The sequence below is a fragment of the Rhizobacter sp. LjRoot28 genome (assembly GCF_964253025.1).
GTDB lineage: Bacteria > Pseudomonadota > Gammaproteobacteria > Burkholderiales > Burkholderiaceae_C > Rhizobacter.
Genome location: NZ_CAXUQC020000001.1, coordinates 4,475,428 through 4,529,166, shown reverse-complemented (window position 1 = coordinate 4,529,166; position 53,739 = coordinate 4,475,428). Strand labels below are relative to the sequence as shown.

Sequence of the window (53,739 nt, the reverse complement as noted above, 5' to 3'; positions counted from 1 at the left end):
CACTCAGGGCGAACAGATCGAAGAAGGCGCGTCGCGACAGCACGATCGCGGCGGCGACGAACAGTGCGAGGGCGCTGAAGTAGAGCGGGTCTCCATCGGACTCGAACAAGGCCATCAGCCCGCGTAGGCTGATGACGACCGCGGTCAGCACGACCGCCGTGCGCATCGCCCACGCTCCGGCGCCGGTGACTCGCCGTCCGAGCGGACTGAGCGCCAGCACGAGGCCGATCAGGGCGCACCATGCGGCCAGCGTGAGCGGGAGCCCCTCCGCGCGCACCCCGCGCCAGCCGCTCAGCCCGGAGGCCTCCATCCAGAGCACCACCGCGGTCACCGCCACCACGACCCAGGGCGTCCAGACGACATCGCTGCGCACGCCCAGCGCGAGCGGCAGCCCCAGCCCGGCCCACAGTGCGAAGAGCTGCCAGGCGTCGGCCCCCGTCTGGTAGGTCTGGCCGAAGAACGCCCACAGGGCACCGATGGCCAGCAGGGCAAGGAGCGCCAGGGCGGCGCGCGCCTGTGGCCAGGCCCAGGCCGCCACGCCCGGCACGAGGACGGCCGCCTGCAGCAGCGCGAAGCGCCCGGTGCGGCCGAACGTGGTCCAGTTGGCCGCGATCCAGAGCACGAGCGCGAAGCCGGCCAGTGCACCGGCCGCGACGGCCAGGCCGCGCGCGGTGCGGGCCGCCAGCCCGGCGGGCGGTTCGTCCAGGGCCGCGGCCCCGAGCAGTGTCCTGAGCTGCTCGGCCGGCAGCCCTGCTGTCGCGGCCCGTTCGAGCAGCGCCATGCGAATGTTCATTTCCCAGCTCCCACGGCGCCGCGCGCCGTCCCGGGCCGACTGTAGCCGCACACCCGACTGGCGGTGCGCCACTGTAAGAGCTGACAGATTCCCATGCGCGCCCGGACCTGCGCTAATCCAGGCAAGGTGCCGGACGTTCCGTCGGTGCCCTCCGCAGTTGCACGACCTCATGCCATGACGCCGCTCCGCTTTACCCCCGGCCGCCTTGCCGGCCGCCCTGCCCCGGTGGAGGTCTGATGCTGCGCATCCTCATCGTCGAAGATTCGCCGGTCAACATGCTGCTGACCGTGGCCATCCTCGAGCGCGCCGGCCACGTGGCCCTGAAGGCCGAAACCGCGGCGGAGGGTCTGGCACTGGCCCGCAGCCAACGGCCGGACCTGATCCTGATGGACATCCAGCTGCCCGACATGGACGGCCTGGAAGCCACCCGTCTCGTGCGGGCCGACCCCCGCATCAGCGACGTGCCCATCATCGCGCTCACCGCCTTCGCCATGAAGGGCGATGCCGAGATCATGCGCGACGCCGGCTGTGACGGCTATGTCACCAAGCCCATCCGCTACCAGGAGTTCCTCCAGGAAGTCGAATCCGTGGTCGAGCGGATGCAAGGGCGGCGCCAGCCGCAGTGACTTCGAAGCCGAGGGGCTGCGTCTCGCGGCCGCGTGCCGGGCAGGCGCTGGGTTTGCCCTGTCGGAAGCGGCCCACGCGCGATGCGTGCATGGGCTGACGGACGCCGAGGCGGGTATTGCCTAAGCTGGGGGCGTCATCACACTCCGCGGCGACTCGCCGGCCGACGGCGCCGCCTTTCAAGGAGGACTCCCATGCTTCGTTACCTCGTGCTGCTGGCCATTCGCTCCAGCGTCGCCTACCGCCTCTGTCAAGCGCGACCGCCGGCAGGCATGCCGCCCGCGCGCCCCTTGACCGGCCCCCGTCGCACCGCACCTGCCCATGCCTGACGCCGCACTGGCCCCGCCGCGGGCACGCAACGCCTGGGAGCTGCTGCGCCACACGGTGAGCAGCTGGAGCGACGACTATGCACCCAGCATGGGCGCCGCCATCGCCTACTACACCATGTTCTCCATCGCGCCCCTGCTGCTGATCGTGGTGTCGGTAGCGGGCCTGGTGTTCGGCGAGGAGGCGGCGCGCGGCGAGATCTTCGGCCAGCTCGAAACACTGATCGGGGCCCAGGGGGCCAGCGCGGTGCAATCCCTGCTGCAAAGCACCAACAAGCCGGCCGAGAGCGGCATCGCCACCCTCGTCGGCGTGGTCGCGTTGCTGATCGGCGCCACCACCGTGTTCGCGGAACTGCAGACCTCGCTCGACCGCATCTGGCGCGCCCCGACCCAGGGCGCCACCGGCATCTTCGCGCTGCTGCGCAGCCGGCTCCTGTCGTTCGGCCTGATCCTCGGCCTCGGTTTCCTGCTGATGGTGTCGCTCCTGGTCAGTGCCGCGCTGAGTGCGCTCGAGAACTGGTGGGCACCGGCCTTCGGCGAATGGGCCCTCACCGCCCAGGTCGCGAACTTCGTGTTCAGCATGGCCTTCATTACCGCCGTGTTCGCCATGATCTACAAGTTCATGCCACGGGTGCACGTCGGCTGGTCCGACGTCTGGGTGGGTGCCATCGTCACCTCGCTGCTGTTCTCCATCGGCAAGCTGCTGATCGGCATCTACATCGGCCGCAGCAGCGTGACCTCGGCTTTCGGTGCCGCCGGCTCGCTGGCCGTGCTGCTGGTCTGGGTCTACTACTCGGCGCAGATCTTCCTCATGGGCGCCGAGTTCACCTGGGTCTACGCCCACTCCTTCGGCAGCCGCAAGGGCGTGACGCGGCCGACCGGCCAGGCGCCGCGCTGACCCTCAGCGCGCGGCAACCGGGGTGGCGGCCGGGGCCGGCAGGCCCATCAGCGTCTCGAGGCAGTGCTCGCGGATGCCATAGAAGGCCTTCACCTCGCGGATCTGCTCGAGCACCTGGGCGTTGTCGCGCGGCACGGCCCGTTTGACGGCCAGGATCATCTTGTTCTTGTTGGTGTGTTCGAGGGAGATAAACTCGAACACCTGGGTGTCGTAGCCCGCGGCCTCGAGCAGCAGGGCACGCAGGCCGTCGGTGAGCATCTCGGCTTCCTGGCCCAGGTGCACCCCGTGCTGGAGGATGGGTCGCAGCGGATGGGGCGACAGCAGCTGCGGCCGGATCTGCTTGTGGCAGCAGGGCGAGCACATGATGATCGACGCGCCCGCGCGCAGGCCGAGGTGGATCGCGTAGTCGGTGGCCGTGTCGCAGGCGTGCAGGGCGATCATCACGTCGATGGCCGGGGGCGTGTAGCTGCGCACGTCACCGGCGTCGAAGTGCAGGCCGGCCAGCCCCAGCCGGTCGATGGCGTCGTTGCACAGGCCCACCAGCTCCTGGCGCAGCTCCACGCCGGTCACCTTCGCGTTGCGCCCGAGCGCGCGCTGCAGGTGGTCATGCACGGCAAAGGTGAGGTAGCCCTTGCCCGAGCCGAAGTCGACCACGTGCAGCGGCCGGCCCTTGTCGGTGGTCGCGAGCGGCGAGGCGGCGAGCGCGCCGTCGAAGACTTCCACGAACCGGTTGATCTGCTTCCACTTGCGGGCCATGGCGGGCACCACGCGGTGGCCCGCGTCGGTCACGCCCAGCGCGGTGAGGAACGGACGGTCCATCGGCACCCAGCGGTGCTTCTCCCGGTCATGGGCGGCGGGCTCAGCAACGGGAGCCGCCTGCGCCAGCCTCTTGCGCAGCAAGGTGCGCCGTCCCTTGCGGCTGATCAGCAGCTGGACGTCCTCGGTGCTGGTCAGCAGGTGAACCTGCGAGAAATCGGTGTCGATCAGTTCGCGAAGGCGTTGCAGCCCGGCCTCGGGCGCCAGGTTGCTGGTGAGGTCGCGGGTGGTGTGGCTCGCCACGAAGGACAACTGCAGCTGGCCCTTCAGCACGACCGGCCGCACGGTCACCCGTTCGAGCGTCGCATCAGGCCCCCGGGGCTTGGACAGCACGATGCGCGACAGGCAGGAGGCGGCCAGGCTGCTGGCAGCCAGCGCCAGCAGGCGCTCCGTCGGATCGGATTCGGGGATGGGGTGCTCGGACATGGGAACCTGCGGAGGGCTCCCATTGTAGGAAGCGAACGCTTCAGGCGTGTCGGGCCGCGGTCACGGCGGGCGTTCGGACCGCCGCGGCGGTCAGCACTGGCGCCGCCTGGAGGCGCTGCCACAGCGTCACGGCCTTGTCGACCCAGGCCAGGTACTGGGCGTCGTGGGCGGCATAGAAGGGAATGCCACGAGCGGCGAAGCGGGCAGCGGCGCCGGCAGCGGCAACCTGCTCGGCGCTGGCGCCAGGAGCCGGTTCCACTTCCAGGGCGCACAGCGCCTTGATGCGGTCCATCGGGTACTTGGACATCAGCTGCTGGCGCAGCAGGTCGGCATCGGCAGCGGGAGAATCGAAGTCCATGGCGTCAGGTCCTGTGAGGTCTTGCAGAACCACTGTAGTCGGCCGTTTCGGCGCGTGCTTGAGGGAACTACGCAGCGCGTGTGCCGCATTTCACGGCACCGGGCGCCGTCACAATTCGCTACCAGCATGGCCCGCCGATCCTCCCGCCACCACCACCACGTCTACGTCGTCGAACTCGACGAGGCGATCTGGAACCTTGCCCGCTTCCGGCGGGCCAACCCGGATTACCAGCTGGGCAAGCCGTTCGTCTACGTCGGCATGACAGGGCTCGACCCCGACCTCCGGTTCGACCGACACAAGGCCGGCATCCAGGCGAATCGCTACGTCCAGCTGTACGGGCTGCGCCTGCTGCCCCAGCTCTACGAGGTCTACAACCCGATGCCCTATCACGGTGCATGCGAGATGGAAGTCGAGCTCGGCATCGCGCTGCGCGAGCAAGGCTTCGGGGTGTGGCAAGGCTGAAACGGCCGCGTCCTACAGCACCCGCCGCACGGCACTGACACCTCCGGCGACCGGTTCCTGTTGCAATCAAGTCCCGTGGCCGCGGCGCCGCGCCCTTCGCAAAGGCAACCATGAGCACGACCTTCAACGACCGAGACACCCTCTGGGAACTCATCGAGGACATCAAGTTTGCGATGTTCACCACGCGGCATGCCAACGGCCACCTGCACTCGCGTCCCATGACGACCCAGAACTCGAAGCTCGACGAGCAGACGAGCCTGTGGTTCTTCGTCGGCCGCGACAACGAACTGGTCGAAGACATCGCCACCGACCCCCAGGTCAACGTGGCCTACGGCGACCCGGGCTCCGACACTTGGGTGTCCGTCTCCGGCGAAGCGCGCCTCGTGGAAGACCGCGCCAAGAAGGAAGCCCTGTGGTCGAAGATGACGGAGGCCTGGTTCCCGGGCGGCATCGACGACCCGAACCTCGGCTTGCTCGAGGTGCAGATCACCCACGCCCACTACTGGGACGTGAAGGACAGCAAGCTGGTTCAGCTGATCAAGATGGCCACTTCGGCCGTCACCGGCAACCCGCCCAAGCACATGGGCGAAACCGGTGAAGTTCGCATGAAATGACCGGGCCGACCGCCCTCGACGATGTTTTCCGACGACGCACCCCCTCGTACTTCCACCGGCATCGCCGGTCTTGATGCCATCCTTGGCGGCGGCCTGACGGAGGGCCGCCTCTACCTCGTCGAGGGCTCCCCCGGCACCGGCAAGACCACGCTCGCGCTCCAGTTCCTGAGAGCCGGCGTGCCCCGCGGGGAACTGGGCCTGTACATCACGCTGTCCGAGACGGCCCATGAGCTGCGCACCGTCGTCGCCTCGCACGGCTGGACGCTCGACGGGATCGAACTCTACGAACTGGTGAGCGAGCTGGGTCTCGCCGCCGACGAGAAGCAGTCGGTGCTGCTGCCCTCGGAGATCGAGCTCGGCGAGACCATCAAGCGGGTCGTCGAAATCGTCGAACGCCTGAATCCCGCCCGGGTGGTCTTCGACAGCCTCTCGGAAATGCGGCTGCTGGCGGGCGAACCCCTGCGCTACCGCCGGCAGATTCTCGCCCTCAAGCACTTCTTCTCGAACCGCAAGTCCACCGTGCTGCTGCTCGACGACAAGACCACGCACGAGGGCGACGCGCAGCTGCACAGCATCGCCCACGGCGTGATCAGCCTTTCACAGAGCGAGCAGGAGTTCGGCATCGAGCGACGGCGCGTGCGCATCGTCAAGATGCGGGGCATCAAGTACCAGGGCGGCTCGCATGACTTCGTCCTCGACACCGGGGGACTGCGGGTGTACCCCCGTTTGGTGGCCGCGCAGCACCATACCGAATTCCAGGCGGCGGCGGTGTCCACCGACACCCCGGGCCTGGACGCACTGCTCGGCGGAGGTCTCTTCCCCGGCACCAACACGCTCATCACCGGGCCCTCGGGGATCGGCAAGACGACCACCGCCGTGAGCTGCATGCTGGCCGCGCTTCGGCGCGGCGAGCATGCGACCTATTTCCTGTTCGACGAGGGCATCGCCACCCTGCTCAGCCGCAGCGCCTCGCTCGGCATGGACCTGCAGCCGTACATCGAATCGGGGCTGCTGTCGCTGGTCCAGATCGATCCGGCCGAGATGTCACCGGGCGAGTTCGCTGCACGGACGGTGGACGCGGTGCAGCGCAACAAGACGGGCATGCTGGTCATCGACAGCCTGAACGCCTACATCCAGGCCATGCCGGGGCAGGCGTTCCTGATGCTGCACGTGCACGAGCTGCTGACCTACCTGAACCAGCAGGGCGTGATCACGCTGCTGTTGCTCGGCCAGCACGGGCTCGTGGGCGAGGTGCGCTCGGACGTGGACCTGAGCTACCTGAGCGACGTCATCCTCACCTACCGGTTCTTCGAGACCGCCGGCGAAGTGCGTTCCGCCCTCGCCTGCCTGAAGAGCCGCGTCGCGCCGCACGAGCGCACCATTCGGGAGTTTCGCCTGGGCCCGCGCGGGGTGGAAGTCGGCGAGACCCTGGCTGACTTCGAGGGCATCATGGCCGGCCTGCCCAACTACCGCGGCAAGACGCCGATGCTCGGCGCTCGTCCCCGCGTGGATCGGGCCCCGTGACACCCGCCGACGAACGCATCCTGGTGCTCGCTCCCTGGGGACGCGACGCGGCGGTCATCTGCCAGGTGCTCGAAGCCGCTGGCCTGGTGGCCGTGGAGACGCCGACGCTCTCCCAGTTCACCGTCGCCCTGGGCGACGATGCGGGCGCGGCCTTCATCACCGAGGAGGCACTGGCCGGCGTCGGCCTGGCCCCGCTCACCACCTGGCTGGCCAGCCAGCCGGCATGGTCCGACTTCCCGCTCATCGTGCTGGCCGGCAAGCAGGGCGGCGAGCGGCGGCGCGAAGCCCAGGCGGTGCTCGAGCGGCTGGGCAACGTCGTGCTGCTGGAGCGGCCGCTCCATGCCGAAAGCCTGCTCAGCGCCGCCCGCTCGGCATTGCGCGGACGCCGCCGCCAGCACGAGATCCGCCGCCACCTGCAGGCGCAGCAGCGGGCCGCCGTGGAGATGGCCCGCCTGCTCGACGCGGAACGCCGGGCCAAGGAGGCCACCCGCGAAGCCACGCAGACCCTCGCCTTCGCGCTCACCGCAGCGGAACTGGGCACCTTCCACTGCCCCCTGCCGCTCGGGACGATGGAATGGAACCCGACGGGCCGTGCCCACTGCTGGCTCGACCCGGTCGGCGAAGACGGGGTCGACATCGACCGCTTCTTCGCCATCATCCATCCCGACGACCGCGCCACGGTGCGGGAGGCGCTGGCCCGTGCCATCGGCCGGCGCGAACCCTACGACGTCCAGTACCGCACCGTGTCGCCCCAGGGCGAGTTCCGCTGGCTTCGGGCGAAGGGCATGGCCTATGGTCCGCCGGGCGCGGACGCCGTGCGGTTCGACGGCATCACGATCGACATCAGCGCGCAGAAGGTGCTCGACGCCCAGCGCGAGACGCTGCTCAGCGCCGAGCGGCTGGCGCGCCTGGACGCCGAGCACGCCAGCCGCATGAAGGACGAGTTCCTGGCGACGCTGTCGCACGAACTCCGCACGCCGCTGGCGGCCATCATCGGCTGGACCCACGTGCTGCGGCGCACCGCGATGCTCCAGCCCGACATGGGACGTGCCGTCGACACCATCGAGCGCAATGCGCGCACGCAGGCCCGCCTCATCGACGACCTGCTCGACATGAGCCGCATCATCTCCGGCAACGTGCAGCTCGACGTCGCCCGCCTGAACCTGGCCGCCCTGACCGAGACCGTGCTGGCGTCGCTCGAGCCCACCGCCAACGCCAAGCGGCTTCATGTCAGCGTGCACCAGGACGACCCCAGCACCGCGGTCCGCGGCGACGCGAACCGCCTGCAGCAGGTGGTGTGGAACCTGCTGGCCAACGCGTTCAAGTTCACCCCGGCCGAAGGGCGGGTCACGGTGCGGCTCGGGCGCCGCGACGGTCACGTGCTGCTGAGCGTCACCGACACCGGCCAGGGCATCACCCCGGAGTTCCTGCCTTTCGTGTTCGAGCGGTTCCGCCAGAGCGACGCTTCCACCACCCGGGTGCACGGCGGCCTCGGGCTCGGCCTCGCGATCGTGCGCCACCTGGTTCAGCTGCACGGTGGCGCAGTCGAGGCGCACAGCGACGGACTCGGCGCCGGCGCTCGCTTCACCGTCCGCTTGCCTGCCGCCGATGCCGCCGTCGAGACCGAGCCGCCGTCAGCGCCGGCGGAGGCGGGCGACAGTCCGTGCGCGGCTGCGGGGGAGGACCTGCACGGCCTGCGCATCCTCGTCGTCGACGATGAACCGGACCTGTGTGAACTGCTGCAGAACGAGTTGCAGAACTGCGGCGCCACGGTCTACGCCGCCAGCTCGGCCGCAGAGGCCGTGGCCGAGGTGCTGGCGCATCGCCCGCACCTGCTGCTGACCGACATTGGCATGCCCGACGAAGACGGCTACGCCCTGCTGCGACGCGTGCGAGCACTGGGCCCAGAAAGCGGCGGCGACCTGCCCGCCATTTCCCTCACCGCTTTCGCGGGACCCGAGGACCGGCTGCGCGCGCTGGAGGCCGGCTTTGCCGCCCACATCGCCAAGCCGGTGGAGATGCCGGAGCTGATCCGCCAGGTGGCGACCCTGATGCGTTCGCACGCCATCGCACCGTCCTGAAGTGGTCGAGAATGGCGGACCGTTTCACCACCTCGCGCGCACCGCCATGGCCTTCGCCGACAACCTCAAGCAGCTTCCATCCATCACCCACCTCGCCGGCCTGCAGCTCTTCGACGCGCAAGGGCAACTCGTGGCGACGCTCGAGAACAAGCCCGGCCAGGCCGGCTCGGTGGCGGTGTATCACGCCCTGGTCCAGCGTTTCGGCACCATCCATGCCGAGGCGGCCCGCGAAGGGCTTGCCCTGTATGCGGAGCACACCGAGGACGCTCGGGCCCATCCCGGCAAGCATCCCAACATCGACCGCCTGATCGCCATCAAACAGCACGGCGGGCAGTTCGGGGTCGCCTTCCTCTCCAACTGAGCCGGACCCCCGATGAGCGGCCGCCGGCCGCTGGGCGTTCTGGATCCACCGGGGCGGCACGTTCACCGACGTCGTCGGTCGCCGTCCCGACGGCCGACTGGTCACGGCCAAGCGGCTCTCGGGGAACGCGGAGCAGTACACGGATGCCGCGGTCGAGGACATGCGCCGACTGCTCGGCCTGGCCGAGGGCGAGCCCATCACGCCCGAGCGGGTGGCCTGCGTGAAGACGGGCACCACCGTGGCGACCAACGCGCTGCTCGAACGTCGGGGCGACCGCACGCTGCTCGTCACCACGGAAGGTTTTCGCGATGCGCTGCGCATCGCCTATCAGAATCGCCCCCGTCGAGCGTCGCCTGGATGCCGAGGGCCTGGTCGAGGCCGGCGCGGCGCTGGACGCGACCGGCGCGGCCGCCGAGGCCGCCCTGCGCGCACAAGGGCACGGTGCGACGGACCTGCGGCGGGTCAACCTGCTGCAGGTGCGCTACGACGGCACCGACACCGCCCTGCCGGTTCCGATGGCGAGCCTGGACGACGTGTGCGCGGCCTCCGAGGCGTCCTACCGCAAGCGCTTTGCCTTCCTGATGCCCCAACGCGCGCGGGTGATCGAAAGCGTGTCGGTCGAAGTGATTGCGCCGGGCGCACCCCACGCACGACGAGCCGGACCAGCCCACCGCGCCGCACGCTCCGCCCGCCGGAGCGGCGGTGCCCATCCACTGCGAGGGCGCATGGCGACGCGGCCGGCTCTACCGCCGCGAGGCCCTGCAGCCCGGTGCCGGTGGCGGCCGGCGACCGCTTCGTGATCGACACGCCTGGCGGCGGCGGCTTCGGTACGCCTTCGACCCGAAGGGATGCCCGCCACGAGCCCGGACGCTGCTCATGCGATCATGGGGGCACGGGACGGCCGGGGCGCCGTTCCGCCACGGGAGGCTTCATGCAAACGCTCGACGACATGCTGACCCAGAAGTTGCTGAGCCCCGACCAGCACTTCGAGATCCGCGCCTGGACGGCCAAGGCGCGCACGCCTGAGAAAATCATGGAGATGCCACCGCACCTCTGGCGCGCCCTCGAGCTCGCCAGCGTGCTGATGGACTTCGAGGGCGACGTCGGCACGCCCTGATTCCCGCCCGGCGCCTCCCGGCGCCACAGGACGTCGGGTCGGGACGCGCCGTCGAACCGGTCAGCGGGCCGCGTCGGGCAGTTCGATCTTGATGTCGAGCACCTCGAGGTTGTCCGTGCGCTCGAGGTTCACCCGGATGTCCTCGGGCTTGATCGACACGTACTTCGAGATCACCGCCACCAGCTCGCGCTGCAGTTGAGGCAGGTAGTCGGACGGGCCGGAGCGGCCGTTGCGTTCGTGCGCCAGGATGATCTGCAGCCGTTCCTTGGCGACGCTGGCGGTCTTCTTTTTCTCCCCGAGAAGGAATGAGAGAAAGGACATCGGTTCACCTCCCACCGAACAGTCGCTTGAAGAAGCCGGGCTTCTCGGCGTCGACGAAGCGCATGGGGCGCTCCTCGCCGAGGAAGCGCGCGACCACGTCCTTGTAGGCCTCGGACACATCCGTGCCCGCCAGATGGATCGCCGGCAGCCCCTGGTTGGAGGCGTCGAGCACCGTCTCCGATTCCGGCACCACGCCGATCAGCGGCGTGCGCAGGATCTCCTGGATGTCCTCCAGCGACAGCATCTGCCCGCCCACCACCCGCGTCGGGTTGTAGCGGGTGATGAGCAGGTGTTCCTTGATCGGGTCCTGCCCTTCGATGGCCCGCTTCGTCTTGGACGACAGCATGCCGAGGATGCGGTCCGAGTCACGCACCGAGGACACCTCGGGGTTGGTGACGATCAGCGCCTCGTCGGCGAAGTGCATCGCCATCAGGGCGCCCGTCTCGATGCCGGCGGGAGAGTCGCAGACGATGTACTCGAAGCCCATGTCGGCCAGCTCCTTGAGCACCCGCTCGACGCCGTCCTGCGTGAGGGCGTCCTTGTCGCGGGTCTGCGAGGCGGCCAGCACGAACAGGTTGTCGCACTGCTTGTCCTTGATGAGGGCCTGGTTCAGGTTGGCCTCGTTGTGGATCACGTTGATCAGGTCGTACACCACGCGGCGTTCGCAACCCATGATCAGGTCCAGGTTGCGCAGGCCGACGTCGAAGTCGATCACGGCGGTCTTGTGTCCCGCCAGTGCCAGCCCTGACGCAAAGCTCGCGCTGGTGGTGGTCTTGCCCACCCCTCCCTTGCCGGAGGTCACCACGACGATTTTGGCCATCGGTTTGTCGATCCTTGTTGGTTGATTCGGTTGTAGCGGCTCAGAGCTTCAGCGCCTCGACCACGAGGCGCTCGCCGTCGACGAGGCGCACCTGCGCCGGTCGGCCGAGCACCTCGGGCGGCAGCGCCGTCTCGGTGGTGCGGTAGGTGCCGGCGATGGAGACGAGCTGCGGCTCCATGCAGATGCAGAAGATGCGCGCGCTGGTGTCGCCCTTGGCGCCCGCGATGGCGCGGCCGCGCAGCGGCGCATAGACGTGGATGTTGCCGTCGGCGATGACTTCGGCGCCGAAGTTCACGACCGCCAGCACCACCAGGTCGCGCCCCTTGGCATACACCTGCTGGCCGGAGCGCAGCGGCTTGTCGATCACCAGGGCGCCGGACGGCACCACCGGCCAGACCGGCGGCAGGGCCACCGGCTCGGGCACCGCAGCGACGGCCGGGACGGCCGCTTCCGCTTCGGCGCGAGGCGCGGGCGGCGCAATGGTCAGTGCCGGCGTGTCGCCGAGGCCGGCGGCCAGCGCCTGGGCCATCTGGTCCTCGCTGCCGCCGAGCACGCCCACGGGTTGCAGCCGATGCCGCCGCAACAGCGCTGCCAGCGCATCGAAGTCGATCGGGTCGGTGGACTCGCGCACGGCCTGCAGGTCGATCACGACCGGGTCGTGGTCGAACATGGCGGGCGTGGCGCCGAAGCGGGCTTCCAGTGCGTCGGCGAGCGCCATCAGGTCGGTGGACTTCAGCACCAACGCCATCGCCGTCAACGCGGCGCTTTTCAGATCGAAGAGGGCGGACGGGGAACCGCTGGTTGCTGCAGCCATGAAGAACACGCTTGAAAGGGGCGAAGTGTACCGGCAAGCCGTCGGGCGGGCCGTCGTCACCGGGTGGGGGAACCCTCAGCCGGCACGGGCGAATTCGGCGGCGCGCTCGATGAACTCCGGGTCGGGCCGCACGCCGGTATAGAGCACGAACTGCTCGACGGCCTGCAGCACGATGACCTCACCGCCGGTGATGACGCGCTTGCCGGCCGCCCGGGCCGCGCGGATGAGCGGCGTCTCGACCGGCACGGCAACCACATCGAACACGGTGTGGGCGGCGGCGATGCGCTCCGCATCGAAGGCCAGGTCGTTCGCCTCGGGCCCGCCCGCCATGCCGATCGGGGTGACGTTCACCAGCAGGTCGCCCTCCAGCTCGCCGAGTTCGGGCTTCCAGTCGTAGCCGTAGGTTCGCGCCAGGGCCGGTCCGGTCCGCTCGTTGCGGGCGACCACCGTGCCGCGGTCGAAGCCGGCGTCCTTCAGGGCACAGGCCACGGCCTTGGCCATGCCGCCGCTGCCGCGCAGCACGAGGCGCGCGTCGCGCGGCACCGCATGCGTGTCCAGCAGTTCGCGCACGGCGAGGTAGTCGGTGTTGTAGCCCCGCAGCACGCCATCCGTGTTGACGATGGTGTTCACCGATTGCAGGCGGTCGGCGGAGGCGTCCAGCCCGTCGAGCAGCGGGATGCAGGCTTCCTTGAACGGCATGGAGATGGCGCAACCACGGATGCCGAGCGCGCGGATGCCGCCCACCGCGGCCGGCAGGTCGGTGGTGGTGAAGGCCTTGTAGACGTAGTCCAGACCGAGGGCTTCGTAGAGGTGGTTCTGGAAGCGCGTGCCGAAGTTGCCGGGCCGGGCGGACAGCGACATGCACAGGCGGGTGGTCTTGCTGAGGGAAAGCTTCATCGGTGAGAAATCCAGTGAGGGGAACCGACCCGGGCCAGCAACCCATCGAGGACGGCCCGGTCGGGCAGGTCGGCGGTGCGCTGCTGGATGCGCCAGGCCGCGCACGCGAGGCCGAACCGCGCCGCGTCAGCAAACGGCATGCCTTCCATGAGGGCGGCGGTGGTGCCAGCCACCACGGCGTCGCCTGCGCCAACGGTCGTGCACACCGGCACGGGCGGGACGGCGAGCCGGCACGCGCCCTCCGCGGACAGCACCAGCGCGCCTTCCGCCCCGAGCGAGACCAGCACCTGCGCGGCGCCCTGCCGCTGCAGGTCGAGCGCCGCAGCCAGCAGGTCGTCGGGCCCGGGCAGCGGCCGGCCGGCCATCGCCTCGAGTTCCGTGCGGTTCGGTTTCACGAAGACCGGGCTGGCGCCCGGCTCGTCCGCCACCTGGCGCAGCACCTCGGACAACACCTCGCCCGCCATGTCGAACACCAGCCGGGCGCCCGCGCGGCCCAGCAAAAGCGCGAGGCCGGCCCAGGCCGAGGCGTCGACGCCGGGTGGCAAGCTGCCGGTGAGCAGGCACCAGTCACCGGACCGGACCTCCTGCGCCAGCACGGCGCGCAGGTCTGCCTGCGCCGCGGCGAGTGACGAGGCATCGTAGGCAATGCCGGGCAGGTCCACCGAGGTGGTCTGGCCGCGCCTCGTGTCGGTGAGCTGCAGGTTCTCGCGGATGGCACCCGGCACCCGCGCCATGCGGTCGCGAATGCCGCGCGCGGCCAGGTCGGCCTCGTAGCGGGTGGCGTTGGCCTGCCCCAGCCAGCCGCAGGCGGTGACGTCCACGCCGAGGCTTGCCAGTCCGGCCGCGACGTTGAAGCCCTTGCCGCCGGCCTGGACGTGCTCGGCCGTCGCCAGGTGCGGCTCGCCTGGATGCAGCGTGTCGATCCACAGCGTGCGGTCGATCGCCGGGTTCAGCGAGAGGGTGAACGCGCGGCGGGTCATCGGTGTCGGTTGAGGCGGCCGGTCGGGCCGGCAAGGCGCGGGACGTCGAGTGGCAGGAGGGCGAGCGGGCACTCTACCCCATGACGGGTGCCCGCGTGACGGCCGTGTGAGCCCCGACGTGTTTCACGGGGACACACGCGGCAGGTGACGGCAGACCCGAGGTAGTGACAGAATCGATGCCCCACCACGCGCCATCCCGACGCCCCGGTTGTCCTTGTGACCCAAGACAGCCCGCTCGCGTCGCGGCCTTGCCCACACCCTCCGGCACCGCGCTTGACGATCTTCCGTTTCCGTCGCGTGCGTTCCTGCGCCACGCGCTCCCCTGGAGAGACCCGATGTCCGATGCCAACAAGGGCGGCAGCCCCGACCTGTCCCCCGCCGAAGCCGAACTGCGCGACGCCGCGCTCGAGTACCACCGCAGCCCCGTGCGCGGCAAGATCGCCGTGATGCCGACCAAGCCGCTGTCGAACCAGCGCGACCTGTCGCTCGCCTACTCGCCCGGCGTGGCCTACGCCTGCCTGGCCATCGAGAAGGATCCATCGCTCGCCGCGGAGTACACCTCCCGGGCCAACCTCGTCGGCGTGGTCACCAACGGCACGGCCGTGCTCGGCCTGGGCGACATCGGGCCCCTGGCGGGCAAGCCGGTGATGGAGGGCAAGGGCTGCCTGTTCCGCAACTTCGCCGGCATCGACGTGTTCGACATCGAGCTCGCCGAACGCGACCCTGACAAGCTGGTGGAGATCATCGCGTCGCTGGAGCCCACCCTCGGCGGGGTGAACCTCGAGGACATCAAGGCGCCCGAGTGTTTCTACATCGAGCGCCAGCTGCGCGAGCGCATGAAGATTCCGGTCTTTCACGACGACCAGCACGGCACCGCCATCATCTCGAGCGCGGCGCTGATCAACGGCCTGGAACTCGTGGGCAAGCAGATCGGCGAGGTGAAGCTGGCGGTATCGGGCGCGGGCGCGGCGGCCATCGCCTGCCTCGACATGATGGTCACCCTCGGCGTCAAGCGCGAGAACGTCTTCGTGTGCGACTCCAAGGGCGTCATCCAGGACCAGCGGGAAGACAAGCTCGACGCCTCCAAGCAGCGCTACCTGCAGAAGACCAGCGCCCGCACCCTGGCCGATGTGGTGCGCGGCGCCGACGTGTTCCTCGGTTGCTCCGCGCCCGGCGTGATGACAGTCGAGATGGTCAAGACCATGGCCGAGCGGCCGCTGATCCTGGCGCTGGCCAACCCCGAGCCCGAGATCCGTCCGGAGCTGGCCAAGCTCGCCCGCCCGGACTGCCTCGTGGCCACCGGCCGCTCGGACTACCCGAACCAGGTCAACAACGTCCTGTGCTTCCCGTACATCTTCCGCGGCGCACTCGACTGCGGCGCCACCCGCATCACCGATGAGATGAAGATCGCCTGCGTGCGCGAGATCGCCGCACTGGCCAAGGCGGAGATCAGCGCCGAGGTGGCCTCGGCCTACGACGGCCGCGAGCTGCGGTTCGGGCCGGACTACTTCATCCCCACGCCCTTCGACGCCCGGCTCATCCTGCGCATCGCGCCGGCGGTCGCCCAGGCCGCGGCCGACTCCGGCGTGGCCTCGCGGCCCATCGCCGACATCGAAGCCTATCGCCACTCGCTGACCCGCTTCGTGACCCACACCGGCATGATCATGCAGCCGGTGTTCATGGCGGCCCGCGCGGCGCCCAAGCGCATCGTCTACGCCGAGGGCGAGGACGAGCGCGTGCTGCGTGCCGTGCAGATCGCGCTCGACGAGCGGGTCGTGCGCCCGATCCTCATCGGCCGGCCGGAGATCATCGCCGCGCGCATCGAGCGCGCCGGCCTGCGCCTGCAGGCCGGCCGCGACTTCGAGCTCGTGGACCCGGGCGACGACGTGCGCTTCAAGCAGTACTGGGAGGCCTACCACCGGCTCAACGGCCGCAACGGCGTGTCGCCGGAGAGTGCCAAGTCGATCGTGCGGCGGTCCAACACCGTGATCGCCGCACTGATGGTGCACCTCAAGGATGCCGACGGCATGCTGTGCGGACTGGTGGGTCGCTACGACGCCCACTTCGAACACGTGCGCGACATCATCGGCCTGCGCGAAGGCGCGCGCACCTTCGCGGCGATGAACGCGCTGCTGCTCGACAAGTACACCCTCTTCCTCGCCGACACCTTCGTCAACGAGGAGCCCGATGCCGCCCAGCTGGCGGACATCGCCGCGCTCGCCGTCGAGGAAGTGAAGCACTTCGGCCTGCCGCCCAAGGTGGCCTTCCTGTCGCACTCGATGTACGGCAGCAGCAAGCGGGCCTCGGCGCTCAAGATGCGCGAGGCGCGTGACCTCTTCGTGCAGCGCTGCCCCGACGTCGAGGCCGACGGCGAGATCCACGGCGACGCGGCGCTGAGCGAGGACATGCGGCGCAAGGCGCTGCCGGGCTCCACCCTCACCGGCGCAGCCAACGTGCTGGTGTTGCCCAACCTGGACGCGGCCAACATCCTCTTCAACGTGCTGAAGATGACGGGCGGCCAGGGCGTCACCGTGGGGCCGATCCTGCTCGGCGCCGCGGCCCCCGTGCACGTGCTGACGCCGTCGTCCACCGTGCGGCGCGTCGTCAACATGACGGCGCTCGCCGTGGCGGCCTGCAGCGCCCCTCGCTGATCGGGTAAGCCGCCCGCTGCGGCGGCTCAGTGCGCCCGCGCAGCGGGCGGCGCACCCACGCTGAAGCGAACCTTCAGCAAGGGCAAGGCCTGCGTGCCGAGGTCCTGCTGCGTCAGCACGCGCCCGGGGTGGAGGTACGGCGCCAGCCCGGACGCCGCGCGGCGGTCCATGGCGTAGTAGAGCGTGGCCGGTTCGCCGGCCAGCGCCTGGGCCGTCAGGTAGCCCAGCAGCGCATGCTCCATCGAGTGGTAGCCGTTCTTCCAGTGGTGCTGCGTCGGGCCACCGCCCGGCGTGCCGTCCGGCGCCAGGCCGCCGTGCACCTCGCCCCGCTCGCGGTCGACGAAGTGGCGCAGCCAGTAGGGGCCGCTGCGGGCCAGCCAGGCGCGAGGCGCCGGCTCATCCAGGGCCAGCGTGGAGGCGAGCTGGTCGAGCTCGGCGTGGATCCACCAGCTGCGGCCCTGCTCCGGGCCGTCGGCCGTCCAGCGCGAGGCCCAGGTGCCCTGCACCGGATCGAACGCCTCGGCGAGCAATGCCCGCGCCCGGCTGGTGGCCCAGGCCGCGCTCTCCACATCACCGAGTTGCCGGGCGGCCAGCAGCACCATCCAGAATGCCTTGCCGCTGTGGCCGTAGTCGTTGTGGCGCGCGCTGGGAGCGTCACTTCCGGAGGCAATGGTGCCCAGGCAGCGAGGCGCGTCGCCCACGCAGTAGTGCGTTCGGATGACCGCCACGAGACGGGCCATGTCCGCCCGCCAGCGTGCCGCGCGCTCGCCGGACAGCTGCGGCGTGACCAGCACCATGTACGCATTGAGCGGGTCGAGTTGGGCGACCAGTTCGCGGCGGTCGGCCTCCGACCCTGAGAGGGTCCAGCGCAGCTCCCCGCGCTGTGCATCGACGTGCGACATCACATGGCGATGCAAGCGGTCGAGCGCCTCCAAGGTGACCGGGTCGCGCGTCAGGTGCCAGTAGGCGGCCAGACCCAGGCCCGCATAGGCCAGGTCCTGGGTGGTGCGCTGCCCGACCGGGGGCTGGGGCCGGCCCTCGGCGTCGTGGAAGGTGGCGGCACTGCCGCTGGCCGGATCGAGGGCGCGCTCGCGGATGTCGCGGGCACCGGCCGCGGCCAGCGCCAGCAACGCGGGGTCGCCGGTGAGATGGAAGCCCACCGCATAGGCGAAGGTCTGGCGCGCCTGCATGCGGACGTACTGGCGGCCGAGTTCCGGGCGGATCCAGGCGGGACCCTGCGCGAGTTCGTCGCACGGGCGGGCCGGCTCGAACGCACGGCCATCGTCGCAACGGAACGTTGGGAATCGGCCCGGCGACCGGCCCTGGGCCGCGGGCTCGCGCCAATAGGGCAGCAGGTCACGGCTCGCATGCCGCAGCCAGGCGTCGCCGTCAGGGAGGGCGACCCGAGCGACGGTCGTGGCGGGTGGCGCAGACGCCGCCTCCTCGGCGTGAGTGCCGGCGACAAAAGCCAGCAGCGCCAGGGGCGCCAGCATCCGATGCAAGGAGATGAAGGACAAGGTCATGCGGAGCCTCGACGAAGACTTGATCGGTCAAGTATCGCCAACCGCGGGACGGGACGCGAGCCTTGACTTGGTGCCCCATGGCGCGGGATTCAAACGACGCCCTGTCGCACGCAGCCCGGGGCGTTGTCACCCGACCGGGACCTCGGGTACGCCTTGCCGGAAGCGGTCACACTCGCGCGTCAAGACTCGAACAATTCCAAGGACCATGCCGCTGCTTCGTCGGAACATCCTTCTCGCAGGGGCGATGCTCCCGGTGCTCACGGCCTGCGCCAAGGACATGGCCCGGCTCGCGGAGCGCCCGGTCGATGGCCTGGCCCACGACCTCGGCGTGTGCGCGGCGGCCTACGCGGTGCTGCGCCAAGGCGTGCCACGCCCGCCGGTCGCCGTCACCGGATGCGGCGGTGAGCCGGACTTCGGGACGATCTACCAGGCCGCCTCCCTGACCAAGCCGGTGGTGGCCTTCGCCGCGCTGCGGCTGGCCATGGCGGGGCGCCTGGACCTCGACGCGCCGGTGTCCACGCACCTGCCGGACGGCTACCGGCACTTCCACCCGGTGTGGGACCGATCGGCCACTGATGCCCATGACCTGGTCTCGGTCCGCACCCTGAGCCGCATCTCCGCCCGACAGTTGCTGAACCACACCTCGGGGCTTCCGAACTGGTCGAACGGACCGCTGACCCTGGCGTTCGAGCCCGGCCAGCGCTGGAGCTACTCCGGGGAGGGCTTCATGCTGCTGCAGGCCGTCGTGGAAGCGGTCGCCGGCATGGAGATCTCCGCATGGCTGGACGAGCAGGTGTTTCGACCGCTGGGCATGGCCGACTCCAGCCTGGTATGGCGGAGCGACTACGAAGGCCGCGCAACGGCGGGAGACCTGGGCTTCGGCCTGCGGCGACGCGCCCGGTTCCGGTACGCCGTGGCCGCAGCCTCGCTGTACACCACCGCGGCCGACTACGCGCGTTTCATGGCGGCCGTGCTCTCCGATGACCGCTTGCTCGCCTGGATCGTCGACAAGCCCGCGCCGGTGGAGGCCGCGCTCGGCCTGGCATGGGGACTGGGTTGGGGCATCGAGCGCGCGCCGGATGGCCCGAACCTCTGGCAGTGGGGAAACAACCCGGGATTCCGGGCGTTCGCCATGGCATCGACCACCTCGAAGGACGGCTTCGTCGTGCTGACGAACCACCATGGCGGCATGCCCCTGGCCGCCTCGCTGGCACGCACGGTGCTGCCATCGGAGCACCCGGTATTTCGCTTTCCCAGGGTGGCGTAGCGGCCGGGGGCTCGTCAGCCCGGGCGCAGGAAACGCAGCAGCGCGTCGTTGACCTTGCCGGGCGCCTCGTGATGCAACCAATGGCCCGCCTCGTCGAGGTGCAGAACGCGCGCGTCGTCGCACATCCCGGCGGCACGTTCGGCGAGCGCCGCATCGAGAAATGCATCCCGGCGGCCCCAGATGATCTGCACCGGCACCTGGATGCGCCCATGCGCAACCCCATTGAACGGCAATGCCCGGTACCAGTTGAGCATGCTCGTCAGGGCGCCGGCGCGAGCCCAGTCCTCGCGGTACGTGCGCAGGAGATCGTCGCCGATGGCGCCCGCCCGACTGGTCGTGACGAGGGCGTTGCGCAGCCACATGAAGTCATTGGCGGCCAGCGCCAGTTCGGGAAGCGCGGGCAGCTGAAAGAACCCGACATACCAGCTCTTGAAGAGCTGCCCCGGGTTGGTCACCGTGTGACTGCCCATCGTCGCCGGATGCGGTGCGTTGAGGATGGCCATCCGTTCCAGTCCCTCCGCGCCACGCGAGGCGAGATGCCACGCCACCAGACCACCCCAATCGTGGCCAACCACCGCGTAGCGATCGGCCCCGAGGGCGCGAGCCAGATCCTCGACGTCGTCGGCCAGGGCGTCGATCCGGTAGGCGCTCCGGCCCGTTGGCTTGCTCGTCTGCCCGTAGCCGCGCTGGTCGGGTGCGACGACCCGCAAGCCGGCCTCGGCAAGCGGCGCCATCTGATGGCGCCAAGCCGCGCTCGACTCCGGAAAGCCATGCAGCAGCAGCACCAGCGGGCCGTCATCGGGCCCGGCTGCAGAGGCATGGAACTCGAGGCCGTTGGCGCGAAGCTGGAGGTGGTCGATGACGTTGTTCATGTGAGGGAGGCTGCGACACCCATTGCCGCGGCCACGGCCCCATTCGGCAATCGTCATACCCGGGCGCACTGCCACCGAGAGGGCAGCCGCTGCGGCAACGCCGGAATTGCGACCCCGGCCAGGTCACTGCCCATGCGAGCTTGTCGCTCCAACATGGGTCGACCCGAGCGCCAGCCCGCTGCCTCAGGGCGCGGGGTGCTTGCGCGCGTTGCGCAGCCGCTTCGCGGCCACCGCGGCCTCAATGTCGATGCCCGCGTGATCGGCCAGCTGGACCAGGTACATCAGCACGTCGGCCACCTCGTCGGCGATGCGCTCACGCGTTGCCGGATCATCGCTCGCCGCAACCGATTGCTCGGGGGTCATCCACTGGAACACCTCGGCCAGTTCGGCCGCCTCGACCATGAGGGCCATGGCGAGGTTCTTGGGCGTGTGGAACGGCTGCCAGTGCCGCTCGGCAGCGAAGTCGCGCAACTGCGCCTGCAGGTGATGGAGGTCCATGGGCTGCGCGGGCGTGCGACCGCCTCGTCGAGAGAAAGGTCGGGGGATTCTAGTCAGCCAACGCCCGGCGAACCGATCTGGGGCACGGCGCGCGGCATGGAACTTGCCACTTCGGCCCGTCCTTGCAGTTGCCCGTCAACCCGCTCGCGAACCGGAGGTGCTCCATGACACCAGGCCATCTGAAACCCGCGCTCAATGCGTGGCACCTGTGGGGCCTGGCCGTCGGCCTCGTCATCTCCGGCGAGTACTTCGGCTGGAGCTACGGCTGGAACTCGGCCGGCACGCTCGGCTTCCTGGTCACCGCCTCGGTCGTCGCGGTGATGTACACCACCTTCATCTTCAGCTTCACCGAACTCACGACGGCCATTCCCAACGCCGGCGGACCCTTTGCCTATGCCAGCCGGGCGTTCGGCCCCACGGGCGGTTTCATCGCGGGCTTCGCCACCCTCGTCGAATTCGTCTTCGCGCCGCCGGCCATCGCCATGGCCATCGGCGCCTACCTGCAGGTGCAGTTTCCCGCCGTCCATCCGAAGGCCATGGCCGTCGGGGCGTACGTCATCTTCATGGCCCTCAACATCGTCGGCGTGCGAACGGCCGCCACCTTCGAGCTGATCGTCACCGTGCTGGCCATCTTCGAACTGCTGGTCTTCATGGGCGTGGTGGCGCCCGCCTTCTCGATGGCCAACTTCGTCGCCCATGGCTGGGCCGGCCAGGACGGGTTCAGCAGCGCCGCCTGGGCCGGCATGTTCGCCGCGATTCCCTTCGCGATCTGGTTCTTCCTCGCCATCGAGGGCGTGGCCATGGCCGCGGAGGAGGCGCGGGACCCACGGCGCACCATCCCCATCGCCTACATCGCGGGCATTCTCACGCTCGTGGCGCTGGCCCTCGGGGTGATGCTGTTCGCAGGCGGGGTGGGCGACTGGCGGCAGCTGGCCAACATCAACGATCCGCTGCCCCAGGCCATGAAGGGGGTGGTCGGCGAGAACAGCGGCTGGCTGCACATGCTGGTATGGATCGGGCTCTTCGGCCTGGTCGCCTCGTTCCACGGCATCATCCTCGGCTACTCACGGCAGATCTTCGCGCTGTCCCGGGCGGCGTACCTGCCCGGCTGGCTCGCGGCCATCCACCCCCGCTTCGGCACGCCCCACCGGGCCGTGCTGGCCGGTGGTGTCATCGGCATCGCGGCCATCTTCAGCGACGAGGTGTTCTCCTTCGGCGGGCAGACCCTCACCGCCAATATCGTCACGATGGCGGTGTTCGGCGCCATCGTGATGTACATCATGTCGATGCTGAGCCTCTTCGCCCTGCGCCGCCGGGAGCCGCAGCTCGAGCGTCCCTTCCCCGCGATCGGCTACCCGCTGTGCCCTGCCGTCGCGCTGGTGCTGGCGATCGTCTGCCTGGTGGCCATGGTGGTGTCCAACACGCTGATCGCCGCGGTGTTCGCCGGCCTGATGGCGCTGGCCTGGCTGGTCTTCATGCGCGGGGGCCAAGGACGGCGGGAGGCCGCCGCCGCGCTGGCCGCCCTGCGCACCTGATCCCATGGCCTACCGGGCACGTGTCGGCCACGAGTCGTGGCAGTTCGACGACCTGAAGGGGGTGTTGGCGCGCGCCACCCCGCTGCGATCGGGTGACGTGCTGGCAGGCATTGCCGCCGGCAGCGCGGCCGAGCGCATGGCCGCCCGGCTCTGCCTGGCCGACGTGCCGCTGCAGCGCTTTCTCGACGAGGCTCTCGTCCCCTATGAGTCCGACGAGGTGACGCGACTCATCATCGACAGCCACGACGCCTCCGCCTTCGCCCCGGTGTCCGCCCTGACCGTCGGCGGCTTTCGCGACTGGCTGCTGTCCGATGCAGCGACGCCGGAGGCGCTGTCTGCCCTGCACGCCGGCATCACGCCCGAGATGGCGGCGGCAGTGTCGAAGCTGATGCGCAACCAGGACCTGATCCTCGTCGCCCACAAGTGCCGCGTCGTAACGCGGTTTCGCAACACGCTCGGCCTGCCCGGCCGGCTGTCGGTCCGCCTGCAGCCCAATCACCCCACCGACGACCTGCGCGGCATCGCCGTCTCCACCCTCGACGGCCTGCTGTACGGTGCGGGTGATGCCGTGATCGGCGTCAATCCGGCCACCGACAACCTGCCCGCGCTCATCGGCCTGTGGCAACTGCTGGCCGACGTCATCGGTCGCTTCGACATTCCGACGCAGTCCTGCGTGCTGACGCACGTGACGCAGGCCGTGCGCGCCATCGACCAGGGGGCGCCCGTCGACCTGGTGTTCCAGTCGGTGGCCGGCACGCAGCAGGCCAACGCGAGCTTCGGCATCGACCTCGCGCTGCTGGCCGAGGCGCAGCAAGCCGCCCTGTCGCTGCGCCGCGCGACGGTGGGCGACCCGGCCACGGCGAACGTCATGTACTTCGAGACGGGCCAGGGGTCGGCGCTGTCGGCCAACGCCCATCACGGTGTGGACCAGCAGACCTGCGAGGCCCGGGCGCAAGCCGTGGCGCGTGCGTTCTCGCCGCTGCTGTGCAACACCGTGGTCGGCTTCATCGGCCCCGAGTACCTCTACGACGGCAAGCAGATCATCCGCGCGGGTCTGGAAGATCACTTCTGCGGCAAGCTGATGGGCCTGCCGCTCGGTTGCGACGTCTGCTACACCAACCATGCCGAGGCCGATGGCGACGACATGGACACGCTGATGACCTTGTTGGCCAATGCCGGGCTCACCTTCCTGATGGGTGTGCCCGGCGCCGACGACATCATGCTGAACTACCAGAGCACCTCCTTCCACGACGCGCTCTACCTGCGCGAACTCCTCGGCCTGCGCCGCGCGCCGGAGTTCGAGGCATGGCTGGAGCGCATGGACATCGCCGACGCGACCGGGCGCCTGAGACCGGTGGACGAAGCCCATCGGCTGATCGCCCACCTCGGGGCGGAGAGGATCAACCGATGAGCCTGCCCCGCGACATCGCACTCGATCCGTGGCACGCCCTGCGCGAACATACCGCGGCGCGCGTGGCCCTGGGCCGTGCGGGCAGCAGCCTGCCCACGCGCGAGGTGCTGGCCTTCGGCTGCGACCATGCGCTGGCGCGCGACGCCGTGCACCGCCCGCTGGAGGCCGACACACTCGCGGAGCAGATCGCCGCGGCCGGCTGGCCGGTGCACCGTGTGCACAGCGCAGCGCCCGACCGGGCCACCTACCTGCTGCGACCTGACCTCGGACGCCGGCTCGACGAGGCCTCCGCGGCCCGACTGGCCGAGGTCGCGGCCGGAGCGATCCGGCCCCCGGTGGTGTGGGTGGTGGCAGACGGTCTGTCCTCGCTGGCGACCAGTCGCCATGCCTTGCCGCTGCTGGAGGCTGCGCGCCGGATCGGCCCGCCGGCCTGGGCCGGGGCCCCGGTGGTGGTGGCCGAGCAGGCCCGGGTGGCGCTCGGCGACCCGGTCGGCGAACTGTTGGGCGCAGCGCTCGCGGTCGTCCTGATCGGCGAGCGACCCGGGCTCAGTTCGCCTGACAGCCTCGGCATCTACCTGACATGGGCGCCGCGGCGCGGACGGGTCGACGCGGAGCGCAACTGCATCTCGAACGTGCGGCCGGAAGGTCAGCCGGTGGCCGAAGCGGCCCGGCGGCTGGTGTGGCTCGCCACCGAAGCCCAGCGTCTGCAGCTCAGCGGCGTGCAGCTCACCGACCTCAGCGGCCCCGCCGCTGCGTTGCCGGGTTGACCAGGCAAGTCGCCACGCAGGCGAAGGCGGCCACAGGCCCGCGCGGCGTTTCAGCCGCGGTAGGAATGGGCCACCATGGCTTTCAACTCCGGCGACGCGGCCATCACCTCCGGCGAGGAGTCGTACCGCGGCGGCTGGACGCGATAGTCCTTGTACGCCGACGGGTCCTCGCCCGGCTCGCCGGCCTCGGCGGCGGAGATCACGTTGTACAGCTCGCGCGCCGTCACGTAGTGCAAGGCGTACCCCGGGCGGTCCCGGTACATCGCCTCGAGGTGAGAGAACATCACCTCCATGTCGGGGCCCAGGGCCACCTCGCCATCGGAGGCGCCATGCGTGTGCGTCTTGACGATGATCCAGTTCTCCTTGCCCTCGATGGCGATGCCGGTCTCGACCCACTGCTCGACGCGCCGGGTCGTGACCGGTTGCTCGTTGTCGAGGGCGTCCCCGAAGATGCGCAGCTTGCCGTCCCGCTTGAAGGGATGGAAGGGCCCGTTGACGATCATCAGGTCGCGTGGCGAGCGGTCGTGCCGGTGTCCGCCGACGCACACCGGCTCGCCGGTGTCATGGGACTTGGGCCGCGCGGGGTCGTCGCTCGCGTAGTAGATGGAGTTGATCTGGCGCGGGCGCGCGTCGTTGTAGCAGGGGAACGTGAAGTCGGCATAGCAGCCGGTTTCGCGCAGGATGCTGATCTCGTCGTTGACGCCGCAGTACTGGCCGCCCCGCGAGTTGTCCAGGGCCCAGTCGCCGTGGATGAAGCCGTACTGGCGCCGCCCTTCGACGGTGCCGAAGATGCCGAACAGGGCGTACTCCTCGACGCATCGCTGCAGGGTGGCCCGCAGATTCGCCGACGTGTCGGGGTTCTGCTTGCCATGGTGCAGGTGGAGCTCGACTTCGCCGTAGCCGGCCTCGCACAGCGAGACGAGGCGCTTGAGCCAGCCGTGGTCGTGGTAATGCGGCGGATAGAACCAGGTGCGCCGGGGTTTGGTCCCGCGGCTGTCGCGGTGGGCGTCGGCAATGCGCGGGTACTCGCGGAGCAGGTCGTCGACGCGCTGGTGCCCGAGTTCGACGCTCGCCTTCCCGGTGCCCGGCTCGTAGTGGTCACACATGCAGAAGAGCACATGCACGGTGCCGGGTGTGCGCCGCGCGGACTGGCGCCGCCGGTGCAGATACCAGGACGCGCTGACGGACGCCAGCATGGCGATTTTCTTGACGATGGACATGGGCTCAGTGCTTCTGTGCGTGGAGGTCGAGGGCGTTGACGCGGCTCGCCCATTGCAGCAGCGCATGGCGGTCCCACAGCGCCATGTAGTTGGTGGGCTCGTAGCGCCCGGCTTCGTGCAGCGCGCGTCGGGTCGGCGAGGTGGCGAGCGCGCTTTCCCGTGCCCCCTCATTGGCACCCATGTTGAACAGGTGCCCGCCGGACTCCGCGACCAGCTCCCGCAGGTAGTCCAGCCGCGGGCTCACCTCTGCGAGCTGCGGATCGAAGAACCAGCCGATGCCGAAGAGACCGCGCACGTCGGGTTGGCGCTCCATCAGCCCGGCCACGGTGAGGTAGAAGCGGCGCCAGCCTTCGGGCGTGAACTCGGCCATCAGGTCGGCATCGTGGGAATCGGTGTGCATGTCGAACACCGGGCCGGTACCTCCCATCCTGGCCACGCACCAGAGGCCGGTGAGGATGCGGCCCAGCCGCTCGCGGCGCAGGCCGCGCACCGGCATGTCATAGCGGTTCAGCTTCTGCACACCGGCCGGGATGATGCGACCGCTGCAGACGCCGAGATCCTTGAGGTAGGCATCGACGCTGTGGTGATAGAACTCCGGCAGAGGCCTTTGTGCGGCCGCCTCGTCGAGGATGCGGGTGTAGTTCTTGACGTACCAGCCCTTGACGGTGTCCGTGAGCGAAGACGACGACGCCACCGCGGGCGCACGCGCCTGAATCAAGGCGAGCAGCAGCAGCTGGTGATAGGCGCTCGACGCCGGCGAGCCTCGCCCTCCCAGGTCGGTCAGCAGGCTGGCGAGCTCCGGGTTCACGTGCGAATACGAGGGGCGCGACAGGCCAGCGGCGCCATCGTCGGCCAGGCGCAGCGCGCGTTCCAAAGGTGCGCGGGCCAGCACGCCGGGATGCCGCGTTTCGAAGGCGGCGCGACGGGTGGAGATCAGCTCGTTCAGTTGATCCAGCATGGCATTCCTTGGAGACCGGTGCGGACGTCAGCCACCGAGCCCCGGAGTCTAGTGGCGCCCACGGGCCGCGGCGCCCCCCTTGGTGAGGGTGACGCGGGCGCCGGTGCCGGACGCGCAAAGCAAGCCTCATGGCGACCGTGTGCCGGCGTGGACGGCAAAACGGCCCCGGGCGAGCCCCGATTGCCAAGCCCGGGTTCGACGGGCAGGCGGGTTGTTTGACGCACCGCAACGCAAAGCGCGCCCGATCGGCGTGAAATCCCTATGCCGAATAAGCCTTTCGATTTTTAGGATTAATCATGACCCGCTCCTCGACGCTCCTCACCCGCAGCACGCTGCTGCTCGCCCTCGCGGCCCCGTTCGCCGTTCAGGCGCAGGCGGTCGACTCGCCCTGGCTCGTGCGCGTTCGCGCCGTCAACCTCGACAGCGCCAACAAGGATTCCACCGGCCTCGGCCTGTCGATCAACGACAAGGTCCTGCCCGAGATCGACTTCTCGTACTTCGTGACGCCGCAGTTCGCGGTCGAGCTGATCCTGACCTACCCGCAGAAGCAGAAGATCCGCTCGAACGGCGTGGAGATCGGCACGCTCAAGCACCTCCCGCCGACCCTCACGGCCCAGTACCACTTCACGGACTTCGGGGCCTTCAAGCCCTACGTCGGCGCCGGCGTGAACTACACGCGGTTCTCCAACGTGAACTTCAACCCGGCCGTGGCCGCCGCCCTGCAACCGTCGGTGGACAAGAACAGCTGGGGCTTCGCCCTGCAGGCCGGCATGGACTACGAGGTGTCGAAGAACCTCTACGTCAACTTCGACGTGAAGAAGGTGCAGATCCGCACGGACGTCTCGTCGTTCGGCACGAAGGTGGGCGAGTTCCGCGTGGACCCGTGGCTGATCGGCCTGGGCATCGGCCGCCGTTTCTGAGCCTTCGCACCGATCGCGACGACGCACCGCGCGCCGCGATCGATCCGACCCCTTCCGAGCGGGGTCGTCCCTGCACCGGTCCACCCCTCCGAGGCCCGCGAAAGCGGGCCCGCGCCATTCCATGCCTGTCGAACTCTATTCACAGGGCGGCCACCGCTGCCTGATGTTCTCCGACCTCAGCGGCCATGGCGACGACATCGTCCAGGCCAACCAGTTCCTCATCGTCGACGGTGACACCGGCGCCATCATCGATCCGGGTGGCAACCTGGCCTACAACGAACTGCATGTGGCGATGTCGCGGCACATCTCGCCGCAGCGGCTGTCCTGCATCCTGGCGTCGCACGCCGACCCGGACATCATCGCCTCGCTCGACCGCTGGATGACGTCCACCAGCGCGCCGCTCTACATCAGCACGCTGTGGGCGCGCTTCGCGCCGCACTTCTGCAAGCCGGGCAAGACCGAGGGCCGCATCGTCGGCATTCCCGACGCCGGCATGCGCATCCGCGTCGGGCGCAGCGACCTGGTCGCCCTGCCTGCCCACTTCATGCATGCCGAGGGCAACTTCCAGTTCTGGGACCCGGTGAGCCGCATCCTGTTCTCGGGTGACCTCGGCGTGTCGCTCGGCGGCGAGCCCGAGACGTTCATCACCTCCCTCCCGGCCCACATCCCGCGCATGGAAGCCTTCCACCGCCGCTACATGGTGAGCCGCAAGATCCTGCGGCTGTGGGCCCGCATGGTTCGCAAGCTGCCGATCGACATGATCGTGCCGCAGCACGGCGCACCGCTTGCAGGCGCGGCCGTCGGCGAGTTCATCGAGTGGGTGCAGACCCTCGACTGCGGCATCGACCGCATGAGCGAGCGCGACTACGCCGTGCCGGACTGAACAAGCCGCTGCCGCTGCTGCTGTTACCGCATGCGGGCCCCATGCGCCGCCCGCGCTGCCGGCAAGGTCATGCCGGCCCCGTTGACACCAACGCTGAACCGACCAACACTTAACTGGTCGGTTTATCGGAACGTCCACGGAAGGAGAAGCCATGAGCACAGCGCCCCGCCGCCTCACCCCCGCCGATCTGGCGACGCACCCGGTCGTCTCGCGAGAGGAATGGCTCGTCGCCCGCAAGCGCCACCTCGCCCACGAGAAGGAGTACACCCGCATGCGCGACCGCCTCAGCGAGGAGCGGCGCGCGTTGCCCTGGGTCCGCATCGACGAGGCCTATCGCTTCGACACGCCGTCCGGCACGAAGACGCTGGCGGAACTGTTCGGCCCGCGCAGCCAGCTCTTCGTCTACCACTTCATGATGGCGCCGGGGGATGCCGAAGGCTGCGCCGGCTGCTCGTTCCTCGCGGACCACCTGGCACCCTCGGTGGTCCACCTCGAACACCATGACGTGAGCGTCGTGATGGTGTCGCGCGCGCCGCTTGTCGAGATCCAGCGCTACCAGCGGCGCATGGGCTGGCAGCTGCCCTGGGTATCGTCGCAGGGCAGCCGCTTCAACCACGACTTTCACGTGTCGTTCACGCCGGAGGAGGTCGCCTCGGGGCAGGTCAACTACAACTACACCGACATCGCGCCCTGGGGCGAGGACGCCCACGGCATCAGCACCTTCTACCGGGACGAACAGGGCCAGGTCTTCCACACGTACTCCTCGTATGCGCGGGGCGGCGAGGCGCTGTTGGGCGCATATGCGGTGCTCGACATGATGCCGCTCGGGCGCAATGAAACCGGCGAGGATGGCGCGATGCTCGACTGGATGCGCCGGCACGACGCCTACGACGACGCGCCGGCCGACAAGCCCGCGGCGGGCGACACGCAGACCTGCTGCGCGGTGTAGGCGCCGAGGTGGCCGCGTCGCCTGCGCTGCTGTGCCTGGCCGCCATGGCGGCCGGCCTCGCGTTCGACACCCGCGAGGTTCCGCTCGAGGTGCTGGCCGCCTGGTGTGCCGATCCGGCGTCGCCATGGCGCTCGATGCTCCGGCACTGGACGACGATGCCGGCGTCTCACGGACTGATGCTGGCCGCAGCGCTCGTGATTCCGCTGCCTCATGCGCCGCGCATGCAGCGCGTGATGTGCGCGTTCGCCATGACGGCGGGCATGTCGGCCTCGGCCCTTCTCACGCCGGCACTGGTGTTTGCGACAGGGCTGCCACCCGCCTCTGCCCTGCTGGTCGGCATGGCGATGGGCCTCGCCTCCGGATTGGCGGCCAGCCACTTCGTGCGACGCCGGGCGGACGTCCGCTGGCGAGGCGCGCGCGGCGCACTACTTGGGGCGCGGCCTCACCAGCCCTGAACCGGGCTCGGCGTGGTGACCGAAGCGGATCGCCTTCACCGCCTGCGCCACCGACCTGGCCGCGTTACGCACCTCCTCCTGGACAGCCGTGTCCCGGTCCAGGGTGTCGTGGCTCGTGGCATACGGCTCGTAGTAGCCGATGAAGCGGTCGAGCCGGCTCAACGCACCGGCGTCGATCAAGCCCATCCATTCGAGCCAGTCGGACAGCGCTCGCCGCACTCCTTCGATGCCGGCCACGTCGCCGTGCACGACGACCCCGTAGGCGCGCCCGGCCAGGTGCTTCGGGTAGGACCAACCCGCCAGTTCGATCGCCTTGGCCCGGTCGGCCTTCTTGCCGCCGGTGCTGGTCGGGTCCGGGTTGCCGCCGTCGGCGCACACCAGGCGATCGATCATGAGCTTGAGCGGGCTGGCCGCCTGGTACCAGTAGACCGGCGTCAGCAGCAGCACGCCGTGCGCCTGCACCCAGCGTTCGTAGATCTCGTTCATCCAGTCGCCGGTCTGGCTCAGCGCATGGTTCGGGTAGCAGCTGCAGGGCCAGTGGCACAGCGGCATCGCGGTGGACACGCAACCCTTGCAGGGGTGGATGTGGCGGCCGTAGTCGGACGTGAGCCAGCTGAGGTCGAGCAGGTCGGTCTCGATGCCCTCGGCCTCGAACGCCAACCGCGCAAGCCGGGTCAGCCGGTATGTCTTCGACATCTCGCCCGGGCAAGTCCCGTCGTTGCGCGACCCACCCGCCACCAGCAGCACCCGGCTCGGCCCGCCCGGCTCGTGCCACCGGGCCTGCGCCGCCTTCAGGCGCCGATGGGTCTCGGCCCATTCGATGGAGAGGTCGTAGTCCGGGTCGGCGAAGCCGGGCCCCGCCTTCTCGGTGCGCGGCGCCTTGCGGCCCTCGGTGTAGGCCTGCCAGGCAATGGCCTCCAGGCGGTCGATGGCCGCCTGTTCCGGCGCGAACGCCGGGTCGAAGAAGGCCTGCATGAAGCGCTCGCGAAACACCTCGCGGCTGTGCGGCTCGGGGGCCTGGCCGCGGCGGATCTCGATCGACATGGGAAGCCTCCTGGGGTGAGGCCCCCGAAGGGCAAAGGACGTTCCCCGCCGGTTCAGGACGGGGGCGGCGGATGAAAGGTGCAGCTGTCGCCGCTGGCCTCGCGCGAGACCTTCACGCGGCACACCGGGGGCGAGACGCTTCCCATGGCACGTGCGATGAAGCGGCACAGGTTCTCCAGCGTGGCCGCGCCGAGGCCGGGCACCTCGTCGAGCAGCCGGTGGTCCAGTGCATCCCGGACGACGGCGATGGCCGCCCGCAGGTGGGCCAGGTCCACCACCATGCCGGTGACTGCATCGGGCTCGCCGACCACGGCCACCTCGGCCTGGTAGGTGTGGCCATGGATGCGGCGGCTGCCCTCGGCCTCTTCGGTGACGGTGCGGTCGAGCGTGTGGGCGGCTTCGAAGAAGAAGCGCTGGGCAATCTCGAAGCTCATCGGATGCCGGTGATCTTGTGGGTTTGCAGGCTGAGCTTCCACGCCGGCCGCGACAGGCATTGGGCAATGCAGGTGGCCGTGTTCTCCTCGCGCGCAGGGCCGTCCATCGGCTGCAGGTAGCGGTGCGAGAACGGGGCGGCCTCCAGCGCAGCGAGGTCGAGGCCCTCCTGCGGCCACACGACCTTGAGCTCGTCGCCCTGTCGCTGCACCCAGGGCGCGCCGGCCTTCGGGCTGACGCACAACCAGTCGATGCCGGGCAGCGCCGCCAGCGAGCCGTTGGTCTCCATCGCCACCGTGAAGCCTTCGGCATGCAGGGCGTCGAGCAAGGCCGGGTCGACCTGCAGCAGGGGCTCGCCGCCGGTCAGCACGACAAAGCGATGCGCCTTCGCGGCATCCGGCCAGAACGAGGCCACGTGGGCGGCCAATGCCGCGGCCTCCGCAAACTTGCCGCCACCCGCGCCATCCGTTCCGACGAAGTCGGTATCGCAGAAGCGGCACACGGCGCTGGCTCGGTCCGCCTCGCGGCCGCTCCAGAGGTTGCAGCCGGCAAAGCGGCAGAACACTGCCGGCCGACCCGCCTGTGCACCTTCGCCCTGCAGGGTGTAGAAGACTTCCTTGACGCTGTAGGAGCTCATGGCGAGGGTGCCGGGAATCGCTGAACCCGCCATTGTGCCAAGGGCGGCTTCAAGCCGGAGGCGCCGCGGCGAAGCCGTCGCGCAGCGCCTCGCGAAGGTAGGCCACCAGCGCCTGCACCGTGCGCGGCACATGCGGGCTGTAGGGCCGGATGGCATGCAGGTGGTCGCCGAAGGCGCCCACCGCACGCCAGCCGGGCAGCACCGGCACCAGGCGGCCCGCCTGCAGATCGCGCTGCGCGCTGAAGTCGGGCAGCAGCGCGATGCCCGCACCCGCCAGCGCCATCTCGCGCAGCGCTTCGCTGTTGTTGGCCGCGAACGGCCCTCGCACCGCCACGCTGGTGCGGCCGGCCCGGCCCTTGAGCGGCTCGAAGCTCCAGCTCGGCGTGTCGGTGGCGCGCAGGTAGTGCAGGCAGTCATGGCTTGCGAGGTCCTCCGGCCTGCGCGGCGTGCCGCGCCGCCGCAGGTAGGCACGGGTCGCGACGAGCAGCGAGCGGGTCGCGCAGAGCGTCCAGGCCACGTGCGTGTCGGGGACGGTGGCCACATGGCGGATGGCGAGGTCGAACCCCTCCTGGGTCAGCGAGACGAGGCGGTCCGAGAGGTCGAGCTCGATGCGCACCTCCGGGAACTGCTTCAGGAAGGCCGGCATCAGCGGCACGATCTGCTGGCGCCCGAGGGCCACGGGCGCCGTCACCCGCAGCACGCCACGCGGGGCATCGGCCAGGTCACGCACGCCCGAGAAGCTGCGCTCGATGCCGGCATAGGCGTCGCGGGTGGCCTCCACCAGCTGCTGCCCGGCCTCCGTGAGGCGCACGCTGCGGGTGGTGCGGCGCACGAGCGCGACGCCCGCCGCCTGCTCCAGCTCCCCCACCCGCTGACTCACCGCCGCCTTGCTCAGGCCCAGCCGCTCCGCCGTCGCCGTGAAACTGCCGAGGCTCGCCAACACGCCGAGCGTGTGCACGTGCGCCCACAGGGCCTCGATCTTCTTGGTCTTCATCGCATCGATTGTTAAGTATTCCGAACAGACATTCCAGCGATTCGGCATTGGCCCGGTCCGGCCCCTTGCCTAGACTGACGGGTTCCTGCACCGACAGCCCACCGGGGACACGACCATGACCACGCCCGCCTTCGATTCCAGCGACACGGTGCTCCATCACATCGGGGGCCGCGCCGTGCAGGGCACGGGGGGTCGCCTGCAGGCGGTGTTCAACCCGGCCACCGGCGCGCAGGCCCGGCAGGTGGCGCTCGCCAGTGCCGACGAGGTGGCGGCCGCGGTGGCCGCCGCGCGCGCCGCCTTCCCCGCCTGGGCCGACACCCCGCCCATCCGCCGCGCCCGCGTGCTGAACCAGTTCCTGCAGCTGATGAACCGGCACCGCGACACCCTGGCTGCCATCATCACCGCAGAGCACGGCAAGGTCTTCAGCGACGCCCAAGGCGAAGTGGCGCGGGGCATCGACATCATCGAGTTCGCCTGCGGCATTCCGCAGCTGCTCAAGGGCGACTTCACCGACCAGGTCAGCACCGGCATCGACAACTGGACCCTGCGCCAGCCGCTCGGCGTGGTGGCCGGCATCACCCCCTTCAACTTCCCCTGCATGGTGCCCTGCTGGATGTTCCCGGTGGCCTTGGCGACGGGCAACACCTTCGTGCTCAAGCCCAGCGAGCGCGACCCCTCGGCCGCCGTCTTCATGGCCCAGCTGTTGGAGGAGGCCGGCCTGCCGGCCGGCGTCTTCAACGTCGTCCACGGCGACCGGGTGGCGGTGGACGCGCTGCTCGAGCATCCCGACGTCAAGGCGGTGAGCTTCGTCGGCTCCACCCCGGTCGCCCATCACATCCATTCGCAGGCCGCCCGGTTCGGCAAGCGGGTGCAGGCGCTGGGCGGCGCGAAGAACCACCTGGTCGTGATGCCCGATGCGGACCTGGAACAGGCCGTCGACGCGCTCATCGGCGCGGCATACGGCTCCGCGGGCGAGCGCTGCATGGCCATCAGCGTGGCCGTGCTGGTGGGCGATGTGGGCGACCGGCTCATGCCGCGCCTGGCCGAACGGGTGCGCGCGCTCAAGGTGGGCAACGGCATGCAGCCCGAGGTGGAGATGGGTCCCATCGTGACGCGCGAGGCGCTGGAGCGCATCGAGGGCTACGTGGCGCTCGGCGTGGAGGAAGGCGCCTCGCTGGTGGTGGACGGCCGCGGCCTGACAGTGCCGGGGCACGAGGCCGGCTTCTTCACCGGCGGCAGCCTGTTCGACCATGTGACGCCGGACATGCGCATCTACCGCGAGGAGATCTTCGGCCCCGTGCTGTCGTGCGTGCGCGTGCCGGACTTCGCCGAGGCGGTGCGCCTCGTCAATGCCCACGAGTTCGGCAACGGCGTGGCCTGCTACACCCGCGACGGCCATGTGGCGCGCGAGTTCGCGCGGCGCATCGAGGTGGGCATGGTGGGCATCAACGTGCCCATCCCGGTGCCGATGGCCTGGCATGGTTTCGGCGGCTGGAAGCGCAGCCTGTTCGGCGACATGCACGCCTACGGCGAGGAAGGCGTGCGCTTCTACACCCGGCAGAAGTCGGTCATGCAGCGCTGGCCGGAGGCCACCGATCGGGGCGCGGAGTTCGCCATGCCGACGGCGCGATGAGCGCGGCGCGTCAAGCCGGCATGAGCATCCCTTGCCATCAACGCCTGACTCATCGCGCGGCGCGAGCGACCACTGTGTACACGCCACAGCTCCGCACTTCCCGGCCCTTTCGGTGAACAAGGCCTTGGTTGATGCCATCCAGTGCTTGAGCGTCTGGAGATCGAATTCGCCCCGTCTCGCTACACTGGGCCGCTTCTGACACCGGCCGACGGGCCGCAATCGCGCATCCGACGCGGCGGCCGTCCGGTCCACCTGGGAGGGGTTCCAACATGTCCATTCGTCTGGCAGCGTGGCTGCTCGTCTTTGTGTTCATCGTGTCCGGCTGCGGCGGAGGTGGGGGCGGCGGCGCGGGCGGCGACGCTTCGACTTCCCAACCGCTCCCTCGGCCGGCGCTCGCCTTCAGCGTGCAGCCGACGGACCAGCAGGCCGTGGATGGCAGCAATGCCCGCTTCACTGCCGTGGCCCCCGGCGCCGACGCGTACCGTTGGGAGGTCAGCAGCGACGGTCGAAGCTGGGCATACGCCGGCCTTGGTTCGACGATAGACCTGTGGGTGTCCCTTTCCATGGATGGTGCCCAGGTTCGCGTTACCGCCACGGGACCTCAAGGCGAAGTCATCAGTGCGCCTGTGCGCCTGACGGTGAGCGCAATGGCGCCGGCGGTACTGCTACAGCCGGCAGACACTGTGGCCACCGCCGGGGCCGCTGCGCGGTTCCAATTGGCCGTGGCGGGCAGCGCGCTCACCGTCCAGTGGCAATCCAGTCGGGACGGTGCATTGTGGACTTCCATCGACGCAGGGGCTCAGGACGGGCTCCAGCTACCAGTCACCATCGACCAAGACGGCTTGCTTCTCCGCGCGGTCGTGCGCAACACGGTCGCGACGGTGGTCACTCGGAACGCGCGCCTGACCGTTCGGCCCGACCCGCGCGTTCCCGTCTTCGATACGGAGCCGACGGACATCGTGGTGACCGCCGGCGGCGTTCCGTATTTCTCGGCATCCGTACCATCCTCACGCACGGCGTTGCAATGGCAGGAGAGCCGCGACGCTGGCGCCACATGGTTGGACCTTTCGGGAGAGCAGCGGCCCACCTTGGTGCTGGCGGCCGCATCTACCGCCGCTGACTCTCGCCAATACCGGGTTCGCGCCACGCGGGAAGGGGTCTCGGCCACGACGCGAGTGGCGACCCTGCGCGTGGTCGCGGATACGCCGAGGAGACTATCGGTTCTGGCGGGTCGGCCGGGCGGCGCGGGCGTGGCAGATGGTCCGGGCATGGACGCCCGGTTCGACGTGACACGCGCGACGGCCACTGATGCCCAGGGCAACGTATACGTGACCAGCGCATGCGCGGTCCGGCGGATTGATCCGACTGGCATGGTGCGCACGTGGGCCGGCTCGTTGACCGATTGCGGCCGCGCCGACGGTCCGGGAAACGAGGCGCGCTTCTCCCCCCTGGGCGGCATCTCTGCGACGCCGTCGGGTGAACTCTTCGTCGTAGATGCCGGCAACCACATCATCCGCCGCGTCGCAGTGGACGGCACAGTAACCACCTTCGCCGGTGCGCCGCCGACGGCGCTTCCAAGCCCACGACGCAATGGCCAGGGTGCTTCTGCCGTATTCGTGCACCCGCGGCACATTGTCCGGGGCGCCGACGGCAACCTGTTCGTCACGGAGGGTGGGAGCCATGCGATCCGCAAGATCACGCCGGATGGCACTGTGACCACGTATGCAGGCAACTTCGACACCGCAGGCAGCGCCGAAGGAACTGTCGAGACTGCACTCTTCCGCGACCCGGACGCACTCGCGGCCGATGCCGAGGGCTCCTTGTACGTCGCCGACGTGGGCAATGCGGTGGTCAAGCGCATCTCGTCAGCCGGCCTCGTGGCAACCGTGGCCGGCCAGCAGGCAGACGCCGCCGTAGTCGACGGCAGCCGCGAACGAGCGCGCCTGAAACGGCCGACAGGGCTGACGGCAGGACTCCATGGTGAGCTGTACGTGTCGGACCAACACGCCATCCGTGTGATCCATCCCGACGGAGCGATCTCGACGCTCGCCGGCAATGCAGACGTGTTGGGGCCCGACGACGGCATCGGCATGGCCGCACGCTTTAGTTCGCCCACAGGCATGTCCGTCGACGCCCAGGGCGCACTGCTTGTGGCGGATGGCCTCAACTTCAACGTCCGGCGCGTTACACCGGCGGGCGAGGTCACGACGCTGGCCGGTCGTGCTCCACATTCGGGCTATGAGGACGGCAGCGGCGAGGACGCGCGGTTCCGGCAGCCGCTCGGCCTGGCTCGCGACGCAAGCGGAAACCTCTTCGCCGTCGCGGGTGCGCTCCGCGAGATTGCCCCTACGGGTCAGACTCGAACCTATTACAACGTCGCAGTGGGAACGTCATTGCTGGAGGGAGTGAGAGCCGCACCTGACGGCACCATCTACGTGGCCGACTTCTTGGCCAGCGTAATTCGACGCGTCGCACGCGACGGCACGGTAACGGTGCTTGCCGGCCGGCCGCACGTGCGCGGCACAGACGACGGCCAGGGTGACGCCGCCCGGTTCGTCGCTCCGAGCGACCTCGTGCTCGACGCTGACGGCAATCTGTACGTGACCGATTCCCACACGGTGCGCAAGGTGACCCCCACGGGCCAAGTCAGTACCTGGGTCGGCGTCTCAGATGAACAGGGGAACGCCGACGGCCCGGTCGCAGTCGCCCGGCTTACTTTCCCGAAGGGTATCGCCATGGATGCCGCTGGGCGACTGATCCTCGCCCAGAGCAGTTGCGTCCGCCGTGTGGGGCGCGACCGGTCCGTCGAGACACTGGCAGGGGATTGCCAAGCCCAGGGTCACCGTGATGGCAAGGGTCAGGATGCCCGGTTCCGTTTCCTCTGGGGCATCGATGTTGCTCCCGACGGTCAGCTCTATGCGGCGGACTTCGGCAACCACACCGTCCGGAAAGTGTCGACCTCGGGGGACGTGAGTACTGTGCTCGGGGTGGCAAGCATCGGCTCGCTGGTGACGGGCATGAATCCGCTCATCAACGCGCCACGTGGCCTCGTCATGCTCGACGCAGGGCGGCTCGCGCTGACCTCAGAGAACAGCGTGCTGGTGTACACGCTACCTTGAATTCGGATCGGTCGGGTCAATCCGACCAGGCGTTGCCTGCGGCATGGCACTGGGCGCTCAGTGCCGCAGCGCCGACCCTTTGCGCGCGTAGAAGGTCGAGACCTCCTCGATCTCCTCGGCGGTCATGAGGCGCACCACGGCGCGCATCTGGCCGTGCGGGTCGTTGCGGCGCTCCCCGGCCGCGAAGGCCTTGAGCTGAGCCACCAGGTAGTCGCGCGGCATGCCTTCGAGCCACGGCGCGCCGAGCTTCTGGTCGACCCCGCCGTGGCACGAGATGCACGGCGCGATGTTGCGCAGCGGGTCGCCGACGCGCACGAGGGCCGGCAGCGTTTCGTCGTAGGTGGTGGGCGCCGTGCGGGCCTTGGGCAGCGAGGCGTAGTAGGCGGCCAGGTCGCGGATGTCGCGCTCGGACATCGAGCGGGCCAGGGCCTCCATGACGGCATTGGCCCGCACACCGGCCTTGTAGTCGAGCAGCTGCTTGATCACCACCTCGGGGTACTGGCCGGCCAGGTTGGGCGCGTTGGAGGCGCTTTGTCCCTGCGCGCCGTGGCACATGGTGCAGTTGAGCGCGAGCGTGGCGCCTCGTCCCACCGCGTCCCTCGCGCCCGCACGCGCCATCTCGCGGTCGAGGACGACCGCCGTGGAGCGCTCGCCCCGCTCGCCCGCCGGCGTCTGGTCGGCCCATGACGACGGCACGCCGGCCGCGCGGCACAGGCTTTCCCAGAGGCCGCGGGCGGTGAAGTCGGGATGCACCGACGGCAGCCACACGAACCCGACGAGCATGCTGGCGACGGTCATCACCGCCAGCGCGCTCACGCTCCAGCGGAACCAGGGGTTCTGCCAGGAGAAGACGCCGGGCTCGTCCATCATCGGCTCCCGATCGGAATCACCGGCACCGAGGCTTCCTTGAGCACCGCCAGCTGGGCGATGGGAAAGCCGTAGTTCACCAGGGTGAGCCCGATCATCATGGCGACCCACAGCGCGAAGCCGTTGAGGGCCACCGGCGTGCGCCCGCCCGGGTGCGCCGCCACGCTGAAGGTGAAGGGCTCGGCCGTGGCGCGCGGTCCGCGGTGCGCGCGCGCCAGGATGTAGACGAGCACGAAGGCGGAGATGACAAGCAGCAGCCCGCCGAGGGTGGACGCGATCACCGTCCAGGCCTGTGGCTGGATGTCGGGATGGGTGTAGTCGTAGTAGGCCATGCGGCGTGGCATGCCGAGCAGGCCCACCAGGTGCCACGGCATCGACAGCACCATCATGCCCACGAACCACAGCCACAGCTGGAGCCTCATCAGGCCCTGGGGCAAGCGGCCGCAGCCGGTCAGCTGCGGCCACAGCTCGTAGGCGATCATGAAGTACATGATGACGATGGCGCCGGCGAAGATGAGGTGGAAGTGCCCGGTCACCCACTGGGTGTTGTGCACCGTCTCGTTGAGCTGGTAGCTCATGTTGATGATGCCGCCGGCGCCGCCGAAGCCGAGCATGATGAAGGAGAAGGTGACCGCCAGCATCATCGGGTTGTCCCACGGCAGCGCCTTCACCCAGCCGAACAGGCCGCGACCACCGCGCAGACGCGCCGCGATCTCCACCGACGCCACGATGGTGAACACCGTCAGCAAGGTCGGCACCGACACCATGGCGGTCATCACCGCATGCACGAACTTGAAGCCGGCGCCTACCTGCGGGTCGGCGAAGAGGTGGTGGATGCCGATCGGCATGGAAAACACCAGGAAGAGCACGAAGGCCACGCGGCCCATGGTGTCGCTGTAGAGCCGGCCCCCGATGGCCCGCGGCACGATCGTGTAGAAGGCGATGTAGGCCGGCATCAGCCAGAAGTACACGATGGCATGCAGGGTCCAGGAGAAGAGCACGCGGGCCAGGCCGGCGTTGATGGTGTCGGTGAGGCCGAGCGAGGCGGGCAGGATGAGCACCAGGATCTCGACGGCCGCACCCACGGACGTCCAGGCCCACAGGTAGGCGCCCGCGACGTTGCCGAACATCGCGAGCGGCACGGAGGCACCCGGGTGCTCGCGCTTCCAGGCGCGCAGGTTGATGGACATCAGCGCCACCCACACCCATGACCCCACCACCACCAGCACCACGCCCAGGTAGTAGAACGGGCTGCCCACCATCGGCGGGTAGAAGGTGTAGAGCACCGATGCACGGCCGGCGGCCATGGTGACTGCGGCCATGGCGGTGCCGAGCACCACCAGCCAGAAGCCGATCCATGCCCACTTGAGGCCGATCAGCGGGCGCTTGAGCGCCAGCTCGGTGATGGCGTAGCCGAACCCCATGGCCACCAGCGTCGGCAACACGTAGGCCATGACGGTGCCGTGGGCGGTGACCGAGCGGTAGTAGTGCTCGGGGTTGTTGACCCAGGCTGCGAGCGGGCTGCGCACGAACATCTGCCATTCGCCCAGCACGATGGCGCCGAGGAAGGCGGCGAACGCGACCCAGAAGTGGGCCAGCACGAGCGACCTAGCGCGCAACACAGCTGAGCCTTTCTCCCCCGCGCGCCTTGGCGAGGAACTCTTCCGGCGGCAGCACCTGCACGCGCGCCCACATGGCTTCGTGGCCGGTGCCGCAGTACTCATGGCAGGGCATGAGCTGCTCGCCGGTCTTGGTGAAGGTGGTGGTGAAGGTGGCCACGAAACCGGGCACCAGCATCGTGTTGGCGTTGGTCGTGCCGACCACGAAGCCGTGGATGGCATCGGTCGCCGTGCCGCGGAAGGTCACCGGCATTTCCGCCGGCACCACGATGCACTGCGGCACGAAGGAGTACTGCTGGGCAATCAGGCGCACCGTGACGCGCCCCTCCGGGCCGAGCGTGGTGCCGAGGTTGGACTCGACGAACTCGCCTTTCAGGTGAACGGTGTTGACGTCGATGGTCTCGACCCGCGACGGCGGCATGGCCGACCAGTGCAGGCCCGTCACCACCATCATCAGCACCAGCACGGCGATGATGGCCGCGACGATCCACGCCCATCGGCGTTCGGCGGCCACCGCCACCGCCTCGCTGCGATGCGCAGCACCCGCCGCGTCATGCACGCTCATTGCACGGCCCCCCGAGGCAGGTAGGCGAAGAAATAGAAGGCCACGTAGATGGCCACCACGATGGTCGTGGCCACGCCCGCGACGGCGAAGGTGCCGGCCGGCCCGCGCTCGACGATGGCGTCGACTTCGGCGTCGGTGGCGTCGGCCTCGGGCGACCGAAGTGTGAGTGGGCGCGGGGGTTCAGCCATGGTCGGTCCTCATTCAGGCAGCAGCCGGCGCAGGTCGTTGGCCTGGGCGGGCGTGACCGGCGCGCCACTGTTGCCCCACGCCACGCGGATGTAGGTGACGACGGCCGCCACCTCCTCGTCGTTCAGGATGTGACTGAACGGCGGCATGCCATGCGGGCGCGGGTTCTTCATGGTGCCCGGCGGGTAGCCACCATTGAGCACCATGCGGATGGAGTTCACCGGTGACGCCATGGTGATGGACTGGTTGCCGGCCAGCGGCGGATGGTCGGGTGGCGCCCCCTTGCCCTCGGCGCCGTGGCACATGGCGCACTGCTTGTCGTATACGCGCCTGCCGAGTTCCATCACCGCCGGTTCAACGAGGCGCGCCTGGCTGGTCGGCGGCGGCTCGGCGTCACGCTGAGGCAGGGCCTTGAGGTACACGGCCATGGCCTCGACGTCCTCGTCGGTCAGGTACTGCAGGCTGTTGTAGACGACCTCGGCCATGGGGCCGTACACCGTGCCGCGGTGCGACACGCCGACCTGCAGCAGGTCGGTGATCTCCCGGATGCTCCAGTTGCCGAGGCCCGCTTCCCGGTTGGAGGTGAGCGACGGCGCGTACCAGTTCTGGTTCGGAATCATCCCGCCTTCGAACGCCTTGGATTCGCTGGAGCCGCCGAGCGCGTTCACCGCGGTGTGGCACATCGCGCAGTGCCCCAGCCCCTGCACCAGGTAGGCGCCGCGGTTCCATTGCGCCGACTGGTCGGGGTCCGGCTGGTACTCGCCTTCCTTGAAGTACAGCGCCCGCCAGCCGACCAGCAGTTCGCGCTGGTTGTAGGGGAAGCGAAGTTCGTGCGCGCGATTGGGCTGGCGCACCGGCGGCACGGACATCAGGTAGGCGTAGATGGCATCCGAGTCGTCCCGGGTGACCTTCGTGTACGAGGCGAACGGCATCGCCGGGTACAGCAGCTTGCCGTCGCGCGAGATGCCGGTGTGCATCATCCGGTAGAACTCGTCGGCGGTCCATTGACCGATGCCGGTCTCCTCGTCGGGGGTGATGTTGGGAACGTAGATGTTGCCGAACGGCGTGGGCATGGGTCGCCCGCCCGCAAACACCTTGCCGCCGGGTGTGGTGTGGCAGGCGACACAGTCGCCCGCGCGGGCCAGGTATTCGCCCCGCGTGATGAGCTGCGTGGTGGCGTTGGGCGACGCCACGGCGCCCTCCACCGCGTCCGGCATGCGCTGGGACAGCAGGCGCGGATACAGCACGAACACGGCCACGCCGACGACCACCGCCAGCATCAGCAGCACCAGCGCGATGCGCATTGCCTTCTGCAGGTTGCTCATCGCTGGCTGCCGCATGCGAAGGGCATGCGCACGAGGTTGGACGATTCGGGTGACGGGTCGAGCGGTGCGGCCTGGCGGGCTAACCAGGCCGAGACGGCCGTGATGTCGGTGTCCGTCAGGCGGTTGGCGATGCGCTTCATGCAGTCCGGCTCGGCGGCGTGGCGCTCGCCCACTCGCCAGCGCGTGAGCTGGGCGGCGATGTAGGTGGCCCTCAAGCCGACGAGGCCGGGAATGCCCGGGTCCATGCCGGTCAAGCCAGCGCCGTGACAGGCCACGCAGGCCGGGATGCCCTTGCCCCGATCGCCCTGCGTGACCAGCGCCTGGCCGCGGGCCAGCGTGGGCGCATCGGCCTGCACCGGCTCCTGTGCGGCAAACGGGGGCCGCTGTTTGGCAAAGTGTTCCGCCATCTCGCGCAGGTAGGCGTCGGGCAGGTAGGCCACCAGGTAGTTCATCGGCGGGTACTTGCGAGTGCCGTCGCGGAAAGCCACGAGCTGGTTGAACAGGTAGCCAGCCGGCTTGCCGGCAATGCGGGGAAAGTAGCCGTTGCTCGTGCCCTGCCCGCTCTGGCCATGGCAGGTGACACAGCCCTGCACGCGGGCCTCCATGGAGTCGAGCTTCTCGAACGCCGGCAGAGCGTCGTTCTGCGCCTGGGTCTGGGCCTGAGCGGCACCGGTCACCAGCAAGGCCAGGGCCGCCCCATGCCAAGCCCCCCGGCCCCGGCGCTCAGGCGCACGCCGCCCCAGCGGGAGGGCAGGAAGTTGGAGCGGGACACGGAGGATCACGTCACGGACCGGGCGTTGCGGTGTGCTGCGCGAGGCAATCGTCGTGCCCATTTCGGCGGGCGCCCGGGGAAGCACCGCGCCTGCCGCTTGCCGGTCAGCGACCGGACAGCAGCGGGTGCCCGCCAGGCTGCCTGCCGGTGCAGGAACCCGTGCTACCGGGCCCCTCCGACAGCGGCGTCTGCCCGCTCGGCCAGCACCTCCTGCAACGCCTGCGATGCCTCGATCGCCCGGGGGAAGCCGGCCGGCACGGTGATCAGGTACACCACCTCCTTGAGCTCGTCGGGGGAGACGCCGGCGTCGAGCGCGTAACCCGCATGGATCTTGAAGAAGGGTCGGAGGCCCAGCGCGCCGAATGCGGCCAACGCCGCCAGTTGGCGGGTCCGCGGGTCCAACCCCGGCCGACCCCAGACGTCGCCGAGGGCGTAGCCGGCGGTGGCCTCGGCGAGGAACGGGAAGTCGCGGCGCATCGCCTCGAAGGTCGGCTGGGGCTTTCCACCCGTGAGGCCGGACAACACCTCGAGCCCGCGTTGGACGCGTGCGGCGCCAGGGTCGGCCGTCTGCGCATGGCCGACCTGGGCGATGGCCAGCAACAGTGCGCTCGCAACCAGGTGGCGCGGGCGCAGGCGATGAGTGGAGGTCATGAAGTTCTCCTTCTGTTCAAAGGGGCAGCGCGCGGCGGGGCGCCTCCGCGCCGAAGCGGCCGAGCAAGCCCGACAGCGCCTTGGCGTGCTGGAATGTTCCGACCTGTGTCCTGACGCGGCATGCCGGAAACTCGCCGGTCCTTGCACGATTCGACGAGAAGACGCCCGGCGCCGTCCTTCGCCGCGTCGATCTGCGCTGGCAGGCCGTTCGCCATGTGCCCCTGGAAGCCCTGCGCCGGTTGCGCACGACGAAGCCGGCTCCGCCACCGTGTCGACGCCGATGCAGGCGGCGACGTCGGCAGGCCTCAGAATGCGGGATGCGCCTCTCCCACTTCATCCTTGCCCACCTCGACGCCATCCTGGTGGACTGGGTGAGCTTTGCCGGGGCGCAGTTGCCGGCAGCCGCCAATCTCGACGAAACGGCGCTCCTTGATCATGGCCGGCTCATCCTCCAGGAGATCGCCACCGACATGCAACGGCCCCAGGCCGACGACGAGCGGCAGGCGAAGTCCGAAGGGCTCAGTGCCACCGCCTCGCTCGCCCACGATGTGCCGTCGCGCAGCCATGCCCGGCAACGAGAGCGCCAGGGCTTCGAGATGGAGCAGCTCGTGGCCGAGTACCGCGCGCTGCGGGCCACCGTGCTTCGGCTGTGGAGCGCACACTCGAGCAGCGTCCAGGTGGAGGACCTGGAAGACCTCACCCGCTTCAACGAGGCGGTCGACCAGGCCATCGCCGAGTCGCTGCAGGTCTTTGTCAGGGAGGTCGACCGCGCCCGCGATCTCTTCCTCGGCATGCTGGGCCATGACTTGCGCGGGCCCCTGAGCACGATCGCCAGTTGCGCCACGCTCGACCTGCGCAACCAGCCGGCCGATTCGAAACGGCCCGCCATGGTCCTGCGCAGCGTTGCGCAGATGAAGGCCCTGCTCGACGACCTGGTCGAATACACGCGGCATCGCCTGGGCTCGGGACTCGCGATCGAACCGGGAAACCTGGCGCTCGATCGCTTTGCCCGCGAAACCCTGGACGAGATCGCCGCCATCAGCGCAGGGCGCGGTCTGGAACTGGAGGTTGCGGGCGACATGCAGGGCGAGTGGGATGCGCGCCGCCTGCATCAGGCGCTGTCCAACCTCGTGTTCAACGCCTTGAAGTACGGGCAGGCGAATGCACCCGTCCGCGTCCGACTGGACGGCGCCGCCGAGCACGAGGTGGTCATTGCCGTCGAGAACACCGGTCGGGCCATCCCGGAGCGACTGCTCGGCACGCTGTTCGACCCACTGGTTCGCGGCGCGGACGAAGACTGGGGTGCCGACTCACCCGTGGCGGGCGCGAACCTCGGTCTCGGTCTGTATGTCGTCCGGGAGATCGCCGACGCGCACGGCGGCTCGGTGGCCGTGAGCTCGGACAACGTCGTGACGCGGTTCGAGTTGCGCCTGCCGCGCATCTGCGCGCGCAGGGGACACCGCCACGCCTGACGTCACGCGTCAGCGGGTGGGCGCTTCGGCTTGCGTGGTCGCGGCCCAGGCAGCAAGGAACCGCTCAGCCCGTCCCGCGACCTCGCCCAGCGCCAACTCCGGCGTGAACAACTGGCTGCCGATCCCGAACCCGGTGGCGCCCGCGGCCACCCAGGGCGCGATGTCCTCGGGCGCGACGCCGCCCACGGGCCACAGGTGCGTCCCCGACGGCAGCACCGACTTGAACGCCCGCAATCCCGCCTGGCCGACCATGTCGGCCGGAAAGACCTTGAGCGCGCTGGCCCGCCAGCGCAGCGCGTTGAAGGCCTCGGTCGGCGTGGCCACGCCGGGCACGACGACCATTCCGCGCTCGGCGGCACGTCGCATCACATCGGCGTCGCAGTGGGGGGCGACCATGAGTTGCCCGCCGGCGTCGTGGACGTCGTCGACGTCGCGCGTGCTGAGCATGGTGCCGCCGCCGATCAGGGCGTCGCTCGGAGCCACGCGTCGGATGGCCTCGATGCAGTACAGGGCACCGCGCCGATTGAGCGGCACCTCGAGAATCCGGAATCCCGCCTCGAAGAGCACGAGCGCGACCGCCCGCGCGTGCTCCGGCGCCAGGCCGCGCAGGATGGCCACCAGCGGGGGTTGGAACTGGTTCAGGTCGATCACCATGTCATGGCCTCCAACAAGTAGCGCAAGGCGGCGAGGTGCACCTCACGGGGGGGGTGCACCACGGTCGCCACGCCGAGATGCCGGGCCGCCGTTTCGTAGGGGCCCGCGAGCGCAGCTGAGGCGATCAGGTGGACCTGCTGCGGACGGGTCGGCGTGTCGAGCCACTCGGTGCCGATCAGGACGCCCGACAGGTACGAACGCGCGTGAGCGGGCGGCATGTCGCCGGCCACGACCCTCGCACGGCAGCCGAACAGCGTGTGCGTGAGGGCGCCTTGCGCCGCGGCGCGCAGGCCGTCCGCGAAGGCGTCCGGCACGGCCACGTCGCCCTCGAACGCCGCCAATGTGCCGTGCCGACCCAGCAGCGCGAAGAGCTCCCCGGTCATGTGCGTGCGCCAGCGCACCGCCACGCCCCCGTCCATCAGAACCCACTTGCTGTGGGTGCCGGGCAGCACGAACCAGCCGTCCGGCGCGCCGAGCGCCAAGGCACCGAGGAGCTGGGTTTCTTCACCCCGCATGACGTCGACCTCGCCGCCGGGCCCTCGCCAACGGAGGCCGGGGACGATGACCACGCGGCGACCCGCCGGGGCGGCGCGCAGGGGCACCAGGTGACGGCCCAGTTCCGATAGCGGCGTGCCCGCATCGAGGTAGGGCACCTCCTGCCACCCCGAGGCCGCGCCGACCATGCCGGACATGACGACGGGCACATGCCGCGGCCAGCCGCTCAACAGCGTCTCGAAGGCCTCGGCATGGCGCCCTGCCGCCGCGAGCATGCCCTGGTCGTCAGCGCGCTCGTCCTGCAGCGCGCCGTCCGCGTCCAGCAGACAGGCCCGTCGGTGGGTGGTGCCCCAGTCGATGCCGATGAGCCCGCTCATCGGCCCCGCTCCGTTTCGAAGACGCGCTGCAGCAGGCAGAACACGAAGAGCAGACCCCCGATGACGATGCGGGTCCACCAGGAGCTCAGGCTGCCGTCGAACATGATGAGCGTCTGGATGATGCCGAGGATCAGCACGCCGAAGAGCGTGCCCGCGACAAAGCCGACGCCGCCGGTCAACAGCGTGCCGCCGATGACCACGGCTGCAATGGCGTCGAGCTCCAGGCCGACGGCATGCAGCCCGTAGCCCGACAGCATGTAGAGCGTGAACACCACCCCGGCCAGCGCCGAGCAGAAGCCGCTGAGCGTGTACACGCCGATCAGGGTGGAGCGGACCGGCAGTCCCATCAACACGGCCGAGTGTTCGTTGCCGCCCACGGCATAGACCGCACGCCCGAACGGCGTGGCATGGGCGATGAAGACGGCCAGCAGCACGACGGCGATGGCGATCAGCGCGCCCGCCGACAACGAGGCCTCGCCCCACACGGGCAGCCGCCACTGGGACCATTCGGCGTAGGTCGGATGGGTGATGCTGATGGAGTCGATGCTGATCAGGTAGCACAGGCCACGGGCGAGGAACATGCCCGCGAGCGTCACGAGGAAGGGCTGCAGCCGGAAGCGCTCGATCAGGAAGCCCTGGAAGGCGCCGAACGCCGTGCCGAGGGCCAGCACCAGCGGAATCACCACCGCCGGAGGCCACTGCTGCTTCTCGACCAGCGCCGCGGACACCATGGTGGTGAGCGCGATCACCGAACCGACCGACAGGTCGATGCCGCCGGAAAGGATCACGAAGGTCATGCCCACGGCGACGATGCACAGGAAGGCGTTGTCGATCAGCAGGTTCAGAAAGACCTGGCTCGAGAAGAAGCCGGTGTAGGCCACCGAGCCCGCGCCGGCCATCGCCAGGAACAGCGTGACGGTGATGCTGAGCGGCAGGTACTTGCGATCGAGGCGCCAACGGGCCGACGCAGGCTGCCAGGCCGGCGCCTGCAGCGCCGGGGCGAGCGTTCCCGGGGTGGGTGTGGCGCTCATGGACGGGCTCCCAGGGGCGGGCGCACCGCCATCGCACGAACCGCCTGCCGGAACTCGGCCGACTGCAGCAGCATCACCGCGAACACCACCACCGCCTTCACCACCAGGTTCACCTCGGGCGGCACGCCCAGCGAGTAGATGGCGTAGGTGAGCGTCTGGATGATGAGCGCACCGAGGACGCTGCCGGCCAGGCTGAAGCGGCCACCCGTCAACAGCGTGCCGCCGAGGGTGACGGCCAGGATGGCGTCGAGCTCCATCAGCTGGCCGGCGTTGTTGCCGTCGGCGCTCTTCACGTTGGAGCTGACCAGCAGGCCGGCCACGCCGGCACACAGACCGCAGAAGGCGTACACGCAGACGGTGAGGCCGCGCGCCTTCACGCCGGCCACACGCGCCGCCGACGGATTGATGCCCACCGCCTGGATGAAGAGCCCGAGGGCCGTGCGCGACATCGTGAGCGACACGACGGCGAACACCGCCGCCACGATGAACACCGAGAACGGCAGACCCAGCAGGTAGCCGCTGCCGAGGAAGAAGTACGGCGGGTAGTAGATGGTGACGATCTGGCCGTTGGTGATGAGCTGGGCGATGCCCCGGCCGGCCACCATCAGGATGAGCGTCGCGATGATGGGCTGCATGCCGACCTTGGCCACCAGCACGCCGTTCCACAGCCCGCACAGCAGGGCCACGCCCAGCGCGCCGGCGATGGCCACGGGCATGGGGAAGCGGCTCACATGGCTGGCGACGCCGTCGGTCACCACCAGCGTGCCGCCGATCATCCACGCGGCAATGGCCGCCGCGATGGCGACGACCGCGCCCACGGAGATGTCGATGCCGCGGGTGGCGATCACGAGCGTCATGCCGATCGACACGAGCGCAAGCGGCGCGGCGCGGTTGAGGATGTCGACCAGGCTGCCGTAGAGGTGGCCGTCGCGCCAGCTGATGTGCAGGAACTGCGGGTTGAACGCCGCGTTCACCGCCAGCAGCAACACGAGCGTGACGACGGGCCAGGCGAGCCGGTGCCGGAGCAGCGTGTTCATGCCGCGGCCTCCATCGCGTGCGCGTCCGCAGACGGCTCGGCGATCAGCTCGTACACCGCCTGCTCGCTGCTGCCCGCGGGCAGTTCGCCCACCTTGGCGCGGTCGCGCAGCACCACGATGCGGTGGGACACCCGGACCACCTCGGCCATCTCGGACGAGATGAAGAGCACCGCCATGCCGCCCTCGGCCAGGCGAAGGATTTCGTCCATGATTTCCTGCTTGGCGGCGACGTCGATGCCGCGGGTGGGCTCGTCGAGGATGAGCAGCGAAGGCGACGTCGCCAGCCAGCGCGCAATGAGCGCCTTCTGCTGGTTGCCGCCGGAGAGCAGGCCGATCGGCGTGTCGACGTCGGCCGTCTTGATGCCCAGCGCACGCACGTACCGCTCGGCCAGCGCGCGCTGCGCGGCGTCGCCCAGCACCCGACGCAGGCCGGTGCGCGCCTGCAAGGCCAGCATGATGTTCTCCCGCACCGACAGTTCGGCGACGATGCCATCGGTCTTGCGGTCCTCCGGGCAGAGCGCCAGCCCATGGCGCACGGCATCGGCCGGGGCGCCCAGCAGGGCGGCCTGGCCCCGGATGTGCAGGCTGCCCGCATCGGGCGTCGCGAGGCCGAACAGCAGGCGCGCGAGTTCCGTGCGGCCGGAGCCGAGCAGGCCGCCGAGTCCGACCACCTCGCCCGCGTGCACCTCGAGGTCGATCGGCTGCAGCTGCCCACGCTGCGCGAGGCCGCGCGCCTGGAGCACCGGCACGGCGTCCCGCGTGGCGGTCGCAAGGGGTGTGGCGTTGGCAGCCTCCGCCAGTTCCCGGCCCACCATGGCGGCGATCAGGGCCTTGGGCCCGAGCTCGCTGGCGAGGTGTTCGCCCACCAGGCGCCCGTTGCGGAGCACGGTGATGCGGTCGCACAGCGCATACACCTGCTCCAGGAAGTGGGTGACGAACAGGATGGCCAGGCCCTCGTCACGCAGCCGGCGCAGCACGCTGAAAAGCTGCTGCACCTCGCTGGCGTCGAGGCTGGAGGTCGGTTCGTCGAGAATGAGCACGCGCGCGTTGATCGACAAGGCACGCGCGATGGCAATCATCTGCTGCACCGCCACCGGATACGCCGACAGCGTGCGCGTGACGTCGATGTCGAGATGAAGGCGCGCCAACAGCTCGCGCGCACGGCGGTTCATGCCGGCCCAGTCGATCCGCCACGCACCGAGCGGGCCGAGGCGGGGGTAGCGCCCGGCAAAGATGTTCTCGGCCACCGACAGGTTGGGGCAGAGGTTCACCTCCTGGTAGACCGTGCTGATGCCGAGCGCCTGCGCCTGCAGGGGCGACGTCGGCCGCACGGGCGCGCCGTCGAGTACGAGGCTGCCGGTGTCCACCGGGTAGACCCCCGTGAGCACCTTGATGAGGGTGGACTTGCCCGCCCCGTTCTGCCCCATCAGCGCGTGCACCTCGCCGGGGAACAGGCGCAGCGCGACGTCCTCGAGCACGGGCACGCCGAAGAACTGCTTGTGGATGCCCGACATCGCGAGCAGCGGGCCGGCCATGGGCATTGGATGCGGTTTCATTTGTTCTTGTTGTACACATCGACGAACACTGCCGCCAAGAGGACCAACCCCTTGATGACCTGCTGGTAGTCGATCCCGATGCCGAGGATCGACATGCCGTTGTTCATCACCCCCATCACGAAGGCACCGATGACGGCACCGAGCACCTTGCCGACGCCCCCGGACGCGGAGGCGCCCCCGATGAAGCAGGCCGCGATCACGTCGAGCTCGAATCCCACGCCGGCCTTGGGCGTCGCGGTGTTCAGCCGCGCCGCGAAGACCAGGCCCGCCAGCGCGGCGAGCACGCCCATGTTGACGAAGGTGAGGAAGGACAGGCGGCGGGTGTCGATGCCGGAGAGGCGCGCCGCTTTTTCATTGCCGCCGAGCGCATAGACGCGGCGGCCCAGGGTGGTGCGGCTGGTGATGAAGTCATAGGCCAGCATCAGCACCGCCATCACGATCAGCACGTTGGGCAGCCCGCGGTACGACGAGAGCAGCCAGCCCATCGTCACCATCAGGCCGGCGAAGACGAGGGTGCGGGCCAGGAAGAAGGCGTACGGCTCGGTGTCCATGCCATGACGGGCCTGGCGCGCACGGCCGCGCAGCTTGAAGCCGACCCACGCCGCCGCAGCCGCGACCGTCAGGCCGAGCGAGAGCAGCCGCGTACCGCCGCCCTCGAACGGGTCGGGCAGGAAGCCCGAGCTGATGCGCTGGAAGGCTTCCGGGAAGGGGCCGACCGACTGTCCTTGCAGCAAGGCCAGCGTGAGGCCCTTGAAGACCAGCATGCCGGCCAGGGTCACGATGAACGAGGGGATCCGGAAGTAGGCGACGAACACGCCCTGGCTGGCACCGATCGCGGCGCCCGCCAGCAGGCAGAGCGCGATCGCCAGCAGGAAGTTCAATTGATACTCGACCATCAGCACCGCGGCCAACGCGCCCACGAAGCCGACCACCGAGCCGACCGACAGGTCGATGTGGCCTGCGACGATCACCAGCAGCATGCCGAGCGCCATGATGACGATGTAGCTGTTCTGCAGGATCAGGTTGGTGAGGTTGAGCGGCCTCATGAGCGTGCCGTCGGTCACGACCTGGAAGAAGGCCATGATCACCAGCAGCGAGACGAACATGCCGTACTCGCGGAAGTTGTGCTTCAGGAAGCCGGCATGCGAACGGGGCGCCGCCACGGCGGTGGGCGCGTTGGAGGGGGTGGGCACGGCGTGGTCCATGGGTGCAGGCAGTGATGCGCGGATGCGGCGCGGTCAGTGGGACGCGGCCACGATGGACCGCATGATCTTTTCCTGGGTCGCCTCGGCCGCCGCGAACTCGCCGACGAACCGGCCTTCGTTCATGACGCAGATGCGGTCGCACATGCCGAGCAGCTCGGGCATCTCGGACGAGATCATCACGATGGCCCGGCCTTCGGCAGCCAGCTGCGCGATGAGGGTGTAGATCTCGAACTTCGCCCCGACGTCGATGCCGCGGGTGGGCTCGTCGAGGATGAGCACTTCGGGCGAGGTGAACAGCCACTTGCCGAGCACCACCTTCTGCTGGTTGCCACCCGACAGGTTCACCACCTTCTGCATCACGCTGGCACAGCGGATGCGCAGGCTCTGGCGGTAGCCCTCGGCCACCTGGTGTTCACGCGCCGCGTCGAGCACGCCCCGCCGCGACACGCTTTCCAGGTTGGCCAGGCTCACGTTCTCCCGCACGGGCTCCTCGAGCACGAGGCCCAGGCCCTTGCGGTCCTCCGTCACATAGGCGAGGCCGTGGTCGATGGCGCGCCGCACCGTCGACACATCCGCCGGCCGGCCCTTGACGCGCACCTCGCCCGAGATGCGCTGGCCATAGGAGCGGCCGAACACGCTCATCGCGAACTCGGTGCGGCCGGCACCCATCAGGCCGGCGATGCCGACGATCTCGCCACGGCGGGCATGGAAGTCCACGCCGCGCACCACCGGCCGATCGGCATGCACCGGATGGAACACGTGCCAGTCACGGACCTCGAAGATGATGTCGCCGGCCTGTCGCGGCAGGGAGGGATAGCGCTCGGCCATCTCGCGGCCGACCATGCTGCGGATCACCCGGTCCTCGGCCGGCGGGCCGCTCGCGCAATCGAAGTGGTCGACGGTGCGCCCGTCGCGGAGCACGGTGATGGCGTCGGCCACCTTGGCGATCTCGTTGAGCTTGTGGGAGATGAGGATGCAGGCAATGCCGCGCGCCTTCAGGCCGAGCAGCAAGGCCAGCAGCGCATCGCTGTCGCTTTCATTCAGGCTCGCGGTCGGCTCGTCGAGGATGAGCAGGCGCACGTCCTTTGACAGGGCCTTGGCGATCTCCACCAGTTGCTGCTGCCCGACGCCCAGCTGCGTGACGGGCGTGGCGGGCGACTGGTCCAGCCCCACCTGCCGCAGCAGCGCCTGGGTGCGGGTGAACGTGGCCTCGGCGTCGATGACGCCCAGGCGCTGTTGTTCATTGCCGAGGAAGATGTTCTCGGCAATGGACAGCAGCGGCACCAGGGCGAGTTCCTGGTGGATGATGATGATGCCTAGGGCCTCGCTGTCGGCGATGTCGCGGAACCGGCAGTCGCGCCCCTCGAACCGGATGCTGCCGCTGAAGCTGCCGCTCGGGTACACGCCGCTCAGCACCTTCATCAAGGTCGACTTGCCGGCCCCGTTCTCACCGACCACCGCGTGGATCTCGCCGGGTCGCACGCGCAGGTCCACCCCGTCGAGCGCCTTGACGCCGGGGAAGGTCTTGCGGATGTCGCGCATCTCGAGCAGGGCTTCGGTCATGCGGATGGGGCTCCGGACGGGATGCCGCCGACCTGCGCGGCCCGGGATCCGGGCAGCGCAGGCGGGGCGAGGGGCGCTTTGGCGCGCCGGTCAGCGCAGCTGGGCTTCGGTGTAGTAGCCGCTGCCCACCAGCACCTGCTTGTAGTTGGCGGCGTCGACGCTCACCGGTTTGAGCAGGTACGACGGCACCACTTTCACGCCGTTGTTGTAGGTCTTCGTGTCGTTGACCGGCACGGTCTTGCCCGTCAGCATCGCGTCGACCATGTTGGCGGCGACCTTGGCGAGCTCGCGCGTGTCCTTGAACACGGTGGCCCGCTGCTCGCCGCGCAGCATCGACTTGACGGACGCCACTTCGGCATCCTGG

The 53,739-nt window shown here is 69.6% G+C and carries 54 protein-coding genes and 1 pseudogene (2 of these 55 cut by a window edge); 23 read left to right on the top strand and 32 right to left on the bottom strand.

Annotated elements, in window-relative coordinates:
- Nucleotides 1–793 carry the 5' portion of a DUF2157 domain-containing protein gene (locus tag ACSQ2F_RS20805; protein WP_436026146.1) on the bottom strand. 197 nt of this gene lie to the left of the window's left edge, so the window shows 793 of its 990 coding nt (coding positions 1–793); it begins with the start codon at nucleotides 791–793; its stop codon lies beyond the left edge, outside the window.
- Nucleotides 794–1,029: 236 nt separating this feature from the next.
- Between ACSQ2F_RS20805 and ACSQ2F_RS20800 the strand changes: the two genes are divergently transcribed.
- The 3 genes from ACSQ2F_RS20800 to ACSQ2F_RS20790 all read left to right on the top strand — a co-directional run bounded on the left by ACSQ2F_RS20800 (nucleotide 1,030) and on the right by ACSQ2F_RS20790 (nucleotide 2,641).
- Nucleotides 1,030–1,419 (top strand): response regulator, encoded by a 390-nt coding sequence (locus tag ACSQ2F_RS20800; RefSeq protein ID WP_436026145.1) that lies wholly within the window; start codon nucleotides 1,030–1,032, stop codon nucleotides 1,417–1,419.
- Between the two features lie 192 nt (nucleotides 1,420–1,611).
- Complete coding sequence (locus tag ACSQ2F_RS20795; RefSeq protein WP_436026144.1) at nucleotides 1,612–1,746, top strand: hypothetical protein; 135 nt, start codon at nucleotides 1,612–1,614, stop codon at nucleotides 1,744–1,746.
- Entirely contained in the window at nucleotides 1,739–2,641 is a 903-nt protein-coding gene (locus ACSQ2F_RS20790) for a YihY/virulence factor BrkB family protein (RefSeq protein ID WP_436026143.1), read from the top strand. Before ACSQ2F_RS20795 ends, ACSQ2F_RS20790 begins: the two co-directional genes overlap by 8 nt.
- Nucleotides 2,642–2,644: 3 nt before the next feature.
- Here ACSQ2F_RS20790 and ACSQ2F_RS20785 read toward each other — a convergent pair whose 3' ends face one another.
- Both ACSQ2F_RS20785 and ACSQ2F_RS20780 read right to left on the bottom strand, forming a co-directional pair.
- Entirely contained in the window at nucleotides 2,645–3,883 is a 1,239-nt protein-coding gene (locus tag ACSQ2F_RS20785; RefSeq protein WP_436026142.1) for a class I SAM-dependent methyltransferase, read from the bottom strand.
- Nucleotides 3,884–3,923: 40 nt separating this feature from the next.
- Nucleotides 3,924–4,241: a hypothetical protein gene (locus ACSQ2F_RS20780; RefSeq protein WP_436026141.1), complete on the bottom strand. Its 318-nt coding sequence runs from the start codon at nucleotides 4,239–4,241 to the stop codon at nucleotides 3,924–3,926.
- Between the two features lie 126 nt (nucleotides 4,242–4,367).
- Here ACSQ2F_RS20780 and ACSQ2F_RS20775 point away from each other — a divergent pair, with 126 nt between their 5' ends.
- The 8 genes and pseudogenes from ACSQ2F_RS20775 to ACSQ2F_RS20740 all read left to right on the top strand — a co-directional run bounded on the left by ACSQ2F_RS20775 (nucleotide 4,368) and on the right by ACSQ2F_RS20740 (nucleotide 10,400).
- A complete protein-coding gene (locus ACSQ2F_RS20775; RefSeq protein ID WP_436026140.1) occupies nucleotides 4,368–4,703 on the top strand; it encodes a hypothetical protein in 336 nt (111 codons plus the stop codon).
- 110 nt (nucleotides 4,704–4,813) lie between these two features.
- Nucleotides 4,814–5,317 carry a pyridoxamine 5'-phosphate oxidase family protein gene (locus ACSQ2F_RS20770; protein ID WP_436026139.1) on the top strand — a complete coding sequence of 168 codons (504 nt, stop codon included), beginning with the start codon at nucleotides 4,814–4,816 and terminating at the stop codon, nucleotides 5,315–5,317.
- 21 nt (nucleotides 5,318–5,338) lie between these two features.
- Nucleotides 5,339–6,841 (top strand): ATPase domain-containing protein, encoded by a 1,503-nt coding sequence (locus ACSQ2F_RS20765; RefSeq protein WP_436026138.1) that lies wholly within the window; start codon nucleotides 5,339–5,341, stop codon nucleotides 6,839–6,841.
- On the top strand, nucleotides 6,838–8,922 hold the full coding sequence (locus ACSQ2F_RS20760; RefSeq protein WP_436026137.1) for an ATP-binding protein: 2,085 nt from the start codon (nucleotides 6,838–6,840) through the stop codon (nucleotides 8,920–8,922). Before ACSQ2F_RS20765 ends, ACSQ2F_RS20760 begins: the two co-directional genes overlap by 4 nt.
- Nucleotides 8,923–8,968: 46 nt before the next feature.
- A complete protein-coding gene (locus ACSQ2F_RS20755; protein ID WP_436026136.1) occupies nucleotides 8,969–9,283 on the top strand; it encodes a DUF2322 family protein in 315 nt (104 codons plus the stop codon).
- A 43-nt stretch (nucleotides 9,284–9,326) separates the two neighbouring features.
- Nucleotides 9,327–9,626 (top strand): annotated as a pseudogene (locus ACSQ2F_RS20750) (hydantoinase/oxoprolinase N-terminal domain-containing protein); the annotation flags it as partial.
- Nucleotides 9,592–10,083, top strand: a complete 492-nt coding sequence (locus ACSQ2F_RS20745) for a hypothetical protein (protein WP_436026135.1) — start codon at nucleotides 9,592–9,594, stop codon at nucleotides 10,081–10,083. The pseudogene ACSQ2F_RS20750 and the gene ACSQ2F_RS20745, both read left to right, overlap by 35 nt.
- Before the next feature lie 131 nt (nucleotides 10,084–10,214).
- The gene (locus tag ACSQ2F_RS20740) at nucleotides 10,215–10,400 is read left to right on the top strand and encodes a hypothetical protein (RefSeq protein WP_436026134.1); all 186 of its coding nucleotides are present in this window, start codon (nucleotides 10,215–10,217) and stop codon (nucleotides 10,398–10,400) included.
- Between the two features lie 60 nt (nucleotides 10,401–10,460).
- Here ACSQ2F_RS20740 and minE read toward each other — a convergent pair whose 3' ends face one another.
- The 5 genes from minE to ACSQ2F_RS20715 all read right to left on the bottom strand — a co-directional run bounded on the left by minE (nucleotide 10,461) and on the right by ACSQ2F_RS20715 (nucleotide 14,232).
- Nucleotides 10,461–10,721 (bottom strand): cell division topological specificity factor MinE, encoded by a 261-nt coding sequence (minE, locus tag ACSQ2F_RS20735; RefSeq protein ID WP_436026133.1) that lies wholly within the window; start codon nucleotides 10,719–10,721, stop codon nucleotides 10,461–10,463.
- Nucleotides 10,722–10,725: 4 nt separating this feature from the next.
- The gene (minD, locus tag ACSQ2F_RS20730) at nucleotides 10,726–11,541 is read right to left on the bottom strand and encodes a septum site-determining protein MinD (protein ID WP_436026132.1); all 816 of its coding nucleotides are present in this window, start codon (nucleotides 11,539–11,541) and stop codon (nucleotides 10,726–10,728) included.
- 40 nt (nucleotides 11,542–11,581) lie between these two features.
- Entirely contained in the window at nucleotides 11,582–12,355 is a 774-nt protein-coding gene (minC, locus tag ACSQ2F_RS20725; RefSeq protein WP_436026131.1) for a septum site-determining protein MinC, read from the bottom strand.
- Nucleotides 12,356–12,430: 75 nt separating this feature from the next.
- Entirely contained in the window at nucleotides 12,431–13,252 is an 822-nt protein-coding gene (locus tag ACSQ2F_RS20720) for a shikimate 5-dehydrogenase (protein WP_436026130.1), read from the bottom strand.
- Nucleotides 13,249–14,232 carry a 1-phosphofructokinase family hexose kinase gene (locus ACSQ2F_RS20715; protein ID WP_436026129.1) on the bottom strand — a complete coding sequence of 328 codons (984 nt, stop codon included), beginning with the start codon at nucleotides 14,230–14,232 and terminating at the stop codon, nucleotides 13,249–13,251. Before ACSQ2F_RS20715 ends, ACSQ2F_RS20720 begins: the two co-directional genes overlap by 4 nt.
- Nucleotides 14,233–14,567: 335 nt before the next feature.
- Between ACSQ2F_RS20715 and ACSQ2F_RS20710 the strand changes: the two genes are divergently transcribed.
- Nucleotides 14,568–16,883 carry an NADP-dependent malic enzyme gene (locus ACSQ2F_RS20710; protein WP_436026128.1) on the top strand — a complete coding sequence of 772 codons (2,316 nt, stop codon included), beginning with the start codon at nucleotides 14,568–14,570 and terminating at the stop codon, nucleotides 16,881–16,883.
- Nucleotides 16,884–16,909: 26 nt separating this feature from the next.
- Here the strand turns inward: ACSQ2F_RS20710 and ACSQ2F_RS20705 are convergent, their stop codons facing one another.
- Nucleotides 16,910–18,406 (bottom strand): hypothetical protein, encoded by a 1,497-nt coding sequence (locus tag ACSQ2F_RS20705; protein WP_436026127.1) that lies wholly within the window; start codon nucleotides 18,404–18,406, stop codon nucleotides 16,910–16,912.
- Between the two features lie 205 nt (nucleotides 18,407–18,611).
- Here ACSQ2F_RS20705 and ACSQ2F_RS20700 point away from each other — a divergent pair, with 205 nt between their 5' ends.
- Entirely contained in the window at nucleotides 18,612–19,673 is a 1,062-nt protein-coding gene (locus ACSQ2F_RS20700; protein ID WP_436026126.1) for a serine hydrolase domain-containing protein, read from the top strand.
- Between the two features lie 14 nt (nucleotides 19,674–19,687).
- Here the strand turns inward: ACSQ2F_RS20700 and ACSQ2F_RS20695 are convergent, their stop codons facing one another.
- Both ACSQ2F_RS20695 and ACSQ2F_RS20690 read right to left on the bottom strand, forming a co-directional pair.
- Nucleotides 19,688–20,545, bottom strand: coding sequence for an alpha/beta fold hydrolase (locus tag ACSQ2F_RS20695; protein ID WP_436026125.1), 858 nt, complete (start codon nucleotides 20,543–20,545; stop codon nucleotides 19,688–19,690).
- 183 nt (nucleotides 20,546–20,728) lie between these two features.
- Nucleotides 20,729–21,043: a nucleotide pyrophosphohydrolase gene (locus ACSQ2F_RS20690; protein WP_436026124.1), complete on the bottom strand. Its 315-nt coding sequence runs from the start codon at nucleotides 21,041–21,043 to the stop codon at nucleotides 20,729–20,731.
- Nucleotides 21,044–21,207: 164 nt separating this feature from the next.
- Between ACSQ2F_RS20690 and eat the strand changes: the two genes are divergently transcribed.
- The 3 genes from eat to eutC are packed head-to-tail and all read left to right on the top strand — an operon-like array spanning nucleotide 21,208 to nucleotide 24,756.
- A complete protein-coding gene (gene eat / locus ACSQ2F_RS20685) occupies nucleotides 21,208–22,578 on the top strand; it encodes an ethanolamine permease (RefSeq protein WP_436026123.1) in 1,371 nt (456 codons plus the stop codon).
- Between the two features lie 4 nt (nucleotides 22,579–22,582).
- Nucleotides 22,583–23,989 (top strand): ethanolamine ammonia-lyase subunit EutB, encoded by a 1,407-nt coding sequence (locus ACSQ2F_RS20680; protein WP_436026122.1) that lies wholly within the window; start codon nucleotides 22,583–22,585, stop codon nucleotides 23,987–23,989.
- Nucleotides 23,986–24,756, top strand: coding sequence for an ethanolamine ammonia-lyase subunit EutC (gene eutC, locus ACSQ2F_RS20675; RefSeq protein ID WP_436026121.1), 771 nt, complete (start codon nucleotides 23,986–23,988; stop codon nucleotides 24,754–24,756). Before ACSQ2F_RS20680 ends, eutC begins: the two co-directional genes overlap by 4 nt.
- 50 nt (nucleotides 24,757–24,806) lie before the next feature.
- Here eutC and ACSQ2F_RS20670 read toward each other — a convergent pair whose 3' ends face one another.
- Entirely contained in the window at nucleotides 24,807–25,976 is a 1,170-nt protein-coding gene (locus ACSQ2F_RS20670; RefSeq protein ID WP_436026120.1) for a hypothetical protein, read from the bottom strand.
- 4 nt (nucleotides 25,977–25,980) lie between these two features.
- Nucleotides 25,981–26,934: a hypothetical protein gene (locus ACSQ2F_RS20665; RefSeq protein ID WP_436026119.1), complete on the bottom strand. Its 954-nt coding sequence runs from the start codon at nucleotides 26,932–26,934 to the stop codon at nucleotides 25,981–25,983.
- Between the two features lie 296 nt (nucleotides 26,935–27,230).
- Between ACSQ2F_RS20665 and ACSQ2F_RS20660 the strand changes: the two genes are divergently transcribed.
- The 4 genes from ACSQ2F_RS20660 to ACSQ2F_RS20645 all read left to right on the top strand — a co-directional run bounded on the left by ACSQ2F_RS20660 (nucleotide 27,231) and on the right by ACSQ2F_RS20645 (nucleotide 30,141).
- Complete coding sequence (locus tag ACSQ2F_RS20660; protein ID WP_436026118.1) at nucleotides 27,231–27,854, top strand: OmpW/AlkL family protein; 624 nt, start codon at nucleotides 27,231–27,233, stop codon at nucleotides 27,852–27,854.
- 121 nt (nucleotides 27,855–27,975) lie between these two features.
- Nucleotides 27,976–28,737, top strand: coding sequence for an MBL fold metallo-hydrolase (locus tag ACSQ2F_RS20655; protein ID WP_436026117.1), 762 nt, complete (start codon nucleotides 27,976–27,978; stop codon nucleotides 28,735–28,737).
- A gap of 187 nt (nucleotides 28,738–28,924) precedes the next feature.
- On the top strand, nucleotides 28,925–29,686 hold the full coding sequence (locus ACSQ2F_RS20650; protein ID WP_436026899.1) for a DUF899 domain-containing protein: 762 nt from the start codon (nucleotides 28,925–28,927) through the stop codon (nucleotides 29,684–29,686).
- Between the two features lie 8 nt (nucleotides 29,687–29,694).
- Nucleotides 29,695–30,141 carry a hypothetical protein gene (locus ACSQ2F_RS20645; protein ID WP_436026116.1) on the top strand — a complete coding sequence of 149 codons (447 nt, stop codon included), beginning with the start codon at nucleotides 29,695–29,697 and terminating at the stop codon, nucleotides 30,139–30,141.
- Here the strand turns inward: ACSQ2F_RS20645 and ACSQ2F_RS20640 are convergent.
- The 4 genes from ACSQ2F_RS20640 to ACSQ2F_RS20625 are packed head-to-tail and all read right to left on the bottom strand — an operon-like array spanning nucleotide 30,112 to nucleotide 33,248.
- Nucleotides 30,112–31,185, bottom strand: coding sequence for a flavodoxin family protein (locus ACSQ2F_RS20640; RefSeq protein WP_436026115.1), 1,074 nt, complete (start codon nucleotides 31,183–31,185; stop codon nucleotides 30,112–30,114). The two genes, ACSQ2F_RS20645 and ACSQ2F_RS20640, sit on opposite strands and share 30 nt — an antisense overlap.
- Before the next feature lie 53 nt (nucleotides 31,186–31,238).
- A complete protein-coding gene (locus ACSQ2F_RS20635; protein ID WP_436026114.1) occupies nucleotides 31,239–31,619 on the bottom strand; it encodes a 6-carboxytetrahydropterin synthase in 381 nt (126 codons plus the stop codon).
- On the bottom strand, nucleotides 31,616–32,254 hold the full coding sequence (gene queE, locus ACSQ2F_RS20630) for a 7-carboxy-7-deazaguanine synthase (protein WP_436026113.1): 639 nt from the start codon (nucleotides 32,252–32,254) through the stop codon (nucleotides 31,616–31,618). Before queE ends, ACSQ2F_RS20635 begins: the two co-directional genes overlap by 4 nt.
- 49 nt (nucleotides 32,255–32,303) lie before the next feature.
- Nucleotides 32,304–33,248 carry a LysR family transcriptional regulator gene (locus ACSQ2F_RS20625; protein ID WP_436026112.1) on the bottom strand — a complete coding sequence of 315 codons (945 nt, stop codon included), beginning with the start codon at nucleotides 33,246–33,248 and terminating at the stop codon, nucleotides 32,304–32,306.
- Between the two features lie 115 nt (nucleotides 33,249–33,363).
- Between ACSQ2F_RS20625 and ACSQ2F_RS20620 the strand changes: the two genes are divergently transcribed.
- Together ACSQ2F_RS20620 and ACSQ2F_RS20615 are read left to right on the top strand one after the other, a co-directional pair.
- Nucleotides 33,364–34,881: a CoA-acylating methylmalonate-semialdehyde dehydrogenase gene (locus ACSQ2F_RS20620; protein WP_436026111.1), complete on the top strand. Its 1,518-nt coding sequence runs from the start codon at nucleotides 33,364–33,366 to the stop codon at nucleotides 34,879–34,881.
- A 269-nt stretch (nucleotides 34,882–35,150) separates the two neighbouring features.
- Nucleotides 35,151–38,000: a hypothetical protein gene (locus ACSQ2F_RS20615; RefSeq protein ID WP_436026110.1), complete on the top strand. Its 2,850-nt coding sequence runs from the start codon at nucleotides 35,151–35,153 to the stop codon at nucleotides 37,998–38,000.
- Between the two features lie 57 nt (nucleotides 38,001–38,057).
- On the opposite strand, the gene ACSQ2F_RS20610 is transcribed toward ACSQ2F_RS20615, so the two are convergent.
- The 7 genes from ACSQ2F_RS20610 to ACSQ2F_RS20580 all read right to left on the bottom strand — a co-directional run bounded on the left by ACSQ2F_RS20610 (nucleotide 38,058) and on the right by ACSQ2F_RS20580 (nucleotide 43,985).
- Nucleotides 38,058–38,867, bottom strand: coding sequence for a c-type cytochrome (locus tag ACSQ2F_RS20610; RefSeq protein ID WP_436026109.1), 810 nt, complete (start codon nucleotides 38,865–38,867; stop codon nucleotides 38,058–38,060).
- A complete protein-coding gene (locus tag ACSQ2F_RS20605) occupies nucleotides 38,867–40,489 on the bottom strand; it encodes a cbb3-type cytochrome c oxidase subunit I (RefSeq protein WP_436026108.1) in 1,623 nt (540 codons plus the stop codon). Before ACSQ2F_RS20605 ends, ACSQ2F_RS20610 begins: the two co-directional genes overlap by 1 nt.
- Nucleotides 40,476–41,051, bottom strand: a complete 576-nt coding sequence (locus tag ACSQ2F_RS20600; RefSeq protein WP_436026107.1) for a cytochrome C oxidase subunit II — start codon at nucleotides 41,049–41,051, stop codon at nucleotides 40,476–40,478. The genes ACSQ2F_RS20605 and ACSQ2F_RS20600 overlap by 14 nt, the downstream gene beginning before the upstream one ends.
- Entirely contained in the window at nucleotides 41,048–41,239 is a 192-nt protein-coding gene (locus ACSQ2F_RS20595; RefSeq protein ID WP_436026106.1) for a hypothetical protein, read from the bottom strand. Before ACSQ2F_RS20595 ends, ACSQ2F_RS20600 begins: the two co-directional genes overlap by 4 nt.
- Nucleotides 41,240–41,248: 9 nt before the next feature.
- Nucleotides 41,249–42,454, bottom strand: coding sequence for a c-type cytochrome (locus ACSQ2F_RS20590; protein WP_436026897.1), 1,206 nt, complete (start codon nucleotides 42,452–42,454; stop codon nucleotides 41,249–41,251).
- A gap of 104 nt (nucleotides 42,455–42,558) precedes the next feature.
- Nucleotides 42,559–43,167, bottom strand: a complete 609-nt coding sequence (locus tag ACSQ2F_RS20585) for a c-type cytochrome (RefSeq protein ID WP_436026895.1) — start codon at nucleotides 43,165–43,167, stop codon at nucleotides 42,559–42,561.
- 329 nt (nucleotides 43,168–43,496) lie between these two features.
- Nucleotides 43,497–43,985 carry a carboxymuconolactone decarboxylase family protein gene (locus ACSQ2F_RS20580; protein WP_436026105.1) on the bottom strand — a complete coding sequence of 163 codons (489 nt, stop codon included), beginning with the start codon at nucleotides 43,983–43,985 and terminating at the stop codon, nucleotides 43,497–43,499.
- A 317-nt stretch (nucleotides 43,986–44,302) separates the two neighbouring features.
- On the opposite strand from ACSQ2F_RS20580, the gene ACSQ2F_RS20575 reads away from it, so the two are divergent.
- A complete protein-coding gene (locus ACSQ2F_RS20575; protein ID WP_436026104.1) occupies nucleotides 44,303–45,457 on the top strand; it encodes an ATP-binding protein in 1,155 nt (384 codons plus the stop codon).
- Between the two features lie 9 nt (nucleotides 45,458–45,466).
- Here ACSQ2F_RS20575 and ACSQ2F_RS20570 read toward each other — a convergent pair whose 3' ends face one another.
- From ACSQ2F_RS20570 to chvE, 8 genes are all read right to left on the bottom strand, one after another.
- Nucleotides 45,467–46,111 (bottom strand): 2-dehydro-3-deoxy-6-phosphogalactonate aldolase, encoded by a 645-nt coding sequence (locus ACSQ2F_RS20570; RefSeq protein WP_436026103.1) that lies wholly within the window; start codon nucleotides 46,109–46,111, stop codon nucleotides 45,467–45,469.
- A complete protein-coding gene (locus ACSQ2F_RS20565) occupies nucleotides 46,105–46,983 on the bottom strand; it encodes a 2-dehydro-3-deoxygalactonokinase (protein WP_436026102.1) in 879 nt (292 codons plus the stop codon). The genes ACSQ2F_RS20570 and ACSQ2F_RS20565 overlap by 7 nt, the downstream gene beginning before the upstream one ends.
- Nucleotides 46,980–48,014, bottom strand: a complete 1,035-nt coding sequence (yjfF, locus tag ACSQ2F_RS20560) for a galactofuranose ABC transporter, permease protein YjfF (protein ID WP_436026101.1) — start codon at nucleotides 48,012–48,014, stop codon at nucleotides 46,980–46,982. The genes ACSQ2F_RS20565 and yjfF overlap by 4 nt, the downstream gene beginning before the upstream one ends.
- Nucleotides 48,011–49,051, bottom strand: a complete 1,041-nt coding sequence (locus tag ACSQ2F_RS20555; protein ID WP_436026100.1) for an ABC transporter permease — start codon at nucleotides 49,049–49,051, stop codon at nucleotides 48,011–48,013. Before ACSQ2F_RS20555 ends, yjfF begins: the two co-directional genes overlap by 4 nt.
- Nucleotides 49,048–50,607, bottom strand: a complete 1,560-nt coding sequence (locus tag ACSQ2F_RS20550; RefSeq protein ID WP_436026099.1) for a sugar ABC transporter ATP-binding protein — start codon at nucleotides 50,605–50,607, stop codon at nucleotides 49,048–49,050. The genes ACSQ2F_RS20555 and ACSQ2F_RS20550 overlap by 4 nt, the downstream gene beginning before the upstream one ends.
- Entirely contained in the window at nucleotides 50,604–51,812 is a 1,209-nt protein-coding gene (gene mmsB, locus ACSQ2F_RS20545; protein WP_436026098.1) for a multiple monosaccharide ABC transporter permease, read from the bottom strand. Before mmsB ends, ACSQ2F_RS20550 begins: the two co-directional genes overlap by 4 nt.
- Nucleotides 51,813–51,845: 33 nt before the next feature.
- Nucleotides 51,846–53,375, bottom strand: a complete 1,530-nt coding sequence (gene mmsA / locus ACSQ2F_RS20540) for a multiple monosaccharide ABC transporter ATP-binding protein (protein ID WP_436026097.1) — start codon at nucleotides 53,373–53,375, stop codon at nucleotides 51,846–51,848.
- A 90-nt stretch (nucleotides 53,376–53,465) separates the two neighbouring features.
- On the bottom strand, nucleotides 53,466–53,739 hold the final stretch of the coding sequence (gene chvE / locus ACSQ2F_RS20535) for a multiple monosaccharide ABC transporter substrate-binding protein (protein WP_436026096.1). The gene runs 800 nt beyond the window's last position; the window shows 274 of its 1,074 coding nt (coding positions 801–1,074); its start codon lies off the right edge, out of view — the gene reads right to left on this strand; its stop codon occupies nucleotides 53,466–53,468.

What these genes read in the sequence shown, in the direction of transcription:
- ACSQ2F_RS20800 (WP_436026145.1), top strand. Translation starts at nt 1,030, where the DNA reads ATGCTGCGCATCCTCATCGTCGAAGATTCGCCGGTCAACATGCTGCTG.
- ACSQ2F_RS20795 (WP_436026144.1), top strand. Translation starts at nt 1,612, where the DNA reads ATGCTTCGTTACCTCGTGCTGCTGGCCATTCGCTCCAGCGTCGCCTAC.
- ACSQ2F_RS20790 (WP_436026143.1), top strand. Translation starts at nt 1,739, where the DNA reads ATGCCTGACGCCGCACTGGCCCCGCCGCGGGCACGCAACGCCTGGGAG.
- ACSQ2F_RS20785 (WP_436026142.1), bottom strand. Translation starts at nt 3,883, where the DNA reads ATGTCCGAGCACCCCATCCCCGAATCCGATCCGACGGAGCGCCTGCTG.
- ACSQ2F_RS20780 (WP_436026141.1), bottom strand. Translation starts at nt 4,241, where the DNA reads ATGGACTTCGATTCTCCCGCTGCCGATGCCGACCTGCTGCGCCAGCAG.
- ACSQ2F_RS20775 (WP_436026140.1), top strand. Translation starts at nt 4,368, where the DNA reads ATGGCCCGCCGATCCTCCCGCCACCACCACCACGTCTACGTCGTCGAA.
- ACSQ2F_RS20770 (WP_436026139.1), top strand. Translation starts at nt 4,814, where the DNA reads ATGAGCACGACCTTCAACGACCGAGACACCCTCTGGGAACTCATCGAG.
- ACSQ2F_RS20765 (WP_436026138.1), top strand. Translation starts at nt 5,339, where the DNA reads ATGTTTTCCGACGACGCACCCCCTCGTACTTCCACCGGCATCGCCGGT.
- ACSQ2F_RS20755 (WP_436026136.1), top strand. Translation starts at nt 8,969, where the DNA reads ATGGCCTTCGCCGACAACCTCAAGCAGCTTCCATCCATCACCCACCTC.
- ACSQ2F_RS20745 (WP_436026135.1), top strand. Translation starts at nt 9,592, where the DNA reads ATGCGCTGCGCATCGCCTATCAGAATCGCCCCCGTCGAGCGTCGCCTG.
- ACSQ2F_RS20740 (WP_436026134.1), top strand. Translation starts at nt 10,215, where the DNA reads ATGCAAACGCTCGACGACATGCTGACCCAGAAGTTGCTGAGCCCCGAC.
- minE (WP_436026133.1), bottom strand. Translation starts at nt 10,721, where the DNA reads ATGTCCTTTCTCTCATTCCTTCTCGGGGAGAAAAAGAAGACCGCCAGC.
- minD (WP_436026132.1), bottom strand. Translation starts at nt 11,541, where the DNA reads ATGGCCAAAATCGTCGTGGTGACCTCCGGCAAGGGAGGGGTGGGCAAG.
- minC (WP_436026131.1), bottom strand. Translation starts at nt 12,355, where the DNA reads ATGGCTGCAGCAACCAGCGGTTCCCCGTCCGCCCTCTTCGATCTGAAA.
- ACSQ2F_RS20720 (WP_436026130.1), bottom strand. Translation starts at nt 13,252, where the DNA reads ATGAAGCTTTCCCTCAGCAAGACCACCCGCCTGTGCATGTCGCTGTCC.
- ACSQ2F_RS20715 (WP_436026129.1), bottom strand. Translation starts at nt 14,232, where the DNA reads ATGACCCGCCGCGCGTTCACCCTCTCGCTGAACCCGGCGATCGACCGC.
- ACSQ2F_RS20710 (WP_436026128.1), top strand. Translation starts at nt 14,568, where the DNA reads ATGTCCGATGCCAACAAGGGCGGCAGCCCCGACCTGTCCCCCGCCGAA.
- ACSQ2F_RS20705 (WP_436026127.1), bottom strand. Translation starts at nt 18,406, where the DNA reads ATGACCTTGTCCTTCATCTCCTTGCATCGGATGCTGGCGCCCCTGGCG.
- ACSQ2F_RS20700 (WP_436026126.1), top strand. Translation starts at nt 18,612, where the DNA reads ATGCCGCTGCTTCGTCGGAACATCCTTCTCGCAGGGGCGATGCTCCCG.
- ACSQ2F_RS20695 (WP_436026125.1), bottom strand. Translation starts at nt 20,545, where the DNA reads ATGAACAACGTCATCGACCACCTCCAGCTTCGCGCCAACGGCCTCGAG.
- ACSQ2F_RS20690 (WP_436026124.1), bottom strand. Translation starts at nt 21,043, where the DNA reads ATGGACCTCCATCACCTGCAGGCGCAGTTGCGCGACTTCGCTGCCGAG.
- eat (WP_436026123.1), top strand. Translation starts at nt 21,208, where the DNA reads ATGACACCAGGCCATCTGAAACCCGCGCTCAATGCGTGGCACCTGTGG.
- ACSQ2F_RS20680 (WP_436026122.1), top strand. Translation starts at nt 22,583, where the DNA reads ATGGCCTACCGGGCACGTGTCGGCCACGAGTCGTGGCAGTTCGACGAC.
- eutC (WP_436026121.1), top strand. Translation starts at nt 23,986, where the DNA reads ATGAGCCTGCCCCGCGACATCGCACTCGATCCGTGGCACGCCCTGCGC.
- ACSQ2F_RS20670 (WP_436026120.1), bottom strand. Translation starts at nt 25,976, where the DNA reads ATGTCCATCGTCAAGAAAATCGCCATGCTGGCGTCCGTCAGCGCGTCC.
- ACSQ2F_RS20665 (WP_436026119.1), bottom strand. Translation starts at nt 26,934, where the DNA reads ATGCTGGATCAACTGAACGAGCTGATCTCCACCCGTCGCGCCGCCTTC.
- ACSQ2F_RS20660 (WP_436026118.1), top strand. Translation starts at nt 27,231, where the DNA reads ATGACCCGCTCCTCGACGCTCCTCACCCGCAGCACGCTGCTGCTCGCC.
- ACSQ2F_RS20655 (WP_436026117.1), top strand. Translation starts at nt 27,976, where the DNA reads ATGCCTGTCGAACTCTATTCACAGGGCGGCCACCGCTGCCTGATGTTC.
- ACSQ2F_RS20640 (WP_436026115.1), bottom strand. Translation starts at nt 31,185, where the DNA reads ATGTCGATCGAGATCCGCCGCGGCCAGGCCCCCGAGCCGCACAGCCGC.
- ACSQ2F_RS20635 (WP_436026114.1), bottom strand. Translation starts at nt 31,619, where the DNA reads ATGAGCTTCGAGATTGCCCAGCGCTTCTTCTTCGAAGCCGCCCACACG.
- queE (WP_436026113.1), bottom strand. Translation starts at nt 32,254, where the DNA reads ATGAGCTCCTACAGCGTCAAGGAAGTCTTCTACACCCTGCAGGGCGAA.
- ACSQ2F_RS20625 (WP_436026112.1), bottom strand. Translation starts at nt 33,248, where the DNA reads ATGAAGACCAAGAAGATCGAGGCCCTGTGGGCGCACGTGCACACGCTC.
- ACSQ2F_RS20620 (WP_436026111.1), top strand. Translation starts at nt 33,364, where the DNA reads ATGACCACGCCCGCCTTCGATTCCAGCGACACGGTGCTCCATCACATC.
- ACSQ2F_RS20615 (WP_436026110.1), top strand. Translation starts at nt 35,151, where the DNA reads ATGTCCATTCGTCTGGCAGCGTGGCTGCTCGTCTTTGTGTTCATCGTG.
- ACSQ2F_RS20610 (WP_436026109.1), bottom strand. Translation starts at nt 38,867, where the DNA reads ATGGACGAGCCCGGCGTCTTCTCCTGGCAGAACCCCTGGTTCCGCTGG.
- ACSQ2F_RS20600 (WP_436026107.1), bottom strand. Translation starts at nt 41,051, where the DNA reads ATGAGCGTGCATGACGCGGCGGGTGCTGCGCATCGCAGCGAGGCGGTG.
- ACSQ2F_RS20595 (WP_436026106.1), bottom strand. Translation starts at nt 41,239, where the DNA reads ATGGCTGAACCCCCGCGCCCACTCACACTTCGGTCGCCCGAGGCCGAC.
- ACSQ2F_RS20590 (WP_436026897.1), bottom strand. Translation starts at nt 42,454, where the DNA reads ATGCCGGACGCGGTGGAGGGCGCCGTGGCGTCGCCCAACGCCACCACG.
- ACSQ2F_RS20585 (WP_436026895.1), bottom strand. Translation starts at nt 43,167, where the DNA reads ATGGAGGCCCGCGTGCAGGGCTGTGTCACCTGCCATGGCCAGAGCGGG.
- ACSQ2F_RS20580 (WP_436026105.1), bottom strand. Translation starts at nt 43,985, where the DNA reads ATGACCTCCACTCATCGCCTGCGCCCGCGCCACCTGGTTGCGAGCGCA.
- ACSQ2F_RS20575 (WP_436026104.1), top strand. Translation starts at nt 44,303, where the DNA reads ATGCGCCTCTCCCACTTCATCCTTGCCCACCTCGACGCCATCCTGGTG.
- ACSQ2F_RS20570 (WP_436026103.1), bottom strand. Translation starts at nt 46,111, where the DNA reads ATGGTGATCGACCTGAACCAGTTCCAACCCCCGCTGGTGGCCATCCTG.
- ACSQ2F_RS20565 (WP_436026102.1), bottom strand. Translation starts at nt 46,983, where the DNA reads ATGAGCGGGCTCATCGGCATCGACTGGGGCACCACCCACCGACGGGCC.
- yjfF (WP_436026101.1), bottom strand. Translation starts at nt 48,014, where the DNA reads ATGAGCGCCACACCCACCCCGGGAACGCTCGCCCCGGCGCTGCAGGCG.
- ACSQ2F_RS20555 (WP_436026100.1), bottom strand. Translation starts at nt 49,051, where the DNA reads ATGAACACGCTGCTCCGGCACCGGCTCGCCTGGCCCGTCGTCACGCTC.
- ACSQ2F_RS20550 (WP_436026099.1), bottom strand. Translation starts at nt 50,607, where the DNA reads ATGAAACCGCATCCAATGCCCATGGCCGGCCCGCTGCTCGCGATGTCG.
- mmsB (WP_436026098.1), bottom strand. Translation starts at nt 51,812, where the DNA reads ATGGACCACGCCGTGCCCACCCCCTCCAACGCGCCCACCGCCGTGGCG.
- mmsA (WP_436026097.1), bottom strand. Translation starts at nt 53,375, where the DNA reads ATGACCGAAGCCCTGCTCGAGATGCGCGACATCCGCAAGACCTTCCCC.